The organism is Streptomyces sp. URMC 123 (assembly GCF_051386515.1).
GTDB lineage: Bacteria > Actinomycetota > Actinomycetes > Streptomycetales > Streptomycetaceae > Streptomyces.
The window spans coordinates 1-57,671 of the sequence record NZ_JBPQTV010000004.1; the positions used below are offsets into that span (position 1 = coordinate 1).

General features: G+C 74.4%; 46 protein-coding genes, 1 tRNA gene and 1 pseudogene (1 of these 48 running past the window's edge). 31 read left to right on the forward strand and 17 right to left on the reverse strand.

All coding sequences use genetic code 11. From position 1 onward, the window contains the following. Window positions 1–94 precede the first annotated feature (94 nt). The 4 genes from ACSNOD_RS01320 to ACSNOD_RS01335 all read right to left on the reverse strand — a co-directional run bounded on the left by ACSNOD_RS01320 (window position 95) and on the right by ACSNOD_RS01335 (window position 4,611). Entirely contained in the window at window positions 95–979 is an 885-nt protein-coding gene (locus ACSNOD_RS01320; RefSeq protein WP_436764807.1) for an S-methyl-5'-thioadenosine phosphorylase, read from the reverse strand. Window positions 980–1,126: 147 nt separating this feature from the next. Next, window positions 1,127–1,456, reverse strand: coding sequence for an FmdB family zinc ribbon protein (locus ACSNOD_RS01325; RefSeq protein ID WP_436764808.1), 330 nt, complete (start codon window positions 1,454–1,456; stop codon window positions 1,127–1,129). Between the two features lie 65 nt (window positions 1,457–1,521). Then, entirely contained in the window at window positions 1,522–2,787 is a 1,266-nt protein-coding gene (locus tag ACSNOD_RS01330) for an MFS transporter (protein WP_436764809.1), read from the reverse strand. A gap of 357 nt (window positions 2,788–3,144) precedes the next feature. Continuing rightward, window positions 3,145–4,611, reverse strand: a complete 1,467-nt coding sequence (locus ACSNOD_RS01335; protein WP_436764810.1) for a potassium/proton antiporter — start codon at window positions 4,609–4,611, stop codon at window positions 3,145–3,147. 226 nt (window positions 4,612–4,837) lie between these two features. Here ACSNOD_RS01335 and ACSNOD_RS01340 point away from each other — a divergent pair, with 226 nt between their 5' ends. Continuing rightward, window positions 4,838–7,699: a penicillin acylase family protein gene (locus ACSNOD_RS01340; RefSeq protein WP_436764811.1), complete on the forward strand. Its 2,862-nt coding sequence runs from the start codon at window positions 4,838–4,840 to the stop codon at window positions 7,697–7,699. Between the two features lie 70 nt (window positions 7,700–7,769). Here the strand turns inward: ACSNOD_RS01340 and ACSNOD_RS01345 are convergent, their stop codons facing one another. Then, entirely contained in the window at window positions 7,770–8,357 is a 588-nt protein-coding gene (locus ACSNOD_RS01345) for a 5-formyltetrahydrofolate cyclo-ligase (protein WP_436764812.1), read from the reverse strand. A 97-nt stretch (window positions 8,358–8,454) separates the two neighbouring features. Between ACSNOD_RS01345 and galU the strand changes: the two genes are divergently transcribed. From galU to ACSNOD_RS01380, 7 genes are all read left to right on the forward strand, one after another. Beyond that, window positions 8,455–9,378: a UTP--glucose-1-phosphate uridylyltransferase GalU gene (gene galU, locus ACSNOD_RS01350; protein WP_436764813.1), complete on the forward strand. Its 924-nt coding sequence runs from the start codon at window positions 8,455–8,457 to the stop codon at window positions 9,376–9,378. Further along, the gene (gene glp / locus ACSNOD_RS01355) at window positions 9,362–10,744 is read left to right on the forward strand and encodes a molybdotransferase-like divisome protein Glp (protein WP_436764814.1); all 1,383 of its coding nucleotides are present in this window, start codon (window positions 9,362–9,364) and stop codon (window positions 10,742–10,744) included. The genes galU and glp overlap by 17 nt, the downstream gene beginning before the upstream one ends. 129 nt (window positions 10,745–10,873) lie before the next feature. Next, window positions 10,874–11,374: a cyclic pyranopterin monophosphate synthase MoaC gene (moaC, locus tag ACSNOD_RS01360; RefSeq protein ID WP_436764815.1), complete on the forward strand. Its 501-nt coding sequence runs from the start codon at window positions 10,874–10,876 to the stop codon at window positions 11,372–11,374. After that, complete coding sequence (locus ACSNOD_RS01365; RefSeq protein ID WP_436764816.1) at window positions 11,371–11,937, forward strand: MogA/MoaB family molybdenum cofactor biosynthesis protein; 567 nt, start codon at window positions 11,371–11,373, stop codon at window positions 11,935–11,937. Before moaC ends, ACSNOD_RS01365 begins: the two co-directional genes overlap by 4 nt. Beyond that, on the forward strand, window positions 11,934–12,554 hold the full coding sequence (locus tag ACSNOD_RS01370) for a GNAT family N-acetyltransferase (protein WP_436764817.1): 621 nt from the start codon (window positions 11,934–11,936) through the stop codon (window positions 12,552–12,554). Before ACSNOD_RS01365 ends, ACSNOD_RS01370 begins: the two co-directional genes overlap by 4 nt. A gap of 151 nt (window positions 12,555–12,705) precedes the next feature. Next, entirely contained in the window at window positions 12,706–14,136 is a 1,431-nt protein-coding gene (sepX, locus tag ACSNOD_RS01375; protein ID WP_436764818.1) for a divisome protein SepX/GlpR, read from the forward strand. Between the two features lie 135 nt (window positions 14,137–14,271). Then, a tRNA-Ala gene (locus tag ACSNOD_RS01380) sits at window positions 14,272–14,345 on the forward strand. A 160-nt stretch (window positions 14,346–14,505) separates the two neighbouring features. Here ACSNOD_RS01380 and ACSNOD_RS01385 read toward each other — a convergent pair. Together ACSNOD_RS01385 and ACSNOD_RS01390 are read right to left on the reverse strand one after the other, a co-directional pair. After that, complete coding sequence (locus tag ACSNOD_RS01385; protein WP_436764819.1) at window positions 14,506–15,135, reverse strand: hypothetical protein; 630 nt, start codon at window positions 15,133–15,135, stop codon at window positions 14,506–14,508. 24 nt (window positions 15,136–15,159) lie between these two features. Beyond that, window positions 15,160–15,699 (reverse strand): MarR family winged helix-turn-helix transcriptional regulator, encoded by a 540-nt coding sequence (locus ACSNOD_RS01390; RefSeq protein WP_436764820.1) that lies wholly within the window; start codon window positions 15,697–15,699, stop codon window positions 15,160–15,162. Window positions 15,700–15,788: 89 nt separating this feature from the next. Between ACSNOD_RS01390 and ACSNOD_RS01395 the strand changes: the two genes are divergently transcribed. Then, entirely contained in the window at window positions 15,789–16,838 is a 1,050-nt protein-coding gene (locus ACSNOD_RS01395) for an EamA family transporter (RefSeq protein ID WP_436764821.1), read from the forward strand. On the opposite strand, the pseudogene ACSNOD_RS01400 reads toward ACSNOD_RS01395, so the two are convergent. After that, window positions 16,835–17,737 (reverse strand): annotated as a pseudogene (locus tag ACSNOD_RS01400) (AraC family transcriptional regulator); the annotation flags it as partial. The gene ACSNOD_RS01395 and the pseudogene ACSNOD_RS01400 sit on opposite strands and share 4 nt — an antisense overlap. Before the next feature lie 115 nt (window positions 17,738–17,852). Between ACSNOD_RS01400 and ACSNOD_RS01405 the strand changes: the two are divergent. The 4 genes from ACSNOD_RS01405 to ACSNOD_RS01420 all read left to right on the forward strand — a co-directional run bounded on the left by ACSNOD_RS01405 (window position 17,853) and on the right by ACSNOD_RS01420 (window position 22,621). Then, on the forward strand, window positions 17,853–18,776 hold the full coding sequence (locus ACSNOD_RS01405; RefSeq protein WP_436764822.1) for an MBL fold metallo-hydrolase: 924 nt from the start codon (window positions 17,853–17,855) through the stop codon (window positions 18,774–18,776). 197 nt (window positions 18,777–18,973) lie between these two features. Beyond that, on the forward strand, window positions 18,974–20,623 hold the full coding sequence (locus ACSNOD_RS01410; protein ID WP_436764823.1) for a dihydrolipoyl dehydrogenase family protein: 1,650 nt from the start codon (window positions 18,974–18,976) through the stop codon (window positions 20,621–20,623). A gap of 123 nt (window positions 20,624–20,746) precedes the next feature. After that, window positions 20,747–21,184 (forward strand): hypothetical protein, encoded by a 438-nt coding sequence (locus tag ACSNOD_RS01415; RefSeq protein WP_436764824.1) that lies wholly within the window; start codon window positions 20,747–20,749, stop codon window positions 21,182–21,184. A 27-nt stretch (window positions 21,185–21,211) separates the two neighbouring features. Next, window positions 21,212–22,621 carry a sensor histidine kinase gene (locus tag ACSNOD_RS01420; RefSeq protein ID WP_436764825.1) on the forward strand — a complete coding sequence of 470 codons (1,410 nt, stop codon included), beginning with the start codon at window positions 21,212–21,214 and terminating at the stop codon, window positions 22,619–22,621. Between the two features lie 130 nt (window positions 22,622–22,751). Here ACSNOD_RS01420 and ACSNOD_RS01425 read toward each other — a convergent pair whose 3' ends face one another. Continuing rightward, entirely contained in the window at window positions 22,752–23,258 is a 507-nt protein-coding gene (locus ACSNOD_RS01425) for a GNAT family N-acetyltransferase (RefSeq protein ID WP_436764826.1), read from the reverse strand. Window positions 23,259–23,366: 108 nt separating this feature from the next. Between ACSNOD_RS01425 and ACSNOD_RS01430 the strand changes: the two genes are divergently transcribed. Beyond that, complete coding sequence (locus tag ACSNOD_RS01430; protein WP_436764827.1) at window positions 23,367–24,173, forward strand: exodeoxyribonuclease III; 807 nt, start codon at window positions 23,367–23,369, stop codon at window positions 24,171–24,173. Window positions 24,174–24,231: 58 nt separating this feature from the next. On the opposite strand, the gene ACSNOD_RS01435 is transcribed toward ACSNOD_RS01430, so the two are convergent. The 3 genes from ACSNOD_RS01435 to ACSNOD_RS01445 all read right to left on the reverse strand — a co-directional run bounded on the left by ACSNOD_RS01435 (window position 24,232) and on the right by ACSNOD_RS01445 (window position 25,570). After that, window positions 24,232–24,411 carry a hypothetical protein gene (locus tag ACSNOD_RS01435; protein WP_436764828.1) on the reverse strand — a complete coding sequence of 60 codons (180 nt, stop codon included), beginning with the start codon at window positions 24,409–24,411 and terminating at the stop codon, window positions 24,232–24,234. A 109-nt stretch (window positions 24,412–24,520) separates the two neighbouring features. Next, entirely contained in the window at window positions 24,521–24,742 is a 222-nt protein-coding gene (locus ACSNOD_RS01440; RefSeq protein WP_436764829.1) for a DUF2277 domain-containing protein, read from the reverse strand. 99 nt (window positions 24,743–24,841) lie between these two features. Continuing rightward, window positions 24,842–25,570, reverse strand: coding sequence for a MerR family transcriptional regulator (locus ACSNOD_RS01445; protein ID WP_436764830.1), 729 nt, complete (start codon window positions 25,568–25,570; stop codon window positions 24,842–24,844). A 338-nt stretch (window positions 25,571–25,908) separates the two neighbouring features. Here ACSNOD_RS01445 and ACSNOD_RS01450 point away from each other — a divergent pair, with 338 nt between their 5' ends. From ACSNOD_RS01450 to ACSNOD_RS01470, 5 genes are all read left to right on the forward strand, one after another. Beyond that, window positions 25,909–27,567, forward strand: a complete 1,659-nt coding sequence (locus tag ACSNOD_RS01450; protein ID WP_436764831.1) for a flavin-containing monooxygenase — start codon at window positions 25,909–25,911, stop codon at window positions 27,565–27,567. Continuing rightward, window positions 27,564–28,589, forward strand: a complete 1,026-nt coding sequence (locus ACSNOD_RS01455; protein ID WP_436764832.1) for an alpha/beta fold hydrolase — start codon at window positions 27,564–27,566, stop codon at window positions 28,587–28,589. Before ACSNOD_RS01450 ends, ACSNOD_RS01455 begins: the two co-directional genes overlap by 4 nt. Beyond that, window positions 28,589–29,536: an SDR family oxidoreductase gene (locus ACSNOD_RS01460; protein ID WP_436764833.1), complete on the forward strand. Its 948-nt coding sequence runs from the start codon at window positions 28,589–28,591 to the stop codon at window positions 29,534–29,536. The genes ACSNOD_RS01455 and ACSNOD_RS01460 overlap by 1 nt, the downstream gene beginning before the upstream one ends. Before the next feature lie 119 nt (window positions 29,537–29,655). After that, entirely contained in the window at window positions 29,656–29,838 is a 183-nt protein-coding gene (locus ACSNOD_RS01465) for a hypothetical protein (protein WP_436764834.1), read from the forward strand. Window positions 29,839–30,017: 179 nt separating this feature from the next. Continuing rightward, entirely contained in the window at window positions 30,018–31,442 is a 1,425-nt protein-coding gene (locus ACSNOD_RS01470) for a hypothetical protein (protein WP_436764835.1), read from the forward strand. 76 nt (window positions 31,443–31,518) lie between these two features. On the opposite strand, the gene ACSNOD_RS01475 is transcribed toward ACSNOD_RS01470, so the two are convergent. Beyond that, window positions 31,519–35,016, reverse strand: a complete 3,498-nt coding sequence (locus ACSNOD_RS01475) for a S41 family peptidase (protein ID WP_436764836.1) — start codon at window positions 35,014–35,016, stop codon at window positions 31,519–31,521. Between the two features lie 250 nt (window positions 35,017–35,266). On the opposite strand from ACSNOD_RS01475, the gene ACSNOD_RS01480 reads away from it, so the two are divergent. After that, window positions 35,267–36,463: a serine hydrolase domain-containing protein gene (locus ACSNOD_RS01480; RefSeq protein ID WP_436764866.1), complete on the forward strand. Its 1,197-nt coding sequence runs from the start codon at window positions 35,267–35,269 to the stop codon at window positions 36,461–36,463. A gap of 308 nt (window positions 36,464–36,771) precedes the next feature. After that, window positions 36,772–37,578 (forward strand): SDR family NAD(P)-dependent oxidoreductase, encoded by an 807-nt coding sequence (locus ACSNOD_RS01485; protein ID WP_436764837.1) that lies wholly within the window; start codon window positions 36,772–36,774, stop codon window positions 37,576–37,578. A gap of 43 nt (window positions 37,579–37,621) precedes the next feature. Here the strand turns inward: ACSNOD_RS01485 and ACSNOD_RS01490 are convergent, their stop codons facing one another. The 3 genes from ACSNOD_RS01490 to ACSNOD_RS01500 form a co-directional block, all read right to left on the reverse strand. Next, window positions 37,622–38,569 (reverse strand): EamA family transporter, encoded by a 948-nt coding sequence (locus ACSNOD_RS01490; RefSeq protein WP_436764838.1) that lies wholly within the window; start codon window positions 38,567–38,569, stop codon window positions 37,622–37,624. Between the two features lie 250 nt (window positions 38,570–38,819). Continuing rightward, complete coding sequence (locus tag ACSNOD_RS01495) at window positions 38,820–40,580, reverse strand: penicillin-binding transpeptidase domain-containing protein (protein WP_436764839.1); 1,761 nt, start codon at window positions 40,578–40,580, stop codon at window positions 38,820–38,822. 68 nt (window positions 40,581–40,648) lie between these two features. Further along, entirely contained in the window at window positions 40,649–42,409 is a 1,761-nt protein-coding gene (locus ACSNOD_RS01500) for a dolichyl-phosphate-mannose--protein mannosyltransferase (protein WP_436764840.1), read from the reverse strand. 163 nt (window positions 42,410–42,572) lie between these two features. Here ACSNOD_RS01500 and rsmI point away from each other — a divergent pair, with 163 nt between their 5' ends. The 6 genes from rsmI to ACSNOD_RS01530 all read left to right on the forward strand — a co-directional run bounded on the left by rsmI (window position 42,573) and on the right by ACSNOD_RS01530 (window position 49,342). Further along, entirely contained in the window at window positions 42,573–43,460 is an 888-nt protein-coding gene (gene rsmI / locus ACSNOD_RS01505) for a 16S rRNA (cytidine(1402)-2'-O)-methyltransferase (protein ID WP_436764841.1), read from the forward strand. A 232-nt stretch (window positions 43,461–43,692) separates the two neighbouring features. After that, window positions 43,693–44,226: a hypothetical protein gene (locus ACSNOD_RS01510; RefSeq protein WP_436764842.1), complete on the forward strand. Its 534-nt coding sequence runs from the start codon at window positions 43,693–43,695 to the stop codon at window positions 44,224–44,226. A gap of 146 nt (window positions 44,227–44,372) precedes the next feature. Then, window positions 44,373–45,401 (forward strand): TatD family hydrolase, encoded by a 1,029-nt coding sequence (locus ACSNOD_RS01515; protein ID WP_436764843.1) that lies wholly within the window; start codon window positions 44,373–44,375, stop codon window positions 45,399–45,401. Window positions 45,402–46,212: 811 nt separating this feature from the next. Then, window positions 46,213–47,436 (forward strand): ubiquitin-like domain-containing protein, encoded by a 1,224-nt coding sequence (locus ACSNOD_RS01520; RefSeq protein ID WP_436764867.1) that lies wholly within the window; start codon window positions 46,213–46,215, stop codon window positions 47,434–47,436. Then, window positions 47,433–48,335: a 16S rRNA (adenine(1518)-N(6)/adenine(1519)-N(6))-dimethyltransferase RsmA gene (gene rsmA, locus ACSNOD_RS01525; protein ID WP_436764844.1), complete on the forward strand. Its 903-nt coding sequence runs from the start codon at window positions 47,433–47,435 to the stop codon at window positions 48,333–48,335. Before ACSNOD_RS01520 ends, rsmA begins: the two co-directional genes overlap by 4 nt. Further along, window positions 48,332–49,342: a 4-(cytidine 5'-diphospho)-2-C-methyl-D-erythritol kinase gene (locus ACSNOD_RS01530; protein WP_436764845.1), complete on the forward strand. Its 1,011-nt coding sequence runs from the start codon at window positions 48,332–48,334 to the stop codon at window positions 49,340–49,342. Before rsmA ends, ACSNOD_RS01530 begins: the two co-directional genes overlap by 4 nt. An 84-nt stretch (window positions 49,343–49,426) precedes the next feature. Here ACSNOD_RS01530 and ACSNOD_RS01535 read toward each other — a convergent pair whose 3' ends face one another. Beyond that, window positions 49,427–50,242, reverse strand: a complete 816-nt coding sequence (locus tag ACSNOD_RS01535) for an AfsR/SARP family transcriptional regulator (RefSeq protein WP_436764846.1) — start codon at window positions 50,240–50,242, stop codon at window positions 49,427–49,429. A 446-nt stretch (window positions 50,243–50,688) separates the two neighbouring features. On the opposite strand from ACSNOD_RS01535, the gene ACSNOD_RS01540 reads away from it, so the two are divergent. The 4 genes from ACSNOD_RS01540 to ACSNOD_RS01555 form a co-directional block, all read left to right on the forward strand. Beyond that, on the forward strand, window positions 50,689–54,753 hold the full coding sequence (locus ACSNOD_RS01540; RefSeq protein ID WP_436764847.1) for an amino acid adenylation domain-containing protein: 4,065 nt from the start codon (window positions 50,689–50,691) through the stop codon (window positions 54,751–54,753). A gap of 23 nt (window positions 54,754–54,776) precedes the next feature. Continuing rightward, the gene (locus ACSNOD_RS01545; RefSeq protein WP_436764848.1) at window positions 54,777–54,977 is read left to right on the forward strand and encodes an MbtH family protein; all 201 of its coding nucleotides are present in this window, start codon (window positions 54,777–54,779) and stop codon (window positions 54,975–54,977) included. 70 nt (window positions 54,978–55,047) lie between these two features. Further along, window positions 55,048–57,396, forward strand: a complete 2,349-nt coding sequence (locus ACSNOD_RS01550; RefSeq protein WP_436764849.1) for a glycoside hydrolase domain-containing protein — start codon at window positions 55,048–55,050, stop codon at window positions 57,394–57,396. A gap of 3 nt (window positions 57,397–57,399) precedes the next feature. Next, window positions 57,400–57,671, forward strand: partial view of a hypothetical protein gene (locus ACSNOD_RS01555; RefSeq protein ID WP_436764850.1) — the 5' portion only. Its footprint extends 205 nt past the window's final position; 272 of the gene's 477 nt are visible here — the first part of the coding sequence; it begins with the start codon at window positions 57,400–57,402; its stop codon lies beyond the right edge, outside the window.

Below are 57,671 nucleotides of genomic sequence, written 5' to 3' on the forward strand. Positions count from 1 at the left end.
CGCGGCCGGCTCCCGTCGCACGCCGATGCCCCTCCAGCAGTCGGCGCCCGTCTCCAGCGCTTCGGGCGCCTCGGGCACGCCGGGGCGCGCCGCGTCACCCCAGGCCGAGACCCGTCTCCACGCCGTCCAGCGCCCGCGCGCAGGCGCAGTCGCCCTGCGGCCCGGCCGGCAGCCCGCCGACGGTGTCGAAGATGACCTCCCGCAGCCGGCCCACGTTCTGCGCGAACACCTCCAGGACCTCCTGGTGGGAGACGCCCTCACCCGTCTCCGCGCCCGCGTCCAGGTCCGTGACCAGCGTCAGCGACGTGTAACAGAGGCCGAGCTCGCGGGCGAGCACCGCCTCCGGGTGGCCCGTCATGCCGACCACCGACCAGCCCTGGGCGGCGTACCACCGCGACTCCGCCCGGGTGGAGAAGCGCGGCCCCTCGACGACCACCAGCGTGCCGCCGTCCACCGGCTCCCACTCCCGGGCGCGAGCCGCCTGGAGCGCGGCCTTCCGCCCCTCCTGGCAGTACGGATCGGCGAACGACACGTGCACCACCGGCGGCACCCGGCCGTCGAGGAGCGCCTCGCCGTCGTAGAAGGTCTGCGCCCGGCCCGCCGTGCGGTCCACCAGCTGGTCCGGTATGAGCAGCGTCCCGGGGCCGTACTCGGGGCGCAGCCCGCCCACCGCGCAGGGCCCCAGCACGCGCCGGACCCCCACCGAGCGCAGCGCCCACAGGTTGGCGCGGTAGTTGATGCGGTGCGGCGGCAGATGGTGCCGCCGGCCGTGCCGGGGGAGGAAGGCCACGCGCCGGCCCGCGATCTCCCCGAGGAAGAGCGAGTCGCTCGGCGGACCGTAGGGCGTGTCCACCGTGACCTCCGTCACGTCGTCGAGGAAGGAGTAGAACCCCGAGCCCCCGATGACCCCGATCTCCGCCCGCGCGCCGTCCACCACGGTCCCGTCTCCCACGCCCGTCGCCTCCCCTGTCGTCGCCATGCCCGTCACCCTAGGGGAGCTCCGGCCGGGAACGGCGCCCGGCCGGAACCCCGGGAAAGGCGAAGGCCCGGGGAAAGGCGAAGGCCCCGCCGCCTCCCGGGGGAGGCGGCGGGGCCGAAGCGCAAGGGTCCGTGCCGACGGCGGCCGTCAGGCCGCGGTGCTGCTGGACGCCGAGGAGCCGGACGCCGAGGAGGACGCCGACGAAGCGGACGTCGCGGAGGACGTCGAGGACGAGCTGCCGCTGTCGCTCTTGGCCGAGGTGCTCTTCGAGCTGCTGCTCGTGCTGCTGGAGCTGGACGAGCCGCGGCTGTCGGTCCGGTAGAACCCGGAGCCCTTGAAGACCACGCCTACCGCCGAGAACACCTTGCGCAGGCGGCCGTCGCAGCTCGGGCACTCCGTGAGCGCCTCGTCGGTGAACTTCTGCACCGCCTCGAGGCCCTCGCCGCACGCGGTGCACTGGTACTGATAGGTCGGCACTTCTCCTCCTGGCACTCTCACTCAATGAGTGCTAACGACGCTTAATAGTGCAGCATTCCCCGGGATCAGTCCACCGCGACGGGCGTACGGTGACCGACTCCACGCGCGGCGACCCGGCTCACCGTGGGCGGCACGAGCCGCCGGCGCAGCAGCAGTACGGTGGCCAGCGCCAGTCCTGTGCCGATCAGCGGCACGGTGAAACCGGCGCTGGAGCCGAAGCGGTCCGCCAGCTGTCCGGCCGCGGTCGAGCCGGACGCCTGGCCCAGCGCGACCGACCCCGTCAGCCAGGTGAACGCCTCCGTACGGGCGGTGGCCGGCACCAGCGACTCCACCAGGGTGTAGCCGGTGATGAGCGCCGGGGCGATGCAGAGGCCGACGAGCAGCCCCAGGGCGCCCAGCAGCAGCGGCGAGTGCGCGGCCCACAGGGTGGCGGCGACCAGCGTCAGGGCCGCGTAGGCCGTCAGCAGCCGGCGCTGCGGGGTGATCTTCCAGGCGATGGCGCCGCAGGCGATGCCGGCCAGCATGTTGCCGGCCGCGAACGTGCCGTACAGCAGGCCGTTCATGCCCGGCTTGCCGATCTCCTCGGTGAACGCGGTCAGCGAGACCTGCATGCCGCCGAAGACCGTGCCGATGCCGAGCAGGGCCACGGCCAGCACCCGCACACCCGCGATGGACAGCGCCGAGGCGCGCTTCTCGTGGGAGCCACCGGCCGCGCGGCTCGCCGGCGGGGCGGTGCGGCGCTGGGCGGCGAAGAACAGGCCGCCGACCAGGGTCAGCACGCCCTCCGCGGCCAGGCCGGCCGCCGGGTGGACGCCGGCGCACAGGGCGGTGGCGAGCACGGGGCCGATCACGAAGGTGAACTCGTCCGTGACCGACTCGAACGCCGCCGCGGTGCTCATCAGGGGCGAGCCGTCCAGCTTCGCCGCCCAGCGGGCCCGCACCATCGGGCCGACCTGCGGCACGGAGGCACCGGCCGGCACCGCCGCCAGGAACAGTGCCCAGGTGGGCGCGGAGCCCAGGGCGAGCGCCGTCAGTACGGCGACCGCCGCCGCGTGCACCAGTACGCCGGGAACCAGTACGGCGCCCTGGCCGAACCGGTCGGCCAGCTTCCCGCTCTGCGGGGCGAACAGCGCCATGGAGACACCGGTGACGGCCGCGACGGCGCCCGCGGTGCCATAGGAGCCCGAGGTGTGTTCGACGAGCAGCACGATGCTGATCGTCAGCATCGCGAAGGGCTGCCGGGCCAGAAACCCGGGGACCAGGAAGGTCCACGCGCCGGGTGTGCGCAGTAGTTGTCCGTATCCCGGACGCTCGGAGACCGTGGACGCCACGGCCGTACCTTTCCGCCGCCTGGTAGCGCGCAACCGGGCAGGGGATCGCCTTCCGGAGCGCGCCGAGAGCTGTCCTCTCGCGCAGACCGGGGTAGATACCGCGCTCCTCCGTGTGGGAGCGACGGCCGCCGTGCGGTCGTGCCAGCTCTGCGTCAGGCAGAGTGGGTTGAATCGTTGCCCGTCGATTCTACAAGGTCGGATCGCGTCCGCACCTGTGATGTATCGGACACCGCGCCGCCCCTGCCTGGCTTTCCAGGCCGCCCGCCGCCCGCCGCCCGGGCCGGGAGGCCCCCCACGGCCCGAGCGCCCGGCGACCGTACGGCGCCCCGGCCGGACCGTACGGCGGCGCCGCGCCCCTCAGTGGTTGTTGTTGCCCCCCGTGCCGAGCCAGTCCGCCAGCTTGCCGCCCCGGGCCACCGCCCGCAGCCGCCGTTCCGCCTGGTCGCGCACCGGATCGGTGGCCACCACCAGCAGCTCGTCGCCGCGCCGCAGTACGGTCGTCGGCCCCGGCACGAAGCTGGTGCCCTCGCGCACGACCAGGGTCACCGCCGCCCCCGGGGGCAGCCGCAGCTCCGCGATCTCCACGCCGTGCATCCGGGAGTCCACCGGCACCGCGACGGACAGCAGATGGCCGCGCAGCCGCTCCAGCGGCGCGGACTCGATGCCGAGGTCGGCCGCGGGCTCGGGCGCCCCCAGCCGCAGCCGCTTGGCCAGCCAGGGCAGCGTCGGCCCCTGCACCAGGGTGTAGACGATCACCAGGCAGAAGACCATGTTGAAGATCCGGCGGCTGTCGGAGACCTGGGCGACCATCGGGATCGTCGCCAGGACGATCGGGACCGCGCCGCGCAGCCCCGCCCAGGAGAGCAGCGCCCGCTCGCCCCAGGGGGTGCGGAAGGGGGCCGTGCTCAGCAGAACGGAGACCGGGCGGGCCACCAGCGTCAGCACCAGCCCCACCACCACCGCGGGCCAGACGTCGTCGGCCAGCTCGTGCGGCGTCACCAGCAGGCCGAGCAGCACGAACATGCCGATCTGCGCGATCCAGCCGAGCCCCTCGGCGAACCCCTTGGTCGCGGGCCAGTGCGGCAGCTTGGCGTTGCCGAGCACCAGGGACGCCAGGTAGACGGCGAGGAAGCCGCTGCCGTGCGCCAGGGCGCCGCCCGCGTACGCCATCACCGCGATGGCCATGACCGCGATCGGGTAGAGGCCGGAGGCGGGCAGCGCCACGTGCCGCAGCCCGTACGCGCCGAGCGTGCCGACCGCGAGGCCGACGGCGGCGCCGATCGCCAGCTCCAGGGCGATCTTGCCCAGGAGGACGTACCAGTCCTCCACCGGTCCCGCCGTGGAGAAGGCGACGACCAGGATGACCACGGGGGCGTCGTTGAAGCCGGACTCCGCCTCCAGCGCGCCCGTCAGCCGCGGGGGCAGGGGCACCCTGCGCAGTACGGAGAAGACCGCCGCCGCGTCCGTGGAGGACACCACCGCACCGATGATCAGTGACTGTCGCCAGTCCAACCCCACCAGATAGTGGGCCCCCGCCGCCGTGATGCCCACGCTGATCGCGACGCCCGCCGTCGACAGTACTGCCGCCATGGGCAGGGCGGGTTTGATCTCCCTCCATTTCGTGCCGAGTCCGCCTTCGGCCAGGATCACCACAAGTGCGGCATAACCGATCAACTGGGTCAACCCGGCATCGTCGAAGGTGACTCCGAGCCCGTCCTGGCCGATGGCCACGCCGATCCCGAGATAGATGAGCAGGCTGGGGAGCCCGCTGCGCGAGGAGAGCCGGACCGCGGCGACCGCCACGAGCAGGACGAGGGAGCACACGAGCAGGAGTTGGTTGAGGTGGTGGACAGTCAGGGGCCGGACCCTTTCTCGCGGTTGTCGGCCGGAACGTTCCCTCAGCCGAGCAGAACTTCATTGCCTTACCTAACATTTTACGGGTTCTTGACGCATCCCGCTTCCGGCACTGACTCCGCGTAGGGGCGGCTCCGGCCCTGCGCCTATGGTTGCTAAAGCACTCCAGGACCACACTGCCCCTCTAAGGACAGCGATGCCCGCCAACAAGAACGGCCCTTCCACCAAGAAGAAGGGGCGACGTGCCCGTCTCCTCGTGATCGCAGTCGTGCTGCTGCTCGTCGCGGGCGTCGGCTACGGCACGTACTGGAGCGTCAGCACGGTGCGGGCCTCCTTCCCGGAGACCACCGGTTCCCTCAAGCTCGAGGGGCTCGCCCAGCCCGTCCAGGTCAAGCGGGACGCCTACGGCATCCCGCAGATCTACGCCCACACCGACGAGGACCTCTTCCGCGCCCAGGGCTTCGTCCAGGCGCAGGACCGCTTCTGGGAGATGGACGTCCGCCGTCACATGACCGCGGGCCGGCTCTCCGAGATGTTCGGCAAGGAGCAGGTGGAGACCGACGCCTTCCTGCGCACCATGGGCTGGCGGCAGGTGGCCGAGGAGGAGTACAAGACCAAGCTGTCGCCCCGGACCAAGAAATACCTCGAGGCGTACTCGGACGGCGTCAACGCCTACCTGAAGCAGCGCAAGGGCGACGCCCTGTCCGTGGAGTACGCGGCGCTGGACTTCGTCACCGACTACACCCCGGAGAAGTGGACCCCGGTCGACTCCGTGGCCTGGCTCAAGGCCATGGCCTGGGACCTGCGCGGCAACATGCAGGACGAGATCGACCGCGCGCTGCTCTCGGGCCGCCTCACGCCCCAGCAGATCGAGGAGCTGTACCCGGCGTACCCGTACGACCGGAACAAGCCGATCGTCGACGGCGGCGGGGTCAGCCCCTCGTCGAAGGAGTTCGACCCCAAGGCCACCGCGCCGGCGGCCGGCGGCAGCGGTGCCTCCGGCAGTACGGGTGCGGGCGCCCCGGGCAGTGGCGCCTCCGGCAGTACGGGCGCCGGCTCGAACCGTACGGGCGCGGGCCAGGGTGCGGGCCAGGGTGCGGGCGCCGGTCAGGGCGCGGGCTCCGCGGCCTCCGCGGGCGCCGGCGTCCAGACGCAGCTGTCCTCGCTCGCCAAGTCCCTGGAGAAGATCCCGGCGCTGCTCGGCCCGAACGGCAACGGCATCGGCTCGAACTCGTGGGTGGTCGCCGGCAAGTACACGACCACCGGTAAGCCGCTGCTCGCCAATGACCCGCACCTGGCGCCCCAGATGCCCTCGCTCTGGTACCAGATGGGCCTGCACTGCGTCAGCGTCGGCGACTCCTGCCGCTTCGACGTGGCCGGCTACACCTTCGCCGGCATGCCGGGCGTGGTGATAGGGCACAACAAGGACATCGCCTGGGGCTTCACCAACCTGGGCGCGGACGTCTCCGACCTGTACCTGGAGAAGGTCACCGCCGACGGCTATCTGTACGACGGCAAGCAGCAGCCCTTCACCACGCGCAAGGAGACCATCAAGGTCGCGGGTGGCGCGGACCGGGACATCACCATCCGTACCACTGCGAACGGGCCGATCATCTCCGACCGCAACGAGGAGCTCGGCAAGGTCGGCGAGAAGGCGCCCGTGGGCAACGCGGCGCCCGACCGGGGCACCGGTTACGCCGTCTCCCTGCGCTGGACCGCGCTGGACCCCGGCAAGACCATGGACGGCCTCTTCGCGCTGAACGTCGCGAAGAACTTCAACGACTTCCGCAAGGCGGCGCGCGACTTCGAGGTCCCGTCGCAGAACATGATCTACGCCGACACCCAGGGCCACATCGGCTACCAGGCTCCCGGCAAGATCCCCGAGCGCAAGAAGGGCGACGGCCGCTACCCCGCGCCCGGCTGGGACTCCTCCTTCGGCTGGAAGGACTACATCCCGCAGTCCGCGATGCCGTGGGAGTACGACCCGCAGCGCGGCTACATCGTCACCGCCAACCAGGCCGTGGTCGACAAGGCCAAGTACCCGTACCTGCTCACCGCCGACTGGGGCTACGGCGCGCGGAGCCAGCGGATCAACGACCTCATCCAGTCGAAGATCAAGGACGGCGGCAAGGTCTCCACGGACGACATGCGCACCATGCAGATGGACAGCAGCAGCGAGATCGCCGAGGTGCTGACGCCCTATCTGCTCAAGATCGACATCAAGGACCCGTACGTCCGCGAGGCACAGAAACTGCTCGAGGGCTGGGACTACACCCAGGACGCCGACTCGGCCGCCGCCGCGTACTTCAACGCGGTCTGGCGCAACACCCTCAAGCTCGCCTTCGGCAACAAGCTGCCCAAGGAACTGCGCGTCCAGGGCCAGTGCCTGCGGGTGCCCCCGGCCGAGGACGCCGGCCCGGTGGAGGACCTGGAGGGCAACACCCGGCTCGTCCGCGAGTGCGGGGAGCGCTCGGCGGACACCGCCCAGCCCGACGGCGGCGACCGCTGGTACGAGGTCGTCCGCAAGGCGCTGGAGAACCCGCAGAGCCAGTGGTGGACCGACTGGCGCACCTTCGGCAGCAGCGACCAGCAGAAGGAGGGCAACCGCGACAAGATCCTGGCCGAGGCGATGAAGGACGCCCGCTGGGAGCTGACCTCCAAGCTGGGCAAGAACATCGACACCTGGAGCTGGGGCAGGCTCCACCAGCTGACGCTGAAGAACCAGACCCTCGGCACCAAGGGCCCCGGCGTCGTGCGGTGGATGCTCAACCGCGGCCCGTGGAACCTCGGCGGCGGCGAGGCGGCCGTCAACGCCACCGGCTGGAACGCGGCGGGCGGCTACGACGTCATCTGGGTGCCGTCGATGCGGATGGTGGTCAACCTCGCGGACCTCGACAAGTCCCGCTGGATCAACCTCACCGGCGCCTCGGGGCACGCGTACAGCGCGCACTACGACGACCAGACGGAGAAGTGGTCCAAGGGCGAGCTGCTGCCGTGGTCCTTCAGCGAGAAGGCCGTGGAGGAGTCGACGGAGGACACGCTCGCGCTGACTCCGTAGCCGCCCGCCGCGCCCGACAGGAGCGCGGCGGATCAGCGGCCGATCGGAGTGGTCGGAGCGATCGGAGCGATCAGAAGCGCAGCACCCCGTCCGGGGTGACCACCGCGTCCACGGGGTGGTCGTGCGGTTCCTCAGGGACCCGCGCGACCACCTCGTGCGCGTAGAGGAGCACCACCCGCGCCGGGCTCGCTCCGTACTGTTCGAGGCGGTGCAGCACACGGTCGTAACTCCCGCCGCCGCGGCCGAGCCGCATGCCGCGCGCGTCCACCGCGAGCCCGGGCAGCAACAGCGCGTCGGCCTCCAGCACGGCGCCCGGCCCCAGCCGCGCGCCGTCCGGCTCCAGCAGCCCGCGCCGGGCGCGCACCAGATGGCGCGAGCCGCCGTACACCGCCCAGTCCAGATCGTTGTCCGGCAGCAGTACGGGCAGCAGCACCCGTACGCCCCGCTCCCGCAGGGCGTCGAGCAGCTCCCGCGTCCCCGGCTCCGCGCCGATCGACACATAGGCGCCCACCGTGCCGGCCCCGGACAGCTCCGGCAGCTCCAGCGCCCGGCGCGCCAGCGCGTCGGCCGCCGCCCGGATCTCCCCGGCCGCCAGGGTGGCGCGCCTGGCCAGCAGGTCCCGCCGCAGCGCCGTCTTCTCGGCCCCTTCGCTGATCAACCGTGTCCCCGCTCTCCCGGTGGCGCCCCGTCGGGCCGCCCGTCCGTCTTGGTCCAAGCACCGTCTTCCGGCCAGGGGCAGCCGATAAAGTCGGAACATGACTGAATCGCGCTCCCGGATCTCCAAGGCTGTCATCCCCGCGGCGGGCTTGGGGACCCGGTTCCTGCCGGCCACCAAGGCCACTCCCAAGGAGATGCTCCCGGTCGTCGACAAACCCGCGATTCAGTACGTCGTCGAGGAAGCGGTCACCGCGGGCCTCTCCGACGTCCTGATGATCACCGGTCGCAACAAGCGACCTCTCGAGGACCACTTCGACCGCAACTACGAGCTCGAAGAGCTGCTCAGCCGCAAGGGCGACGCCACCCGCCTGGCGAAGGTCCAGGAGTCCAGCGACCTGGCGACCATGCACTACGTCCGCCAGGGCGACCCGAGGGGCCTGGGGCACGCCGTTCTGTGCGCCGCGCCGCACGTCGGGAACGAGCCCTTCGCCGTACTGCTGGGCGACGACCTGATCGACCCGCGCGACCCGCTGCTCTCCCGCATGGTCGAGATCCAGGAGCAGCACGGCGGCAGCGTCGTCGCCCTGATGGAGGTCGACCCGTCCCAGGTCCACCTCTACGGCTGCGCGGCCGTCAAGCCCACCGAGACGGACGGCGTGGTGCAGGTGACCGGCCTCGTGGAGAAGCCGGACCCCGCGGACGCCCCCAGCAACTACGCCGTCATCGGCCGCTACGTCCTCGACCCGGCCGTCTTCGGCGTGCTGCGCGCCACCGAGCCGGGCCGCGGCGGCGAGATCCAGCTCACCGACGCCCTCCAGGCGCTGGCCAGCGACCCGGACATCGGCGGCCCGGTGCACGGCGTGGTCTTCACCGGTCGCCGGTACGACACCGGCGACCGCGGCGACTATCTGCGGGCCATTGTCAGACTCGCGTGCGAACGTGAGGACCTGGGACCGGACTTCCGGGACTGGCTTCGCCGTTATGTCACCGAGGAGATGGAGCACTGTGAGCAGCACCGCTGAACAGGCCGCCGCATCCGGTCCGCCCGGCGAGCCGGGCGCCGGACCGGAGGCCTCGGCGTCCGCGGACCGGCTCTGGTCCGTCGCCGAGCACCTCGCCGACATCGTCCGCCAGGTCACCCCGCTCGACCCCATCGAGCTCCAACTCCTCGACGCGCAGGGCTGCGTCCTCCTCGAGGACATCACCGTGCCCACCGCCCTGCCGCCGTTCGACAACAGCTCCATGGACGGCTACGCCGTGCGCATCGCGGACGTGGCCGGGGCCGGGGAGCGCTTCCCCGCCGTGCTCACGGTGATCGGTGACGTCGCCGCGGGCAGCGGCGAGCCGCCCACCGTCGGCCCCGGCGAGGCGGCCCGGGTCATGACCGGCGCGCCCCTGCCGCCCGGCGCCGAGGCCGTCGTCCCGGTGGAGTGGACCGACGGCGGCGGTGGCGGCGGCCCCGCCTCCGCCATGGCCGCGCACAGCGCCGCTCCCGAGGGCGCCGGCGGCGAGGTCCGGGTCCACCGCCCGGTCGTCGCCGGGCAGTACGTCCGCCGGCGCGGCAGCGATGTCGCGGCCGGGGAGTCCGCCCTGGCCGCGGGCACGGTGCTGGGCCCGCCGCAGATCGGGCTGCTCGCCGCGATCGGCCGGGGCACGGTCACGGTGCGGCCCCGGCCCCGGGTCGTGGTGATCTCCACGGGCAGCGAACTCGTCCAGCCCGGCGAGCCGTTGCCGCCGGGCCGGATCTACGACTCCAACAGCTTCGCCCTCACCGCCGCCGCGCGCGACGCGGGGGCCATCGCCTATCGGGTGGGCGCCGTCGCCGACGACGCCGGAACGTTCCGCTCCGCCATCGAGGACCAGCTCGTACGCGCCGATCTGATCGTCACCAGCGGCGGGGTCAGCGTGGGGGCGTACGACGTGGTCAAGGAGGCGCTCGCGGAGAAGGACGAGTACGGCGGGAGCGTCGAGTTCCGCGCGCTGGCCATGCAGCCGGGCAAGCCGCAGGGGTTCGGGCGCATCGGCCCCGACCGCACGCCCCTCCTCGCGCTCCCGGGCAACCCCGTCAGCTCCTATGTCTCCTTCGAGATGTTCGTACGGCCCGTGATCCGGGCGCTCATGGGCCTGCACCCGCTGGAGCGCGAGACCGTGCGCGCCCGGCTGACCGGGGAGCGGCCGCTGACCTCGCCGGAGGGCCGACGGCAGTTTCTGCGCGGCAGCTACACCCCGCCGGGGCCCGGCGCGGAGGTCGGCAGCGTCAGTCCTGTCGGCGGCGCCGGTTCCCATCTGGTCGCGGCGCTGGCGCGCGCCGACGCGCTGATCGTCGTACCGGAGGCCACGACGGAGGTCGCGCCGGGGGACGAGGTGGAGGTCGTCGCCCTCGGCTGAGGGGGCGGGGATGTAGCGCGGTGTGGTGCGGGGCCGACCCGGCCCGGGCTGCGCCGCGGGCCTGCGCTGCGTAGCGCGTGGTGCGGCCGGTACCGTGGCTGCCCACGCAGACACCGGGAGCACGGACCGATGAGCACGCAGCCCCATCTCACGCATCTCGACGCCGCCGGCGCGGCCCGCATGGTCGACGTCTCCGGCAAGGAGATCACCGCGCGCACCGCTCGCGCCGTCGGCCGGGTGCTCGTCTCGCCGCGCGTGGTCGAACTGCTGCGCGGCGAGGGAGTGCCCAAGGGAGACGCCCTGGCGACGGCCAGGATCGCGGGCATCATGGGGGCCAAGCGCACCCCCGAGCTGATCCCGCTCTGTCACCCGCTGGCCCTGTCCGGGGTGACCGTGGACCTCACCGTCGCGGACGACGCCGTCGAGATCGTCGCGACGGTCAGGACCACCGACCGCACGGGCGTCGAGATGGAGGCCCTGACCGCCGTGACCGTAGCCGCACTGACGCTGGTCGACATGGTGAAGGCCGTCGACAAGGGCGCCGTCATCTCGGACGTACGGGTCGAGGAGAAGACGGGCGGCGCGTCCGGCGACTGGTCCCGGGGCGGCCGGGAAGGGGCGGGCGCGTGACGGCGGGCGGCTCGGCGGCCCCGGCGTACCGCGCGCTGGCCGTGACCGTCTCCAACCGGGCCTCCGCCGGTGTCTACGCCGACAAGGGCGGCCCGCTGCTCGTCGAGGGGCTCGCGGCCCTCGGCTTCGCGGTCGACGGCCCGCGCGTGGTGCCCGACGGCGAGCCGGTGGAGGCGGTGCTGCGGGAGGCGGTGGCGGCGGCGTACGACGTCGTGCTGACCACCGGCGGCACCGGTATCTCGCCGACGGACCGCACCCCGGAGATGACGCGCCGCGTCCTGGACCGCGAGGTGCCCGGCATCCCCGAGGCGATCCGGGCCGAGGGGCTCGCGAAGGTGCCCACGGCCGCGCTCTCGCGGGGCGTCGCCGGCGTCGCGGGCACGACCCTGATCGTCAATCTGCCCGGCTCCACCGGCGGGGTCCGCGACGGGCTCGCGGTGTTGGCGCGGTTGCTCACCCATGCGGTGGACCAGATCCGCGGCGGCGACCACCCCCGGCCGGTGGGCAGCGCAGGCGCCGTGGGCGACGCCCGTCCGGGGGGCGGCCCCCGGGTCGCCGAATGAACCCCTGGCCCGTCCAACTGGCGGACGGCGACACCGTCCTCCGCCCCATCCGCATGCGCGACCAGCGCGCCTGGCGCGAGGTCAACCGCCGCAACCGGGACTGGCTGCGCCCCTGGGAGGCGACCGTCCCGCCGCCCGTGCCCGGCGGCCCGGTCGCCCACCGGCCCACGTACCGGCAGATGGTGCGCCATCTGCGGGCGGAGGCACACGCCGGGCGGATGCTGCCCTTCGTGATCCAGTACCGGGGGGAACTCGCCGGACAGCTCACCGTCGCGGGCATCACCTGGGGGTCGATGTGCTCGGGGCACGTCGGCTACTGGGTGGACCAGGCGGTGGCCGGCCGCGGGGTGATGCCGACGGCCGTGGCGCTCGTGGTCGACCACTGCTTCGGCGCGGTCGGACTGCACCGGGTGGAGGTCTGCATCCGGCCGGAGAACGGGCCGAGCCGCCGGGTCGTGGAGAAACTGGGATTCCGCGAGGAGGGGCTCCGGCCCCGCTATCTCCACATCGACGGTGCGTGGCGGGACCATCTGGTCTTCGCGTTGACGGCCGAGGAGGTTCCCGAGGGGCTGCTCAACCGCTGGCACCGGGTCCGACCTGGGACTCCGCAGAAATAAAATAAATGTTCGAATTTCGGCGTCAATTCGGCGGCTCCGCGGCCGGCCCATCCGAACAATCACAAAAAAAGTTCGAGATATCAGCCAGATCGTGCGACACACCGAGCCAATTGGCGGATGGGCTCACGCGGACCCCTCTACCGTGTGAGTCGTGAGCAGCAGCGGCCTCATCTACGCAGTCATCGTCGGGGCCTGGGCCGCCTATCTGGTGCCGATGTGGCTCCGTAGGCAGGACGAGCTCAATGAGGCCCGTCCGACGGAACGCTTCAGCACCGCCATCCGGCTGCTGTCCGGACGGGCGGGCATGGAACGCCGTTATGCCAAGGACCGGAAGGGCCTGGAAGGGCGGCCCTTCGACGATGTGGACGACTTCGCCCTCTCCGCGGAGCGGGAGGCGGGGCCGGTCGTCGACCCGGACGCCGTGACCGATCTGGTCGACGTCCGGGCCTTCACCGTGCCCGCGGCCGGACGGCACGGGGGGCGGTCCTCGTCCGCCGGGGGGCCGGGGCCGGTCGAGCAGCCCGAGTACTTCGACGAGCAGCGCTTCGAGGATCAGCGCTTCGAAGGGCAGCGCTTCGAGGAGCAGCGTTTCGGCGAGCGGCCGGAGCTCCTGGAGCGCGGTGACCCGTCCGGCCCGGGCGACCGTCACGGGCGCTTCGAGCCCGCCGGCGCCGGTGCCGTCGACTCCGCCGACCCGTTCGACCCCGGCGCCCCGGCCGAGCCGCTCGACCGGGAGGGCCGTCAGGAGCCCGGCCAGGAGCCGGGCGGGGCGCCCGCCCGCCGGGCCGCCCGCCGCAAGGCGGCGCTCGGCCCCAGCGCCGCCGAGCGGGCCCGCCGCTCCAAGGTGCTCGCCCGCCGCCGGCGCACCACCATGGTGCTCTTCCTCGCCTTCACCCTCGGCGCGATCGTCGCGGCCGTGGGCGGTCTGGCGTTCCTGTGGGCGCCCGGCATTCCGGCAGTACTGCTGAGCGCGTACATCGTCTATCTGCGCGCGCAGGAACGCCGCCGCTTCGCGTTCACCATGGACCAGCGCCAGGCCCAGGCCGCCGCCGCGCGCCTGCGGGAGCGGCAGCCGCGCGGGGCCCGCCCGCAGGAGCCGGCCGAGGACGACGACCGTACGGACGCCCGCGTCGCCCGTACGGCGCAGGGCGCGCCCCCTGTCGACGCCGCGCCGCCGGTGGAGGCGCCGCCCGCCTCCCCGCACACGGCGGGCCGCCGCGCCCTCGTGGAGCAGACGGACCACGCCGAGTGGGTCGACCAGCAGCGCGAGCGCGAGCACGGCCGGCCGGCGGGCGAGGGCTGGGAGCCGGTGCCGGTGCCGCTGCCGACGTATGTCACGGCGCCGGTGGCGCCCCGGGCGACGGGCAGCGTCGACCTGGACGCCCCGGACACCTGGAGCTCGGCCCGCTCCAGCACGGCGGAGCTGCCGGACGACGCCGCGGCGGGCCAGCAGGCGCCCGCGGCCGGGCCCACCACGCGCTCGGGCCGCGCCCAGCCCGGCCGCCGGGCCCGCGAGCGGGGCCGCACGCCGCTCTTCGACCAGTACGCCGAGGGCGACCGCCCCCGCGCGGCCAACGAGTGACCCGCGCCCCCGCCCCGCGACCGCGGCGACTGCTGCGACCGCGCGTCGCACCCGCGTTCGGGGGCCTTCGCTGACCAGCGGGGGAACGGATTTCCAAGCACCCGTGCCGGGGTGCTAAGGTTTCACTCGTTGCAAGGGCCTGTGGCGCAGTCCGGTAGCGCACCTCGTTCGCATCGAGGGGGTCAGGGGTTCAAATCCCCTCAGGTCCACAACAACACCAACGGTTCTCGGCTTCGAGAGCGGTTGACGCGATCCCGTCCGATCTGCTTGATCGGGCGGGATTTTCGCGTTCCGGCTTCTGCCGGCGAGCGGCTCGGCGCGAGCCGGCGGCGGTCGGCCGAACGCCGGTGATCGGCCGAGCGTCGGCGGTCAGTCGAAGTAGACGACCAGGCGGACGCCGTCGGGGCCGAAGCGCGGGGCGAGAGCGCGCATGACGGCGAAGACGTGGTCCCAGCCCGTTCCCGGGCCGATGGCGTCCCGGCGGGTGAAGCGCCGGTAGGTCACCTGGGTGGTGCCCACCGTCCAGGTGCCGTACGGGGTGTCGGCCGGGCGCCCGTCCGCGAGCGACGGGCCCAGCCGGTTCACGACGGCCGGGGGCCAGGCGTCGGCGATCCAGTAGCGGTCCTCGCGGGCCGGGGAGCGGGTGTCCCGCAGGACGAGGGCGCCGCGCGTTCCCCTCGGGGTGGCGTCCATGTCGACCTCGGACAGTTCTGCCCACGTCACCCACGTCGGGCTGTGCACGGCCGGGTCGAGGGCCCGGGTCCGCTCGAACTCCTCCTCGAACGCGGGCGATACGTCCGGCGGCAGCCCCCGGCCGGCGGCGATCGGGTCCCAGCCGGCCGCGTTGCGCACGCCGAAGAGGCAGCCGAGCGACGCGTAGTCCTGCTGCTCGTACAGCGGATACAGGTCCATGGCCCGCACCCAGGGCGGCCACTCGTACCAGTCCTCGTCGGCGCTCGGGTTCCTGACCTCGACGCAGCCGTACACGTCCGTGCCCATGGCGGCAGCGTAGGCGCGACTCGATCAGCTCTCCGGCCGCTTGGCGCGCGGGCGCTCGGCCGGCGTGGGCGGCGGCGCGTCGCCCAGGGACTCCAGGAGGGTGCGCAGGGTCTCCGCCAGGGCTGTGCGGTCGGGCTCGCCGAGGGCCGCCAGGAGGCGGTGCTCCGTGGCGACGTGGTCCGGCAGGGCGCTGTCGACGAGGGCGCGGCCCTCGGGGGTGAGGGTGACCAGGACGCCGCGGCCGTCCGCCGCGTTGGGCGCCCGGGTCACCAGCCCCCGCGATTCGAGCCGGTCCAGGCGCTGGGTGACCGCCCCGGACGTGACCATCGCCGTGCGCGTCAGCTCTGCGGGCGTCAGCCGGTGGGGCGGGCCGCTGCGGCGCAGCGTGGCGAGGACGTCGAACGACGCCCTGTCCAGGCCGTGCGCGGCGAAGGTGCGACCCAGCTCGGCCTCGATCAGCCGGGTGAGCCGGGTGAGGCGGCCGATCACCGCCATCGGTGAGACGTCCAGGTCCGGGCGCTCGGCGGCCCACTGTTCGAGGATGCGGTCGACATGGTCTGGCACCGTCGGAGCGTACCAACTCTCTTAGCGGTGAGGTATCTCACGCCGCCGACCCCTGTTGAGATTGCTTAGCGCTGAGCTACTTTTGCTTAGTGCTAAGCAAACGAATCGGAATCCTCCTGGTGACCGCGCTGGCCCCCGCCGTCTGGGGGACCACCTATCTCGTCACGACCGAGTTACTGCCGCCCGGCCGGCCCCTGCTGGCGGCGGTCGTGCGGGCGCTCCCCGCCGGCGTCCTGCTCGTACTGATCACCCGCCGCCTGCCGCACGGCATCTGGTGGTGGCGGTCGCTCGTGCTCGGCGCCCTCAACATCGGGGCGTTCCTGGCCCTGTTGTTCGTCGCCGCCTACCGGCTGCCCGGCGGCGTCGCCGCCACCATCGGCGCCGTCCAGCCCCTGCTGGTCGCCGCGCTCTCCGCAGGACTGCTCGGCCAGCGCCTCTCCGCGCGCACCGCGCTCGCCGGCCTGGCGGGGGTGGCCGGCGTGGGGCTGCTCGTGCTGCGCGCCGACGCGCGGCTCGACGGTCTCGGTGTCGCCGCCGCGGCCGGCAGCGCCGTCGTCATGGCCACCGGCGTCGTGCTCAGCAAGCGCTGGCAGTCGCCCGCGCCCCTGCTCGCCACCACCGGCTGGCAGCTCGTCGCCGGCGGGCTGCTGCTGCTCCCGGTCGCCCTCCTGGTCGAGGGGCCGCCGCCGGCCGTCCTCACCGCGGCCAACCTCGCCGGCTACGGCTATCTCACGCTCATCGGCGCCGCCCTCACCTACGCCCTGTGGTTCCGGGGGATACGGGCCCTGCCGCCCACCGATGTCACCTTCCTCGGGCTGCTGAGCCCGGTGGTCGCCACGGCGCTGGGTGCGATCGTCCTCGGCCAGGGGCTGACCCCGGCACAGGCCGCGGGCGGGCTCCTCGTCCTCGCCGCGCTCGTCGTCGCCCAGACCGGTGGGCCTCGGACCGGTGGCGCTCGGGCCGGTCAGCAGGGCGCGCCGGCCGCCGCGTCGGCTCCGGTCGAGCAGACGGCCCCGGTCGACCACGCGGCCTCAGTCGAACAGGCGGCCCCGGCCGCGGCCGGAGCCGTGGCCTCCGGCACCGGGCCCCTCGTGACGTCCCAGACCGTGGGCGACCGGTCGGCCTCGCGCCGCAGCTGACGGTAGCGCCCCGCCGAGACGCCGTACTCCCGCTTGAAGGCGTTGGCGAAGGCGAACGGCGAGCCGTAGCCGACCCGCTGGGCCACCGCCGCCAGGGGCGCATCGGAGTCGCGTAGCAGTGAGGCCGCCGTGGTCAGCCGCCACCACGTCAGATACGCCAGCGGCGGCCGGCGCACCAGCGCGGTGAAGCGGCGGGCGAACGCGGCCCGGGACAGCCCGGCCCGCGCGGCGAGCCCCGCCACCGTCCACGGCTTCGACGGGTCGTCGTGGATGGCCCGGAGCGCCGGCCCGATGGCGGGATCGGTGAGCGCCACGCACCAGCCCGTCGCCGTACGGGCCGAGCGCCGCTCCTCGAACCAGGCGCGCAGCAGATGGACGAAGAGCAGGTCCACGAGCGCGGGCAGGGCCGTGTCCTGCCCGGGGCGCGGGTCCTCCAACTCCCCTCCCAGCAGCGCGATGGTGGACCGCAGCGCCGGGTGCCGGCCGGTGTCGGCGGGCAGGTGGACGACCTCGGGGAAGTCCGCGAGCAGCGGGTGCGCCCGGGACTGCTCCAGCCGGTAGGCCCCGCAGAGCAGCAGGAGGGGGCCGTCGTCCCCGGTGCCGGTCAGCGTGTGGCCGGCGCCGTGCGGCAGGAACACCACGTCGCCCGCCGCCAGCGTCAAGGAAGCGACCCCGGGCCCGGATTCCGGCCCGGCCCCCGACTCCAGACCGGCCGCCGGCCCCGATCCCGGCCCCGTCCCCGACGCCGGCAGCATGCGGCAACTGCCGCGCAGCACCACATGGAAGCCCGCCCCGGCGAACGGGTGGAAGTCCGAGCGCCACGGCCCCCGGTGCTCGGCCAGCGCGGAGTACGGGCGCCCGGTGCGCAACGCGGCCATGGTGCCGCTGAGTACGTCCATGGGCGAAGTATCGCCTCCTGACCCCCGAACAACCCGCCCCGGGCGAGACGATCGCGTATGGAGAGGGCGCTTTCGATTATTGGCCGTCTCTCCCCACCCGCCTACCGTCGAAGACATGCAGACGATCACCTTGGGCGCGGTGGACATCACCCGCGTCGTGGAATGGCATGCTCCGGTCGCTCCCACCTCCGCCGTCTTCCCGGGCGCCACCGCGGAGATGTGGCGCGCCAACGAGTCCTGGCTGGCACCCGACTTCTGGCGGCCGGACACCGACGACCTCGTCGCCGTCGCACAGACCTGGGTGCTGCGCAGCGAGGGCCGCACGATCCTCGTGGACACGGGCATCGGCAACGACAAGACGCTGTCCGACATGCCCGCCTGGTCCGGGCTGCGCACCGACTTCCTCGGCCGGCTGGAGGCCGTCGGCGTACGCCCCGAGGACGTGGACGTCGTGGTGAACACCCATGTGCACGCCGACCACGTCGGCTGGAACACCCGGCTGCGCGACGGCGCATGGGTGCCGACGTTCCCCAACGCCACCTATCTCATCGCCAAGGCCGACTACGACTACTGGCACCCGTCGAACACGCGGCCGAAGGTCGGCTCCCTGGGCGGTGTGCCGCTCGAAGGGGACCGCGCCACCATGTTCCGGGAGAGCGTGGAGCCCGTGCACCTGGCCGGCCAGGCGGTGCTCTGGGAGGGCGGGCACACCATCGACGGCAACCTCTCCCTGGAGCCGGCGCCGGGGCACACCCCCGGATCGGCCGTGCTCCGCCTGGCCTCGGGCAGTGACCGCGCGCTGTTCATCGGCGATCTGGTGCACAGCCCCCTGCAGTTCGTGGAGCCGGACTGCGACACCTGCCTGAGCGAGGACCAGGCGGCCGCGACCCGCTCGCGCCGCCGCGTGCTGGAGTGGGCCGCGGACACGCGCTCCCTGGTCTTCCCCGCGCATCTGCCCGGCCACGGCGGGGCGGAGGTGCGGCGGGACGGCAGCCGCTTCGCGATCGAGCGGTGGGCGGCGTTCGACCGGGTGGCCTGACCGGGAACCGCGCACAGATACTGCGCCCGTGCCGCCGCCGGTTCGCCGGAGCGCGCCGTGGTGGCCGATGTCCGTGGCCGGATCGCGTCCTGTGGCCGGATCGGCGGCCCGGCGGAAGGATGGGCACCGCGGCACCGCCGGCACGCCCGCCGGCCCCAGGACACTCGCCGGCACCCCGAGAGAGGCGGTCAGCGACCATGAGCCGGACCCCGGAGACGGTGGTGGAGGACGCGTACGACGTCGTGGTGCTCGGCGCCGGGCCGACGGGCGAGAACCTCGCCGACCGGGTTCGCGCCGCCGGGCTCACCGTCGCGGTCGTCGAGAGCGAACTGGTCGGCGGCGAGTGCTCGTACTGGGCGTGCATGCCCAGCAAGGCGCTGCTGCGCCCGATGGCGGCGCGCGCGGCGGCCGGCGCGGTGGCGGGCGCCCGGGAGGCCGTCTCGGGCCCGCTCGACGCCGACGCCGTGCTCGCCCGCCGCGACTCCTTCGCGGCGCACTGGAAGGACGACGGGCAGGTCTCCTGGCTGGACTCGGTCGGCGCGGAGCTCATCCGCGGCCGGGGCCGGCTCGACGGCCCGCGGCGGGTCGCGGTCGAGGGCCCGGACGGGGGACGGCGGCTGCTGACCGCCCGGCGCGCGGTGGCGGTGTGCACCGGCAGCCGGGCGCTGCTCCCCGAACTGCCGGGGCTGGCGGAGGCCCGGCCCTGGACCAGCCGCGAGGCCACCTCGGCCAAGGAGGTCCCGGGCCGGCTGGCGGTCGTCGGCGGGGGAGTGGTCGGGGTGGAGATGGCCGCCGCCTGGCGCGCCCTGGGCTCCGAGGTGACGCTGCTGGTCCGCGGCGACCGGCTGCTGCCGAGGATGGAGCCCTTCGTGGGCGAGTACGTGGCCGAGGGACTGTCCCGGGCGGGGGTGGAGATCCGTACGGGCACCTCGGTGACGGCCGTGCGCCGCCGCCCGGAGGACGGCATGGTCTCCGTGACGGTGACGCTGACGGCGGACAACGGCCGTACGGAGGCACCGGCCGCCCGGGGCGGTACGGGTCGAGGCGCGAGCAGTGCGGGCGGAGGCTCGGACAGTACGAACGCCGGCCCCGGCAGTACGGGCGCCGGCGAGCGCGCCGCGGACGGTGCCGAGCGCCGTACGGATGGCCCGGCCAACCGTACGGACCGCACCGGCCGCCGTACGGACGTCGTCGTGGACGAGGTCCTGTTCGCCACCGGCCGCGCCCCCCGAACGGACGACCTCGGCCTGGAGACCGTCGGCCTCGAACCCGGCTCATGGCTGGAGGTCGACGACACCTGCCTGGTCAAGGGCGTCCCGGGCGAGTGGCTGTACGCGGTCGGCGACGCCAACCACCGGTCGCTCCTGACCCATCAGGGCAAGTACCAGGCGCGGATCGCGGGCGCGGCGATCGGCGCCCGCGCGCGGGGCGGGCCGGCGCTGGAGACCGGCCCCTGGGGCGCCCACGCCGCGACGGCCGACGCGGCGGGCGCGCCCCAGGTCGTGTTCACCGAGCCCGAGGTGGCGGCCGTCGGCCTGACGGCCGAGCAGGCGCGCCGCCGCGGACTGCGGGTGCGGGTGGTCGACTACGACCTCGGGCGGGTCGCCGGCGCCGCGCTGTACGCCGACGACTACCGGGGCCGGGCCCGCATGGTGGTCGACCTGGACCGCGAGGTGCCGGTCGGCGTCGCGTTCGTGGGGCCGGGCGTGGGCGAGCTGCTGCACGCCGCGACCGTCGCCGTGGTCGGCGAGGTCCCCCTCGACCGCCTCTGGCACGCCGTCCCGGCCTATCCGACGGTCAGTGAGGTGTGGCTGCGGCTGCTGGAGACGTACCGGGACGAACCGTGAGCTCACCGCCCCCGCCGGGGACCGCCCCCGGATCGAATTCGTGAGCGAACGCGCGTGGCACTATGTGGCGCGTACGAAGCTTTCACCCGCCCCTATGAGGACAGTGTGCGCCCCCTATCCGCCGTGATCCGCGCCCTCGCGCTCGGTGTGGTCCTCGGCTGCGCCTGTGCCTGCGCGGAGCCCGGCGGGCTGCGGGTCGAGGGCCCGGCCGTCTCGCCCTCCCCGCGCACCCGCCCGGTCTTCGTGGCGGACATGAGCGGGCACCCGGCGCAGCGCCCGGCCGTTCTGCGGCTCACCGAGCGGGTCACCCTGTCGCAGCTGCGCTGGAGGTCGTGGGGCGGGGACTCGGCGGAGGCGGTCGGCAGCGCCGGCGGCGACTGGTGCCTGCCCGACTGCCGGGAGCGGCCGCAGCCGGTCAAGCTGCGGCTGAGCGGCATGGTGCGGCAGGAGCGGCTGGGGTACTACACCCGCGCCGGGGTGGTGTCGGACGCGGTCGCCGGCCTGCCCCCGGAACTCGCCGGCGAGCTGCGGGATGTGCGGCTGCGCATCCCGCGGCTCTGACAGTACGGCGCGGGGCGCGGATCGCGCATGGGCATACGGTCCCGGATAGGTCTCGCCATCGCCTGCACCGCCGCCCTGGTCGCGGTCCTGGTGGGGCTGCTGGTCCACCACCGCGCGGGCAGGGCCCAACTGGACTCCGCGCGCGAGGTGCTGGACACCCGCTTGCAGGACGCCGTCCAGGACCACGCGGCGGGCGTGGACCACTACCGCACGCTGGTGAACCCGCCGGACCTGCCGCCGCGGCTCTGGGCGGCCGTCCAGACGGGCCGCCGGGCCACCTATCTGGACAACGGGCGGGACGGCCGGGACGGCCGGAGCGGACAGGACGCGTGGCCGGAGGGCTACGGCGGCCATGGAGCCGGCCCCGCTGGCCATGGAGCCGGCCAGGGTGGCCACGCGGCGGGTTCGGGCGGTGAGAGCCCGCCCGGCCGGGGCGCCGACGGCAGGCCCGCCGGCCCCCCGGGCAAGGCGGCGCAGACGGGCCCCACCCTGTGGGCGGCGACCAAGCTCGGCGACGACGTCATCGCCGTGCGCCGCGACTACGGACGCGAGGCCCGGGCCCTGCGCGACCTGGACCGGGTGCTGTGGCTCGCCGGCGGCCTGGGCACGGGCGTGGCCAGCGTGGTCGGCCTGCTGGTCGCCGCCGGGCTGGGGCGCCGGCTGACCGTTTCGGCGGACACCGCGCAGCGGATCGCCGAGGGCGATCTCACGGCCCGGCTGCCCACCCGGGGCAAGGACGAGATCGACCGGCTGACGGCGGCCGTCAACACCATGGCCGACGCGCTGGCCGCCCGGCTCCAGGCGGAGCGCGAGGTCACCGCGAACATCGCGCACGAGCTCCGTACGCCGGTGGCCGGACTGGTCGCGGCGGCGGAGCTGCTGCCGCCGAGCCGCCCCTCGGAGCTGGTGCGGGACCGGGCCCAGCGGGTCAGGGCCCTGGTGGAGGACGTGCTGGAGGTGGCCCGGCTCGACAGCCGGGCCGAGTGGCCCGAGACCGAGCCGGTGCTGCTGAGCGCGCTCGCCCGGCGGGCGGTGGGCGCGGCCGGCGCGGGCGACGACCCGGGGGTGCGCGTACGGGTGACGGCGGACGCGCTGGCCGAGACGGACGCCCGCCGGGTGGAACGGGTGCTCGCCAACCTGGTCAGCAACGCGCTGCGGCACGGCGCGGCGCCGGTGACGGTGGAGGTGGCGGCGCCGGTGATCAGGGTGCGCGACGCGGGGCCCGGCTTCCCGGAGGACCTGCTGGCGCACGGCCCGCAGCGGTTCCGGTCGGGCGCCCGGGACCGGCAGGGGCTGGGCCTGGGGCTGACCATCGCCATGGGCCAGGCGCGGGTGCTGGGCGCGCGGCTGACCTTCGCCAACCCGGAGGGCGGGGGCGCGGAGGCGGTGCTGGACCTGGGCAACGCGGTGGAGATCGACGACACGCCCGCGCCCTGACGCCGCCCGCGACCCGTACGGACGGAAGCCGTGACGCGTACGGATCGAAGCCGCGACGCGTACGGAGCGAGCCCGCGACCCGTACGGAGCGAGGGCCGAGCCCGTGACCCGTACGGGGTCAGGACGGGTGTCAGGGCCGCACGGAGTCCCGCGCGGGCGCGGGGACCAGCGGCTTGGTGAAGCAGTGGCAGCCGCACTTGTCCCGGTACGGCCCGAACTTCGTCTCGGCGGGCACGTACCCGCTGGAGAGGTAGAGGGCTATGGCCTCCGGCTGCTGGTCACCGGTCGACAGCACCATCCGCAGCCGCCCCGCCGCGCGGGCGTCCTTCTCCAGCTCGGCGAGGATGCGCCGGGCCATGCCCCGCCCGCGCGCCTCGGGCACCACGTACATGCGCTTCACCTCGGCGTCGCCGTCGGCGAACCCCTCGGGGGAGGCGTCCATCGTGCGCCAGCCGCCGCTGGCCACCGGGTGCTCGCCGTCGTAGGCGAGCAGATACAGGCCGTGCGGCGGGGCGAACTCCGCCGGGTCCGGCAGGGACACGTCCCCGTCGCCGTAGCGCTCGACGTATTCGAGCTGAACCTGATCGTCGAGCTTCACTGCGTCGGGGTGGTCGTAGCGCACACGGCGGATCAGCATGCGCTCCATCGTACGGGTGAGCGATCGGGCGGCGGGCGGGATTTCCGACCGGGGCCGGCACGTCACGTAGGCTGCCGGGGTTGTCCTCCGCCCCTTGGGGAGCCTGTCTTGCTGACCGTGACCACCGTCAATGTGAACGGACTCCGTGCCGCCGCGAAGAAGGGCTTCGTCGAGTGGCTGGCCCGCACCGAGGCCGATGTGGTGCTCCTCCAGGAGGTGCGCGCCGAGCCCGGGCAGCTCCCCGCCGAGGTCCGCGACCCGGCCGGCTGGCATGCCGTGTACGCGCCGGCCGCCGCCAAGGGCCGGGCCGGGGTCGCGGTCTACACCCGGCGCGAGCCGGAGCGGGTGCGCGTGGGCTTCGGCTCGTCGGAGTTCGACGCCAGCGGCCGGTACGTGGAGGTGGACCTGCCGGGGCTGACCGTGGCGAGCCTCTATCTGCCCTCGGGCGAGGTGGGCACGGAGCGGCAGGACGAGAAGGAGCGCTTCATGGCCGCGTTCCTGCCGTACCTGGCGGAGCTGCGGGAGCGGGCCGCCGCCGACGGCCGGGAGGTGCTGGTGTGCGGTGACTGGAACATCGCGCACCAGGAGGCGGACCTGAAGAACTGGAAGGCGAACACCAAGAAGGCGGGCTTCCTGCCGGAGGAGCGCGCCTGGCTGACCCGCGTGTTCGAGGAGGAGCGGTACGTCGACGTCGTACGGCGGCTGCACCCGGGGGTGGCCGGGCCGTACTCGTGGTGGTCCTACCGGGGCAAGGCGTTCGACAACGACAGCGGCTGGCGGATCGACTACATCGTCGCGACCGCCGGTCTGGCGGAGCGCTGTGTGAAGGCCCATGTGGAGCGGGCGGCCAGCTACGACCTGCGGTGGAGCGACCACGCGCCGGTGACGGCGGTCTTCGAGCGGCGCGCGGGGTAGCGGGCCCCACGGGCGTGCGCCCCGCGCCCCGGTCCCCAAGCGTCAGGGGCTCACGGGCTCACAGCGGGCCGCCGCCCGCCGGTGCCTCCTCCGCGTCGTCCGACTGCCAGCCCTCGGGAGGCTCCATATAGGGCGAGCAGTAACCGCACGCCGTGCACGCGTAGCGTCCGTACGTCCCGAACGCCTCAGCGCCGCACTGCTTGCAGTGGTGCTTGGTGATCTCAGGCAGTACTGACACCCGACGACCCTCTCTCTCCGTGCTGTCGAGCGTACCCAGCGCATCGGCGAGCACAAGGGTCCGGGACCGCGCGGACCACCATGGGTCGGGCGGGGACGGGAACGGGCTGCTACGCCCCGCGGTGGGCGCCGCGGATCTCCAGACCGTCGAGGAGGCGCCGGGTGGCCTCGGCCACCGCGTCCACCGCCTCGTCGAAGACCTCGCGATTGTGGGCGGCGGGCGCCCGGAAGCCGGAGATCTTGCGGACGTACTGGAGGGCTGCGGCCCGGATGTCGTCCTCGCCGACCTCGGGCGTGGCCGGCGGACGGAGGGTCTTGATGCTGCGGCACATGTCACCAGTGTGCGCCGCCCGCCACGCCTCCGGGCCGCGAACGGCTCGCAGTACTGCGGCCCGGAGGCGGTTCTCAGTACTGGGAGCCGCGAACGGTGCTCAGGACCGCGGGTCGCCGCCGGACTCCCGTTCGGCCCGCATCCGGCGGTCCATGGCCATCGAGAGCTCCGCCTCGACGACGCTCTTGGCCAGCGGGCGCAGCCGGTCCAGGGCGGCCGTGACGGGCTCCGCCGAGGGGGCCCGGCCGGCGTCCGCGCCCACCACGTGGTGGCGCACGAGGGTGGTGAAGAGCTCGGCGAGCGCGTCGGTGTGCGCCCGTACCTCCTTGGCCGCCGCGAGGACGGCGGCGAGCGGCACGCCCTCCCGTACGAGTGCGGCCGAGACATCCAGCAGCCGCCGGCTGACGTGCACGATCGCGTCCCCGTCGACGGCGAGATAGCCGAGGTCGAGGGAGGCGGCCAGGTTGTCCGCGGTGACATCGGCGGCGAAGTAGTCGGCGAGCTCCTCCGGGGTGAGCCGGACCGGGGTCTCCTCGGTGAAGGTCTGGTGGAAGTCGCCGGAGAAACCGAGCAGTTCGGCGACGTCCCGGCCGCTCTCGAAGGCGGTGATGAGCTCCGCGATGCCGCCCAGCGTGTGACCGCGTTCGAGCAGCGCGGCGATCGTCCGCAGCCGGGCCAGATGGTGGTCGTTGTACCAGGCGATCCGGCCCTCCCGGCGCGGCGGCGGGAGCAGCTTGCGCTCGCGGTAGAAGCGCAGGGTACGCACGGAGATGCCGGCTCGTTCCGCCAGCTCCGCGGTCCGGTACTCGGAGGGATCGTCGGTCGCCACGCCCCGCACCCTAGCCGCCCGGCGGCCCGCGGACCGCTGCCCGGCGGTTGCCCGGCGGTTGTCCGGCGGCTGTCCGGCCGGCCGGTGGGCGTCCCCGGCCGCCGCCCGCGCCGCGCGGGGTTCGTGCGACGGATGTGCGCGGCCCCCTACCGCGCCGTAGCGCTCTGGCCTACTCTCCCATCATGCCAGTGATTGCTGGCACAGTCGTTCAGGAGTCGTTCCCGGCAGTGGGAGGCAGCGGCATGACAGAGTGCCAGAACGGTCGGACACCACCCGAGCATCAGCCGCAGCCGCCAGCGCGGTCCCGGACGCGCGCCCACCCCCGGGAGCTCTCCCACGTGCGCGTCGCCGTGATCGGCTCCGGCTTCAGCGGGCTGGGCGCCGCCGTGCGGCTGCGCCGCGCCGGCATCACGGACTTCGTCGTCCTGGAGCGCGCGAGCGCCGTCGGCGGCACCTGGCGGGACAACACCTATCCGGGCTGCGCCTGCGACGTGCCCTCCCACCTGTACTCCTTCTCGTTCGCGCCCAACCCCCGCTGGCCGCGCAACTTCTCGGGCCAGCCGCACATCCGGGCGTATCTGGAGGACGTCGCCGACACCTTCGGGCTGCGCCCGCACATCCGCCTCGACTCCGAGGTGCGCGGCCTGCGCTGGAACTCCCGGGAGCTGCACTGGGAGATCGACACGGCCACGGGCCCGCTCACCGCCGATGTGGTCGTCTCCGGCACCGGCCCGCTCTCCGACCCCAAGATCCCCGACATCCCGGGTCTCGACGGCTTCCCCGGGCAGGTCTTCCACTCCGCGCGCTGGGACCACGACGTCGAGCTGCGCGGCAAGCGCGTGGCCGTGGTCGGCACGGGCGCGTCCGCGATCCAGATCGTGCCCGCCGTCCAGCCGGAGGTGGGCCGGCTGACGCTCTTCCAGCGCACCCCCGCCTGGATTCTGCCGCGCCTCGACCGGCGGATCACCGCGGCCGAGCAGTGGCTGCACAGCGTCGCGCCGGTCACCCGCGCGGTGCGCCGCGGAGTGCTGTGGGGCGTACGGGAGTTGCAGGTCGACTCGTTCGCCCGGCGGACCGGCGGCATGCGGGCGGCGCAGCGGATCGCCCTCGCCCATCTGCACCGGGCGGTGAAGGACCCGGCGCTGCGGGCCGCGCTCACCCCGGACTACACCATCGGCTGCAAGCGCATCCTGCTGTCCAACGACTTCTATCCGGCGCTCACCCGCCCCAATGTCGACCTCGTGGCGTCGGGCCTGGCCGAGGTGCGCGGCTCCACGCTGATCGCCGCCGACGGCAGCCGGGCGGAGGCGGACGTCCTGATCTTCGGAACCGGCTTCCGGGTCACCGACATGCCGATCACCGAGCGGGTCACCGGCGCGGACGGCACCACCCTGGCCGAGTCCTGGCGGGGCGGCATGGCGGCCCTGCGTGGCACCAGCGCGGCGGGGTTCCCCAACTTCCTCACGATCATCGGCCCCAACACCGGCCTGGGCAACAGCTCGATGATTCTGATGATCGAGTCCCAGCTCACGTATCTGATCGACTTCCTGCGGCAGTTGGACGACCTGGAGCGCGCCGGCGGCAAGGCCGCGCTCGACGCCCGCCCCTCGGCCGTGGGCGCGTGGAACCGGCGGCTCCAGGACCGGATGCGGCACACGGTGTGGAACACCGGCGGCTGCGAGAGCTGGTATCTGGACGCGCACGGGCGCAACACCACTGTCTGGCCGGGCACGACGAGCGAGTTCCGGAAGGCCACCCGGGAGGTGCGGCTCTCGGAGTACGCGGTGCTCCGGGCGCCGAGGGCCCCGCGCGCCGCCGCGGGGGCGGCGGGACCCGTCCTCGCGGGCGAGCCCGCCCGGGCCGGCGCGGACCCGGTGCCGCCGGCCACGGCCGGGGCGGGAACACCGGATGCGTCCGGGGCCGGGGTGCCTGCCACGTCCGGGGCCGGGGCGCCGGCCACGGACACCGCCCGGGCCGGCGCGGCGGTGACCCGATGAGCCGCGAACCGCGCGCCGTGGCGCGCCGCCGGCCCCTGGCGCGCCGCCGCACCGTCGATCCGATCCCGGGCGGCTACGGGCCGCCCGAGCCCCTGCACGAGCCGACCGTGACCTCCGCCGACGGCTCCCGGTTGCACGCCCAGGTCCACGGCCCGGAGGGGGCGCCCGCCGTGGTGCTGGTCCACGGCTGGACCTGCTCCACCGCCTTCTGGGGGCCGGTCGTGCGGGAGCTGGCCGCCGACCACCGGGTGGTCGTCTACGACCAGCGGGGCCACGGCCGCAGCCCGGCCGCCGGCCCCGGGGGCTACAGCACCGACGCCCTCGCCGACGACCTGGAGGCCGTGCTGGGCGCGACGCTCGCCCCGGGGGAGCGCGCGGTGCTCGCCGGGCACTCGATGGGCGGCATGACCATCATGGCGGCGGCCGACCGGGCCGCGGTGCGGGAGCGGGCGGCCGGGATACTGCTGTGCAGCACCGGCAGTTCCCAACTGCTGGCGGAGGCGCTGGTCATACCGCTGCGCGCCGGGAAGCTGCGCACCTTCGCGCACCGGGTGGCCCTCCAGGCGCGCACGCCCCTGGGGCCGGTCACCCCGCTGGCCATGCGGGTGCTCAAGTACGCGACCATGGGCGCCGCCTCGGCCCCCGAGGCGGTGGCGGCCTGCACCCGTATCGTGCACGCCTGCCCGCCGCCCGTACGGTCCCGGTGGGGCCGGGTGCTGTGCGAGCTCGACCTCGACCGGGGCCTGGGGTCCCTGACCGCCCCCACCACGGTCCTCGTCGGCACCGCCGACCGGCTCACGCCCCCGCCCCACGCCCGCCGGCTGGCCGAGGCGCTGCCCAACTGCACGGGGCTGATCGAGCTGCCGGGGGTGGGCCATATGACGCCGATGGAGGACCCGGAGACGACCGCGGCGGCCATACGGGGGCTGGTGCGCACAACGCTCGCCGGGCCGGCCGGGGGAGGCGCGACGGTGCCCGCGCAGAAGGCCCGTTCCACGGGGAAGGAGGCGACGGCGTCGTGATGGCTCACCGGGTCCTGCGGGGCCGGACCGTCGTCGTCACGGGCGCCGCCCGCGGCGTCGGCGAGCTGCTGGCCAGGAAGCTCGCCGCCCGCGGCGCCAGGCTGGCGCTGGTCGGCCTCGAACCGGAGCGCCTGGGCGCCCTCTCCGAGCAGTTGCCCACCGACTCCGCCCACTGGTACGCGGACGTGACGGACGCCGAGGCGATGGCGGCCGTGGCGGAGGCGGTGGCCGGGCACTTCGGGCGGGTGGACGCGGTGGTGGCCAACGCCGGGGTGGCCACCGGCGGCCCGTTCACCGACTCCGACGCCGCGTCCTGGAACCGGGTCGTCGAGGTCAATCTGCTGGGCAGCGTCACGACCGCCCGGTCCTTCCTGCCCGCCCTGCTGGCCTCGCGCGGCTATCTGCTGCAGATCGCCTCGCTGGCGGCGATCGCCCCCAGCCCCCTGATGACGGCGTACTGCGCCTCCAAGGCCGGGGTGGAGGCGTTCGCGCACAGCCTGCGCACGGAGGTGGGGCACCGGGGCGTACGCGTCGGGGTCGGCTATCTCAGCTGGACCGACACGGACATGGTGCGCGGCGCGGACGAGCACGACGTCATGCGGGAGTTGCGCGGCCGGCTGCCGTGGCCGGCCAACCGCACGTATCCGCTGGGCCCGGCCGTCGACCGGCTGGCCGACGGCATCGAGCGCCGGGCCGCGCACGTCTACGGGCAGTGGTGGCTGCGCGGGATGCAGCCGCTGCGGGGGGCGCTGCCCTCGCTCATCGCGCTGGGCTCCGGCCGGGAACTGCGCCGGGTCGAGCCGCTGCTGGCGGCCGGGCCCCGGACGTGGGGCGGCCTGGTGGGCGCGGGCGGCGCGGCGGACGAACGGGCGCGGCGTGGCGCGGCGGACGAGCGGGTGCCGGGCGGTGCCGCGGGCGAACGGGCGCGGGAGGGAACACCCTCGTAGCGCATGTGAAATGCGAAGAATGTCCGACCGTGTCACGCTGGTCGGGGCCCGCTCCGGCAAGCCCGGCGCGGGTCCTCACCCACCCGGTTCACCCGACGAGGAGTGACACATTCATGGGCATGCAGGACAAGATGAAGAGCAAGGCCGAGCAGGCCAGGCGGAAGATGCAGGAGCAGAAGGACGACGCGCAGCAGCGGGGCCAGCAGGCCCAGGACAAGCTGCGCGAGCGCTCGCAGAAGGGCCGCGAGGGCGAGCGTCAGCAGTCGTTCGACGACATCCGCGACGAGCTCGACGACCGGTGAGCCGGGCGGGTCCCGCGTCCCCGCACGCGTGACCCATGGTGAGCTGTGGTGAGGGGCGCGCCGGACACCCGGCGCGCCCCTCCCGCGCGCCCGGCCCTCGGCGCTCACCGGAGCACCGGCCCCCGCGACCACGGGATACCCTTCCGATCGCAAAAACGATCACAGGGGGGACCTTCCACGTGGCACGCAGAGCCCGTATCACCGCTCCGGCCGCCGCCGTCACCATCGCCGTCGCGGCCGCCGTACTGACCGGCTGCGGCGGACAGGACAAGGGGGCCGACAAGCCCCCGTCCTCGCCGTCGGCGAGCACCGGCGCTCGGCCCGCGTACAGCGGCAAGAAGCTCCCCGGGCTCGCCGCCACCGCCGCCTGGAGCCTGCCGAAGCCGAGCGGCGGCGCCTCCGTCATCGCGGTGGGCGACGCCTTCGCCGTCGTCTCCGGAGGCCCGGGGGCGGCGAAGCCCTCCGAGGGCGGCCCGAACGGCGACCGGGACCCGGCACGGCGCGAGGGCCCGAAGACGGTGGAGTTCCGGGACGCCGGCAGCGGGTCCGTCCGCGCGACGGTGACCGTGGAGAAGGGCCGGGTGTACGCGGCCACCTGGCACGGCGCGCCCGCGCTCCGCGTCGACGTGGAGAAGGACACCCCCTCCGACGGGCTGACCGCGGCCAAGCGCGCCACGGTCTCCGAGATCTACGACGCCCGGGGCAAGAAGCTCGGGCAGGCCGACACCTCGGCAGGCTCGCGCCGGATCGACGACGCCTGGGTGTTCGACTCCGGCCGGAAGGTCACCCCCGTCGAGGGCGGCCAGGAGCACACGCTGCCGGGCAACAAGGAGATCTGGCGCACCCAGGGCCCCGCCGAGACGGACCGGGGGCGGACGGGCGAGCCCGGCCGACTGGCCATCGGCGACCACGTCTTCACCTCCGAGGAGGCCCCGGGCGCCTCCCCCTTCGTCCACCCCAAGCGGCTGATCGTCAGCGAGGCGGCCACCGGCCGGAAGGTGTGGACCGCCGCCGAGGCGGAGAAGCCCGCGCGGGCGGTGGGCGAGGGACCGGCCGACGGCCCGTACGCGCGCCCGGTCACCGTCGTGGGCGACAAGGCCGTGCTGGCCTGGCGGACCACGGCGGAGGGGAAGGTCACGGAGCCCTGGCAGCTGGCCGTGCACGACATCAGGACCGGGCGGCTCGTGGCCACCGGCCCGACCGTGCAGGCCAGGTCGTGGTCCATCGACCAGGAGCGCGTCGGCGAGGACCAGTTCCTGTACGTGACGTACGACCCGTCGACAGGACTGCTGGCCACCACGGGCCGCACCGACTCCGCACGGGAGCTCACCACCGTCTGGGAGCTCGCCACCGGCAAGCAGGTGTGGACGCAGGAGCAGGACGAGACGAGCCTCGCTCCGCTGTCCGCCGGCAACGGGGTGCTGTACGGCGCGACCAGCCAGTACGCGGGCACGTGGAGCCAGCTCGTCGCCGTCGACCTCAGGACCAAGCAGGTGCTCGCCAAGCCGGGTGAGGTGGAGACCGACGAGATTCCGGCCTTCAGCAGTACGGGTCACGGGGCGGTCGTCCTGGACGAGGGCGTCTTCGTCTTCCCGAAGCAGTAGTTCTGTCCGAAGCGGTAGCTGTTGCGAAGGAGTAGCTGCTCCCGAAGCGGTGGGTCTTCTCGGGGAGAGGCCGTGATCAGCCCGCCCTCGGCGGGAGCTTGGGCCGGCGCAGGTCCGGGACGTCGGAGTAGTCCGGCGGCCCGGCCGCCGGCTCCCGCTCCAGCAGCTCCAGCGCCACCTCGACTGCGTCGGAGAGCTGTCGGTGGCGGCCCTCCGCCCAGTCCAGCGGCGTCCGTTCGGCCTCGATGTCGGGTTCGACGCCGTGGTTCTCGACGCCCCAGCCGTACCGCGTGAACCACGCGGCGTTCATCGGCACCGTGATGACCGTGCCGTCGCCCAGCCGGTGGCGGCCGGTCATGCCGACGACCCCGCCCCAGGTGCGCAGCCCCACCACGGGCCCGAGCCCCAGCAGCTTGAACGCCGCGGTGATCATGTCGCCGTCGGAGGAGGTCATCTCGTCGGCGAGGGCGACGACCGGCCCCCGGGGCGCGTTCGAGGCGTACGAGACGGGCTGCGCGTCCCGGGTCAGGTCCCAGCCGACGATCCTGCGGGTGAGCTTCTCGACGACGAGTTCGCTGATGTTGCCGCCGGCGTTGCCCCGCACGTCCACGATGAGGGAGGGGCGCGAGAGCTCCATCCGCAGATCGCGGTTGAACTGGGCCCACCCGGAGCCGCCCATGTCGGGGATGTGCAGATAGCCGCACTTGCCGCCGCTCAGCTCCCGGACGACCGCGCGCCGCTTGGCCACCCAGTCCTGGTAGCGCAGCGGCCGTTCGTCGATCAGCGGCACGATCGCGACCCGGCGCGGCGGACCCTGAGCGCTGCCCGCGCCGCTCGCGCCGCCCTCCGCCGCGGGCGGGACGAAGGTCAGCTCGACCGTGGTGCCGCCGGCCGCCGCCAGCAGCGGGTAGGGCCCGGCGACCGGGTCGACCGCCCGGCCGTCCACATGGGTGAGCAGCCAGCCCTCGCGGATGCCGCTGCCGGCCAGCGGCGAGCGCGCCCGGGAGTCGGACGACTCGCCGGCCAGCACGCGCCGCACCGCCCAGCCGCCGTCCTTGGTGGGGGCGAAGTTGGCGCCCAGCAGCCCGATGGGGCGCTGGTAGTGCGGCGGCCCCTCGTTGCGGCGGGCGGGGGTGACATACGCGTGCGAGGTGCCCAGCTCGCCGAGCACCTCCCGCAGCAGATCGGCGAACTCGTCCGGGGATGCGACGCGTTCGACCAGCGGGCGGTACTGGTCCAGCACCCCGTCCCAGTCCACCCCGCACATGCCCGGCTCCCAGAAGTAGGCGCGGACGATCCGCCCGGCCTCGTCGTACGCCTGCCGCCACTCCGCCGCCGGGTCCACGTCGTGCAGGATGCGCCGTGGATCGAGCACGACCGTCGAGTCGGAGTCGCCCGGCTCGGTCGCGGGCACGGCCCGCAGATCGTCATCGTCGTCGTACACCAGCCGGGTGCCGTCGCCGCTGACGGCGAACCAGTCCAGGTGCGTGACCAGTTCTGTGCGCTTGGCCTTCACCAGGTCGAAGTGTTCGAGCGTGGGGCGGCCGGTGGTGTCGGCCGGGTTGGCGAAGGTCTCGCCCAGCGCGCCGGAGATCGGCCAGCGCAGCCAGACCAGGCCGCCGCCGGCGACCGGGCGCAGCGAGGAGTACTTGGAGGCGGCCACCGGGAACTGCACGACCCGGCTCTCCAGCCCCTCCACCTCCACCAGTACTGAGCCGTCGCCGATCGGGCCGGAGTCCTGCGGGTCCAGGCCGCCCGCCGCCGGCCGGCCCTCCGCCGAGAGCGCGAACGGCGACGGCGTGGCGGACGACAGCGGCACGAGATACGGCCGGCAGCCGAGCGGGAAGGAGAGGTCGCCGGTGTGCACGTCGTAGACCGGGTCGAAGCCGCGCCAGGACAGGAACGCCAGATAGCGGCCGTCGCGGGTGAACACGGGCTGCTCGTCCTCGAACCGGCCGTTGGTGACGTCGACGATGGTCCGGTCCGCGAGCCGGGCCAGCTTGATCAGCCGCAGCGAGCGGCCGATGCCGGGGTGGGACCAGGTCAGCCAGCCGGAGTCGGGGGAGAACGCGAGGTCGCGCACGGGGCCGTTGATGGACCGGATGAGCTCCACGACGCCGTCCTCGGCTTCCGCGCCGCCCCCGCCGTCGCCCTCGGCAGCACCCCCGCCGCCCGAAACCTCGCCTTCCGAAGCTTCGCCACCCGGAGCCTCGCCGCCCCGAACCGGACCCTCCCCGTCCGGCACCGGCACGATCAGCAGCCGCCCGTCGTGCGAGGCCACCGCCAGCAGACTGCCGTCCGGCGACGAGATCAGCTCGTGCACCCGGCCGAGCCGCCCCGACGCCAGCCGCAGCGGCTCCCGGCCGCCGCTCGCCCGCGGCAGATACGCCACCTCGATGGCGTCCTCGCCCTCCGCGTCCGTGACGTACGCGACGCGGCCGGTGGCGCCCAGCATCTCCGGCAGCCGCACCCGTACGCCCGGGGTGTCGCAGATGGTCCGGGCGGGGCCGTCGCGATGGGTCAGCCAGTAGAGGCTGCCGCGCACGCACACCGCGCTGGCCCGGCCGGTGGTGTCCACGGACAGCGCGTTCACATGCGGGGCGGCGGGCGCCTGATACGTGCGCCGTCCGGCCCGCGGCCCGCCCAGCCGGACCACCAGCTTCCGCGGGCCGGCCCCCGGACCCAGGTCGTCCACCAGATAGAGATCGCCCGCGCACTGGTAGACGACCCGGGAGCCGTCGGTCGAGGCGTGCCGGGCGTAGAACGCGTCGTGATCGGTGTGGCGGCGCAGGTCGGTGCCGTCGTGCCGGCAGGAGTAGAGGTTGCCGACGCCCTCGTGGTCGGAGAGGAACGCGATCCGCTCGCCCACGAACATCGGACAGTCGAGGTGCCCGTACAGCTCCGGCAGCAGCCGCTCGCCCCGCAGCCACAGCCGGCCCATGGCGCCCCCGCGGTAGCGCTTCCAGGAGGCGGGCTCGTGCGGCGGCTTGCCGGTGAGCAGGAGCGTGAGGTGCTCGCCGCGGACGTCGGCGACGGCGATGTCGGACACCGGACCCCACGGCAGCCGGCTGCCGGGGCCGCCGTCGGTCGGCACCTTGTAGCTCCAGGAGAAGTACGAGAACGGCTGGCCGTGCGAGGCCACGGCCAGGATGTGGGCGGAGCCGTCCGCCTCCGGCGGGGTCCAGCCGCAGACGCGGGTGTCGGTGCTGCCCCAGTAGGTGAGCCGGCGGGCCGGGCCGCCGGCCACGGGCACGAGGTGGATCTCGGGGTCCAGGCTGCGCCAGGTGGTGAACGCGATCTGCCGGCCGTCGGGGGAGAACCGGGGGTGCGAGACCCGGGTGCGGTCGACGGTCAGCCGCCAGGCGCGGGTGGGGGCGGCACCCGGGCCGGTGGCCAGGGGTGCCAGCCACAGGTCGTCCTCGGCGGCGAAGCAGACGAGGCCGCCGTGGAGGTGGGGGAAGCGGAGGTAGGCGCCGGCGGTGGCGCCCGCGCCGTCGGGGCTCGTGACGGCCGCGCCGGCGGCCTCCGTGGGCGCCGCGGCGAGGGGCGGGGTGAGGCGCGGTTCTTCGCTCACCCCACCCATGGTTCGGCGGGGCGTTCCCCGCGGCAACTCGGGGGACCGGCGGTACGGGGGCGGGCCGGCGCCGCCCTGTGCCACCCCACGGGCCGCGCCGTCCGTACGGGATCGGGCCGCGCCGGCCGTACGCGCCCGGGGTGTGACGGACTCGGGCCCCCGCCCGCCGCCCCCCACCGGGAGACAGGCACTATGGGAGGTCGACGGTTGACGGGTCAACGGAGTACGGCAGGAGCGCGAACCAGTGGTGGTGGACGTCCAGGGCACGGTGGCGGACGGCTTCGAGCCGGTCCGGGACGCCTTTGTGAAGAACTTCGCGCACGGCGGCGAGCGCGGCGCGGCGGTCACCGTCCACCGGCACGGCCGCAAGGTCGTGGACCTGTGGGGCGGCGTGGCCGACGCGGACGGCGAAAGCCGCGACGGCGCCCGCCCGTGGGCCGAGGACACCGCGCAGATCGTCCGCTCCGCCACCAAGGGCGTCGCCGCCGCCGTACCGCTCCTGCTGCACCAGCGCGGACAGCTCGACCTCGACGCCCCGGTCGGCACGTACTGGCCCGAGTTCAAGGCCCACGGCAAGGAGCGCGTCCTCGTACGCCATCTGCTCTCCCACCGGGCCGGCGTGCCCGCGCTCGACCGCTCCCTCACCCCCGCCGAGGCCGCCGACGGCGAGAGCGGGCCCGCGGCCGTCGCCGCCCAGGCCCCCGCCTGGGAGCCCGGCTCGGCCCACGGCTACCACGCGCAGACCTACAGCTGGCTCCTCGGCGAGCTCGTCCGCCGCGTCACCGGGCGCACCATGGGCCGCTGGGTCGCCGAGGAGGTGGCCCGGCCGCTGGGCCTCGCCGACTCCCTGTGGATCGGGCTGCCCGAGGACGTCGCCGCGCGCGGCCGGGTCGGGCGCATAGCCGACGTGACCGCCCCCGAGGCCCCCGCCGGCCCCGGGCTCAAGCTGCGGCCCAAGCGCAGCGTCACCGACGCCTGGAGCGACCCCGGCTCGCTCACCCGGCGCGCCTTCGCCGCCATCGACCCCCTCCCGGACGAGAACGACCCCGGCTACCGCGCCGCCGAACTCCCCGCGTCCAACGGCATCGCCACCGCCCGGGCGCTGTCCCGCTGCTACGCGTCCCTCATCGGCGAGGTGGAGGACGGCGTCCGGCTCTTCGCGCCCGCGACGCTGACGCTGGCGCGCACGGAGGAGTCCGCGGGCCCGGACCGGGTGCTGGTCGTCGGCACGCGCTTCGGCCTCGGCTACATGCTGCACGGGCCGGCGTGCCCGCTGCTCTCGCCCGGCTCGTTCGGGCACCCCGGGCGGGGCGGGTCGCTCGCCTTCGCCGACCCGGAGTCGGGGATCGCGTTCGGCTACGTCACCAACGGCATGCAGCGCAACGTCACCGCGGACCCCCGCGCGCAGGGCCTGATCCGCGCCCTCCGCACGGCCCTCGCCGCGTAGAGCGCGTCTGCCGGGGCCCCGCCCGGCCACCGCCGGAAGGTGCCCCGGCGCACGTGCCCGCCTCGGGCCGGACACGCCCGCGTCCTGGCCGGCCTCCGGCAGGGCCGGCCCCGGTACGGGGAGATCCTTCGTCCCGCGCCCCCTCCGGCCGACGCCGAGCCGCGCCCCGACACCGTGCGCCGCGCCACGTACGAGACGCCGCGCGCCCCGGCACCGCATCGGCGCGCGCCTCCACCACCCCCGTACGCCCCGGGAAAAACACCCGCACCGGGCGACGTAAACACACCCCGCGCGGGAAGAACCGCCGCATGCGGCGATTCGAGGGGTACAGCGTTCTGGTCACCGGTGCCGGGCGGGGCATCGGGGAGGCCATCGCCCGCCGGCTGGCCGCCGAGGGCGCCGCCGTGCTCGTCACGGACGTCGACGGCGAGCGCGCCGACCGCGCCGCCGCCGCGCTCCGCGCGGAGCTCGACGGCGGCGGCGCCGGTGGCGGCACCGCCGAGGCCCTGGCCTGCGACGTCGCCGACCGGGCGGCCGTGGAGCGCGCCGTCGCCACCGCCGTGGAGCGGTTCGGCGCCCTGGACGTGCTCGTCAACAACGCCCTGTCCTGCCACCCGGACGCGGCCCGCTTCGAGGACGAGTCGGACGAGACCTGGCACCGCGATCTGGACATCACCCTGACCGGCGCGTTCCGCTGCGCCCGTGCCGCGCTGCCGCATCTGGCGGCGGCGCCCGGGGGCCGGGGCGCGATCGTCAACATCGGCTCGGTCAACGGCGAGCGGGACTTCGGCAATCACGCCTACAGCGCGGCCAAGGCCGGGCTGGCGAGCCTGACCCGCACCCTCGCCGGGCGCGCGGCCGAGCGCGGCGTACGGGTCAATCTGGTGGCCCCCGGCACCGTGCACACGCCCAACTGGGACGGCCGCGAGGCGGGTTTGGCGCGGGCCGCCGCGCACTATCCGCTGGGCCGGGTCGGCCGCCCCGAGGACATCGCGGCGGCGGTCGCGTTCCTCGCCTCCCGCGACGCCTCCTGGATCACCGGGGTGACCCTGCCCGTGGACGGCGGCCTGCTGGCCGTCGACACGGCCCTGCGCCACGCCCTGACCGGCGGCTGAGAACCGGAGTCCGAGCCCCGGTCGGCGCCGCGGGCAGGCGCGCTCAACCCGCCCGCAGCATCAGGGCGATGCCCGCCACCATCAGCCCCGCCGCCACCATCCGCGGCGCCCCGAACCGCTCCTTGAAGAACAGCGCGCCGATGGCCGCCCCCACGATGATGGAGGACTCCCGCAGGGCCGCGATCGGGGCGAGCGCGGCCCGCGTCTGCGCCCAGAGGACCAGCCCGTACGCGAGGACCGACAGGCCCGCGCCCACCAGTCCGCGCACCGCCACCGGCCGCAGCTGCGCCGCGAGGGCCCCGCGCCGGCTCGCCAGCGCGTAGAGGGGGATGGCCAGCCCCTCCAGGATCATCAGCCAGCCGATGTAGCCGAGGGGCGTGCCGGAGGCGCGCACGCCGAGGCCGTCGACCACGGTGTAGCCGGCGATGGCCAGGCCGGTGCCCAGGGCGGCGAGCACCGCCGGCCACTGCGCGCCCCCGCCGGCCACCGCACCCGCGCTCGTACGTGCCGCGCCCGTACGCGCAACGCCGTCACGGACAACGCCGGTACGCACCGCGCCCGTACGCGCCGCGCGGCCCGGCCCCCGTATGCCCCACAGCGCCAGCCCGAGCAGGCCGGCCGAGGCGACGAGGATGCCGGCCGCGCCCCACGCGTTCGGGGTCTCGTGCGCGAACACGGCGGCGAGCACGGCCACGACCAGCGGCGCGGTGCCCCGGGCGATCGGATACATCTGGCCGAAGTCGCCGAGCCGGAACGACCGCATCAGCAGCGTCATGTAGCCGACGTGGAGCACGGCGGAGAGCAGGAGGTAGGGCCAGGCGCCCGCGGCCGGCAGCGGCGCGCAGCAGACCAGTACGGCGCCGATCGCCGCGCCGCCGCCGCTCACCAGCGTGAAGGCCAGTACCTGGTCCTTGATGCCGTGGGCGATGGCGTTCCAGGTGGCGTGGGTGACGGCCGCGGCGATCACGGCCGCGGCGACGAGCGGGGTCATACGGCGGCGCCGCGAACGCCGTACGACCCGCCCGGCCTGTGAAGATCGCTCCTCGTCATGGCCCCGACGCTAGTCAGGGGACCGGTGTAGGGGCCACGCGATGGCCCTGTGAGCCGCGCCTCACCGGCCCGTCACCCCGCCGGGCCGGGCCGCCGCCGACCTCGTACCGCATGCGAACCGGCCCCCGTGCCGCACGCGAACCGGCCCCGTACAGCCGCGAACGGCCCCGTACCGCACGCGTACCGCCCGGTCAGCCCGCCCGCAGCACCGCCGCGACGACCGGCCCCGCCGAGGAGCCGCCGTGCCCGCCGGCCGGCACCACCGCCGCCGCGGCCAGGTCCCCGCGGTAGGCCGCGAACCACCCGTTGGGCTTCTCCTGGCCGTCGACCTCCGCCGAGCCCGTCTTCGCCCCCACGTCCCCGCTGATCCCGCGCATCGCCTCCGCCGCCGTGCCCGACGCGGCCGTCAGCCGCATCAGGGCCTTCAACTGCCGGGCCACCTCGGGCGACATCGCCCGGCTCGCCCTGGCCAGCGGGCGGTTGTCCAGCGAGGGGGAGACGACGACGGGCTGGCGGAAGACGCCGGTGCGCGCCGTGGCCGCGATGGACGCCATGGTCAGCGGGTTCATCCGCACCCCGCCCTGGCCGATCAGCGACGCGGCCTTGCTGGCCGCGCTCTGCACCGGCACCGTGCCGTCGAACGTCGGCACCCCGGTCTGCCAGTCCAGCCCGATGCCGTAGACGTCCCGCGCCTCCTGGGTCAGGGCGTCGTCGGGCAGCTTCTCGGCCTGGCTGATGAAGGCCGTGTTGCAGGAGCGGGCGAAGCTCTGCGCGAAGGTGCCGCCCGCGATCTCGAACTGGTCGAGGTTCTGGAACCGCCAGCCCCCGTACGCCGAGAACTTGGGGCAGGGGTGCGGCTTGTCGTTCACCGCCAGGCCCTTCTCCAGCAGCATCGACGCCGACACGATCTTCATCGTGGAGCCGGGGGCCAGCGAGCCCTGGAGCGCGGTGTTGAACCCCTCCGCCGGGGAGTTGGCCACCGCCAGGATCTCCCCGGTGCTGGGCTTGAGCGCGACCACGGACGCCTTGCCGTGCCGGGCCACCGCCTGCTCGGCGGCGCTCTGCAGCCGCGCGTCGAGCGTGGTGCGCAGCGTGCCGGGGGTGCCGGTGGAGAGCACCTTGAGGGTCTCGTCGGCCTGCTTCTCGCTCTTGGTGCCGTCGGCGTTCACGCTGCCGGGCCGGTCGATCCGCAGCTCCACGCCGGGCGCTCCGCCGGCCCGGGTGCCGTAGCGCTCGCGCAGGCTCGCCAGGACGCCCGCGAGCGCGGGGTGCGACTCCTTCGTCAGCTCCTTGCCGTTGCGGTCCACCGCCTTGATCGGCGGGGCCTCGCCCGGACCGGTCCGCAGGGTCTCGCCGCGCCGGAGGCCGGGGTGGAGCACGGACGGCTGCCAGTCGACCAGCGCCCGGCCGGTCGCCCTGCCGCGCACCACGGTCAGCGCGGACCGGTAGCTCCACCGCTCCCGCAGCGTCTTCCCGGGGCCGCCCGGGGCCCCCGACGGCCGGGCCTCCCCTTGGGCCGGTGTCGGGGCCCCCGAGGCGTCCGGGGCCTTCGCGGCCTCCGCGGCCGGGTCGTACACGATCTCCGCCGCCACGGAGAAGGGCACCTTCGCCCCCTCCGGCGCCCCCGGCGTCAACGTCACCCCGGTGACATGTGCCTCGTCCCGGTAACCGGTCAACGCGGTTTTCGCCGCGTCACGGTTGTCGGTGAAGGAGGCCGCCCTGTCCACGTCGCCCGCCGCCCAGGCGTCGAGGAACTCGCGGGCGGTGCTCTCGATCTCGGCGGCCGTGGGCGGTCCGGTTCGCACCGGTTCCGGGCCCTTGCCGTCGCTCGCCGCCGTGCCGAACGTGCCGTCCGTACCGTCGCCCAGCAGGGTGTACGCGCCTAATCCGGCGGCTCCCAGTACTGCGGTGAACACCCCACCCACGACGGCGACTTTCGCGCCTGTGCGCATTCGCGGACCCCCAAGTCCCCAGCCCTCCATCACCTGATCAAGGGCGTGCCGCGGCGCACTTTACGGCATTAGATCCACGTGTCGAGCCACATCCGCTGACGCCAGGAGTCCACCGGAATCGGTTGTCCGGTGTAGAGCGGGAAGAAGTAGACGAAGTTCCAGGCGATCAACAGAACGAGCACTCCGGCGCCGATCGCGCCCAGCACCCGGCGGCGCTCCGACGACCCCGGCGGCCCCAGGATCGCCCCGATCATCATCGCCACCGCGAGACAGAGGAACGGCACGAACACGACCGCGTAGAAGAGGAAGATGGTGCGCTCCTGGTAGAGGAACCAGGGCAGCCAGCCGGCCGCCACCGCGCACAGGATCGCGCCCGCGCGCCAGTCGCGGCGCAGCGCCCAGCGGTAGAGCAGGTACAGCAGCGCGAAGCAGGCGGCCCACCACAGCAGCGGGGTGCCGATCGCCAGGACCTCGCGGGCGCACTTGTCGACGGTGTCCCGCGCGCAGCCCTCCTTGCCGGGCTCCGGCGAGCGGTAGAAGTACGAGACGGGCCGGCCGAGGACGATCCAGCTCCAGGGGTTCGACTGGTACGTGTGGTCCGTCGTGAGGTTGGTGTGGAACTGGTAGACCTCCGCCTGGTAGTGCCACAGGCTCCGCAGCGGCGCGGGCACCCAGCTCCAGTCGCTGTTCTCGCGGCCGCCCGTGGTGGCCCAGTCCCGGAAGTAGCCGCCCTTGCTGGCGAACCAGCCGGTCCAGGAGGCGAGGTAGACGGCCAGGGCGACCGGCACGAGCGAGGCGAAGGCGGGGGCGGCGTCCCGGCGGAGCACCGCAGCCCGCGGCCGCCGGGCGCCGGCCACGCGCCGGGCGCCGACGTCCCACAGAACGGTCAGCAGGCCGAACGCGGCCAGCAGATAGAGGCCGTTCCACTTGGTTCCGCAGGCGAGTCCCAGACAGAGGCCGGCCGCGATCCGCCAGGGGCGCGCGCCCAGGCGCAGCCGCCCGGCGATGTCCGGGTCGGGCCGCACGTCGCCCGCGCCGTCGGGCGGCAGCGCGGCCGCCAGCCGGGCGCGGGCCCGGTCCCGGTCGATCAGGAGACACCCGAAGGCCGCCAGCACCCAGAACATCAGCACCAGGTCCAGGAGCGCGGTGCGGCTCATGACGAAGTGCAGCCCGTCGAGCGCGAGCAGTGCCCCGGCCAGACAGCCCAGGGCGGTGGAGCGGAACAGCCGGCGGCCGATGCGGCACAGCATCAGAACGGAGAGCGTGCCGAGCACCGCCACCATGAAGCGCCAGCCGTACGGATTCATCCCGAACAACTGTTCGCCGATCGCGATCGTCCACTTGCCGACGGGCGGATGGACGATGTACGACGCCTCCGTGCCCAGCGGGGTCTGCGGCGGCGTGCCGACGAGCAGTTCGTTGGCGTCCTTGGGCCAGGTCGCCTCGTAGCCGTGCTGGAGCAGCGACCAGGCGTCCTTGGCGTAGTACGTCTCGTCGAATATCACGTCGTGCGGGCTCTCCAGCCGCCAGAAGCGGAGGAGGCCCGCGCCGAGCGCCACCAGCAGCGGCCCGCCCCAGGCCGACCACCGGGCCAGCCGCAGCGCGGCGTCGTGGCCGAGCCCCAGCATGGTCCACAGCCGGGTGGCGGGGGCGGGGTACGGCGGCACGAGCCGGTCGCGGACGGGTGTCCGCGGCCGGGGGGCGTGCCCGAAGCGGCGCAGCCGGCGCTCCCATGCGGACGGGGCCGCGTGGGGGCCCGCCGCGGGGGTGGCCTGCTCGCCGAGCGCCTGGGGGGCTCCTGTCGCGGTGTCACTCGTCACGTGCGCCATCGTAAGGAACGCGGCGCCGTCACCGGCCCTCCCCCCGCGACGCCGCCGGGCCCGCGGCCCCGGGGGTCACCGGCCCGCCGCCCCGGGTGCCGCCCGTCCCTCCCCGCGACGCCGCCGGGCCCGCGGCAGGCGCCCCCGGCGGCGCCTCTGGGACCATGGGGGCGTGACTGGAACCCTCGTACTCGCCGGCACCCCCATCGGTGACATCTCCGACGCCCCGCCCCGCCTCGCGGCCGAGCTCGCCGCCGCGGACGTCGTGGCCGCGGAGGACACCCGGCGGCTGCGCCGGCTGACCCAGGCGCTGGGCGTGCAGACCACCGGCCGGGTCGTGTCGTACTTCGAGGGCAACGAGGCGGCCCGCACCCCGGAGCTCGCCGACGCCCTGGTGGAGGGCGCCCGGGTGCTCCTGGTGACGGACGCCGGCATGCCCTCGGTGTCCGACCCGGGCTACCGCCTGGTCGCCGCGGCCGTGGAGCGCGGCATCAAGGTCACCGCGGTGCCGGGCCCGTCGGCCGTACTGACCGCGCTCGCCCTGTCCGGGCTGCCCGTCGACCGTTTCTGCTTCGAGGGCTTCCTGCCGCGCAAGGCCGGCGAGCGGCTGTCGCGGCTGCGGGAGGTGGCGGACGAGCGCCGCACGCTCGTCTACTTCGAGGCCCCGCACCGCCTCGACGACACCCTCGCGGCGATGGCGGAGGTGCTGGGCGCGGAGCGCAGGGCGGCCGTGTGCCGGGAACTGACCAAGACGTACGAGGAGGTCAAGCGCGGCCCGCTGAAGGAACTGGCGGCGTGGGCGGCCGAGGGCGTGCGCGGCGAGATCACGATCGTGGTGGAGGGCGCCCCGGCGCCGGTCCCGGGCGACCTGGACCCGGCGGAGCTGGCCCGCCGGGTGGCGGTCCGCGAGTCGGCGGGGGAGCGGCGCAAGGAGGCGATCGCGGCGGTCGCGGCCGAGGCGGGGCTGCCCAAGCGGGAGGTGTTCGACGCGGTGGTGGCGGCCAAAACGGCCAAGTCGGCGAAGCCGGCCGAGCCGGCGGAGGGCGCGCCGGGGGCCTAGCGCCGTCCCTTTTCCCCGGCCGCGCCGCGAGGACGCCCGGGGCGAAGTAAAGGATTATCGTAAAAAGCAAAGCTTGGGTCGCGTGCACGGCCGGCTACGACAACCGCCTGCCAAATCTCCGCCAACAGGTGGTTGGAGGGGCGGCGTTTCGGCCAGGAGAGGCGTTCATTGGACGTGGGACGCCCCGTCCCGAAGAGCGCGCGAACTTGTCCGCAGGACAAGAGGAGCTGGCATGAGTGAGTTCGCAGGAACCTCGCACGGTGTCCCCCCGATGACCCACGGCGGCCCGGCCGCCGCCCCGCCCCCCGCGCACGAGGCGTACGCCTTCGCCTGCATGCGCTGCGGCTACGGGTGGGAGCAGGACTACGAGATAGAGCACCACGTGGACGCCACGGGGCGGGCCTTCGTCACGTATCTGGCGGACGGCCGGCGCGTGCCCTCGCCGCTCACCCGGCCCACGTGCCAGAACTGCGGTGGACACCTCGTGCGGATCATGCGCTCGGGCCAGGTCTCCTCCGTGCGGACCCGCCGGCCCCACACGCTGGGGACCGTGCCGCCCGCCGGGCCGGTCGAGGCCCCCGTACTGCTGTCGGCTCCGCCGGCGCCGTCCGCGGCCGAGCGCCGGGCGGCCCGGCAGGCGGAGAAGGCGGCGCGCAGGGCGGCCGGCTCCGGCGCCGCCGAGGGCGGCAAGGGCGCCGAGGGCGCCAAGGACCACCACTGGCACCTCTCCGATCTGCTCCACCCCTTCCAGCGCCGACAGAACTGACGACAGCCGACGACAGCCGACGCCGGTCGACACCGGCCGACGAGCGCACAGGGCCGAGGCGGGCGGCTCGCGGGGGGAGCGCGCCTCGAACGGACGTACGGGGCCGGCCCGGCCGGCTTCGTACGTCCCCGCCTAGACTCGGGCGCATGGCGGCAGCAGCACATGGCACGGGTTCGAACCCCTCGGCGACCACCCCTTCGACCGGCGGCGCGGCCCGCGCGGGCTCGGGCGGCAAGGGCAGCACGGCCGAGAAGGCCGGCAAGGCCGACAGGACGGCCGCGCCGCCGCTGCCGGAGCCGCTGCGGGTGCCCGTCGCCGACTCCCACACCCACCTCGACATGCAGTCCGGCACGGTCGAGGAGGCGCTCGCCAAGGCCGCCGCGGTCGGCGTGACCACCGTCGTCCAGGTCGGCTGCGACCTGCCCGGCTCGCGCTGGGCCGCCGAGACCGCCGCCGCCCACGACGCCGTCTGGGCCACCGTCGCCCTGCACCCCAACGAGGCCCCGCGCATCGTGCACGGCGTCGACGGCGCGTCCGGCCCCTCCGGCGGGGCGGCCCCGCAGGCCCCGCGGCTGGGGCGGACGCCCCTCGACCCGCTGCCGCCCGGCGGTGACGCCGCCCTGGAGGAGGCCCTCGCCGAGATCGACCGGCTGGCCGCCCTGCCGCAGGTGCGCGGCGTCGGGGAGACCGGCCTGGACTTCTTCCGTACGGGCCCCGAGGGCATCGCCGCGCAGGAGTACTCCTTCCGCCGCCACATCGACATCGCCAAGCGGCACGGCAAGGCCCTCGTCATCCACGACCGCGACGCCCACGACGACGTGCTGCGCGTGCTCGACGAGGAGGGCGCCCCGGACACCGTCGTCTTCCACTGCTTCTCCGGCGACGCCGACATGGCGAAGACCTGCGCCGACAAGGGCTATCTGATGTCCTTCGCCGGCAACGTCACCTTCAAGAGCGCGCAGCCCCTGCGCGACGCGCTGGCGGTCGCCCCCCGCGAGCTGCTGCTCGTGGAGACCGACGCGCCGTTCCTGACCCCGGCGCCCTACCGCGGACGGCCCAACGCGCCGTATCTCATTCCGGTCACGCTGCGGGCCATGGCGGCGGTCAAGGGCGTCGACGAGGATGCGCTGGCCGCGGCGATCTCGGCGAACACGGCGCGCGCGTTCGGTTACTGATCGATAACTTTCGGCCCCGAACGATCTTCGCTCGTACGGCGGAGCACAGGGTAGCGCGACAACGGACCGTGACGGTCCCGCTTTGGTGAGTGACCGGCCCGCCCGCTACAGTCCGGTTCCCGCCGCCCAGAAGCGTGACCGTGACCACGGGAGAGTCGTGAGCAGAGAGTCGTGCCGACCGCCGTCGTACGGGGCGTACGAGGAGGAGTACGTCTCGCCGTGGGCACCCGAGCCGGTGCCGGTGCCCGCGCCGTCGTCCTACGGCCAGGACGGGCGGGACGGACAGAACGGGCGCGGCGGTCCGGGCGGGCACGGCGGGCGCGGAGGTCAGGCGTACGAGCCGGTGCCGTCCGGCGCGATGCCGTGGCCCCGCAGCGGCGAGTCGGCCGCCTGGGCGCCCTGGAGCGAGCCCGAGCCGCCGCACGCCGGGGCCGGCCCCGCGGGGGCGTACGACGCGGGGCACGGCCCGGGACAGGTCTCCGCCGGCGACGGGTACGGCGGCGGGCGCGAAGGCTACGGCGACGGGCACGGCGGCAGGCGCGACGCGTACGGCGGTGGGCGCGCCGGATACGGCGGATACGACGAGCCGGGCGGGCCGGGTGAGCACGACGCGTACGCGGCCTGGGCCACGGCCTTCGCCGAGCCGCCCCTCGCGTCGCTCGCCGAGCCGCCGGCCGAGCCCTACGAGCCGTACTCCGCGCCGTACGAGCGGCCGGCGGGCGCGGGCGGTCGCCACGCGGGCCGCCCGGCGGGGCCCGACACGGACCACCCGGCCCGGGACGAGCACCCCGACGAGCACGCGGACGAGGCCCTGGACGGAAGCGCGGACGCGGATGCGCACGAGCCCGGGAACGGCGCGCCGCCGGACGGCGCCCCGGCCGACGCCGCCCCCGGCGGGCGCGCCGCCGCCCGCCGCGCCGCCCGCGCCCGCCGCCGCACCCGCCCCGAGTCCCTGCGCCGCCTCGTCCCCCAGGCGCTGGTCGTCGCCTTCCTCGCCGGCGGCACCTCCGCCTTCATCGCCGACGACAAGGCCGTCAAGCTCAGCGTCGACGGCGTCCCGCGCACCCTGCACACCTTCGCCGACGACGTCGACGAGCTCCTGGAGGACGAGGGCGTGCCCGTCGGCCGGCACGACCTCGTGGCCCCCGGCCTCGACCACGAGCTCTCCAGCGGCGACGAGATCGCCGTCCGCTACGGCCGGCCCGTCATGCTCACCCTGGACGGGCAGCGCCGCCAGGTGTGGACCACCGCCCGCACGGTCGACGACGCGCTGCGCCAGCTCGGCGTGCGGGCCGAGGGCGCCTATCTGTCCGCCTCCCGCCACTCGGCCATCTCCCGGGGCGGCCTGGACCTCGACGTCCGTACGGAGCGCACCGTCACCTTCATGGCCGACGGCCGCGAGCGCACCATCCGGACGAACGCCGCCACGGTCCGCGAGGCCGTTGCCGAGGCCGGCCTGGTGCTGCGCGGCCAGGACACCACCTCCGTGCCGCTGGACAGCTTTCCGCGCGACGGCCAGACGATCTCCGTCCTGCGGATCACCGGCAGCAAGGAGGTGCGGGAGGAGGCCATCCCCTTCCGCACGGTCCGCCGCGCCGACCCCACCCGCTTCAAGGGCACCGAGGTCGTGGAGCAGCAGGGCCGCCAGGGTGTGCAGCGCGTCACCTACGCCCTGCGCACCGTCAACGGCGTCAAGCAGCGGCCGCGCCGGCTGAAGACGGAGATCGTCAAGCGGCCGGTGCAGCAGGTGGTGCGGGTGGGGACGAAGCCGATGCCGACCTCCGTCGCCGGCGCCGACCAGTTGAACTGGGCCGCGATGGCGCGCTGCGAGTCCGGCGGCCGGCCGAACGCGGTGGACGCCTCCGGCACGTACGGCGGGCTCTACCAGTTCGACACCGCCACCTGGCGGGGCCTCGGCGGCCAGGGTCGGCCGCAGGACGCGTCCGCCGCGGAGCAGACGTACCGGGCCAAGAAGCTCTACATGCAGCGGGGGGCGAGCCCCTGGCCGGTGTGCGGCCGTAAACTTCACCAGTGAGCACCAGCCCCACCACCGACGCCGCTGGCGAGCCCGGCCCCCTGCTGGGCCCCGCCGACATCCGCGAACTGGCCGCAGCGCTGGGCGTACGCCCGACCAAGCAGCGCGGCCAGAACTTCGTCATCGACGCGAACACCGTCCGCCGCATCGTCCGGACCGCCGGTGTGCGGCCCGACGACGTGGTGGTCGAGATCGGGCCGGGGCTCGGGTCGCTGACCCTGGCGCTGCTCGAGGTCGCGGACCGGGTGATCGCGGTCGAGATCGACGACGTGCTGGCGGGCGCCCTGCCGGCGACCGTCGGCGCGCGGCTGCCCGAGCGCGCCGACCGCTTCGCCCTGGTCCACTCCGACGCCCTGCGCGTCACCGAGCTGCCCGGGCCCGCGCCGACCGCGCTGGTCGCCAACCTCCCCTACAACGTCGCCGTGCCCGTGCTGCTGCACATGCTGGCGACGTTCCCGACCATCGAGCGGACGCTGGTGATGGTCCAGGCGGAGGTCGCGGACCGGCTCGCCGCGCCCCCCGGGTCGAAGGTCTACGGGGTGCCGTCGGTCAAGGCGGCCTGGTACGCGGAGGTGAAGCGCGCCGGGTCGATCGGCCGCAATGTCTTCTGGCCCGCGCCCAACGTCGACTCCGGGCTGGTGTCGCTGGTGCGGCGGGCCGAGCCGCTGGCGACCGGGGCCTCCCGGGAGGAGGTCTTCGCGGTCGTGGACGCGGCCTTCGCGCAGCGGCGCAAGACCCTGCGGGCCGCGCTGGCCGGCTGGGCGGGGTCCGCGGCGGCGGCCGAGGCGGCGCTCGTGGCGGCGGGCGTCTCACCGCAGGCGCGTGGCGAGTCCCTGACGGTGGAGGAGTTCGCGCGCATCGCCGAAGCGAAGTCGACGATTCAAGGAGGGGGACTGTGACGGACACCTCGCCGGAGGCGCCTGAGACGCCGAACGCGCCGGGAACGCCGCGGTCCGCTGACGCGCCGCGCGCCGCCGTCACCGTCCGCGTGCCGGCGAAGGTCAACGCCCAGCTCGCGGTCGGCGGCCTGCGCGCCGACCGCTTCCACGACCTCGCCAATGTCTTCCTCGCCGTCACCCTCTACGACACCGTCACCGCCACCCCCGCCGACGCCCTCACGGTGACCGTCGCCGGCCACGACGCCGACCAGGTGCCCACGGACCGGACCAATCTGGCCGCCCGCGCCGCCGAGGCGCTCGCCGCCCGGCACGGCCTGGAGCCGAACGTCCACCTCCACATCGAGAAGGACATCCCCGTCGCCGGCGGCATGGCCGGCGGCAGCGCGGACGGCGCCGCCGCGCTGGTGGCGTGCGACGCCCTCTGGGGCACCCGGGCCTCCCGGGAGGAACTCCTGGAGATCTGCGCGGAGCTGGGCAGCGACGTGCCGTTCAGCCTCGTCGGCGGGGCCGCGCTGGGGCGGGGCCGGGGAGAGCTGCTGACGCCCGTCGAGGTCGGCGGCACCTTCCACTGGGTGTTCGCCGTCGCGGACGGCGGGCTGTCCACGCCCGCGGTGTACGGGGAGTGCGACCGGCTGCGCGAGGCGTCGGGGCGCGGCGCGACGGAGGCCGACGTACCGGCGCCGGACGCCGACCCGGCCCTGCTGGCCGCCCTCGCCTCCGGTGACCCGGCGGCCCTCGCGGCGGCCCTGACCGCCGGCCCGGACGGCTCCAGCAACGACCTCCAGGCGGCGGCCGTCTCCCTGCGCCCCTCGCTCGCCGACACCCTGGCGGCCGGTACGGACGCGGGCGCGCTGGCCGCGCTCGTCTCCGGGTCCGGCCCGACGTGCGCGTTCCTGGCGAAGGACGGCGAGGCGGCGGGCCGGATCGCCGACGCGCTGCTCGCCTCGGGCACCTGCCGGGCGACCCGGGTGGCCGCGTCCCCGGCCCCCGGCGCGACGCTGCTGTAGACACCCGTAAACCCGTGAACCCGTGAACCCACGGCCCGGGCGCCCCCGAAGGGGCACCCGGGCCGTGGGCCTGCCGGGAACGATTCAGAGCGCCAGCGGCATGCGGTACGGCTCGGCCGGCGACGGCCCCAGCACCGCGAAATCGTGCCGCAGGATGGCCTGTTCGAGCGCGAGCAGCCGCGGCCCGGGGGCGATGCCCAGCTCCTGGGCGAGGACGGCCCGCGCGTTGCGGTAGACGGCCAGCGCCTCCGACTGCCGCCCCGCGTGGTAGAGCGCGAGCATCAGATCGGCGTGGAACCCCTCCCGGAAGGGGTGCTCCGTGACCAGCTCCAGCAGCTCCCCGATCGCCTGGAGGTGCCCGCCCAGCTCGATGTCCAGGGAGATCCGCAGTTCGAGCGCGGCGAGCCGCTCCTCCTCCAGCCGGGTGGCCACCGCCTGCAGCGCGGGGCTGCCGGCGTCCGCGAGCGCGGGCCCGCGCCGCAGGTCGAGCGCGTCGTTGAGGCGTCGCACGGCCGCCTCGGGGATGTCGCGGCGGCGCAGCTCCTCCGCCTCCCGGACCAGCGCCCGGAACCGGTCGACGTCCACCTCCGCGCCCGTACGGCTCAGTTCGTAGCCGGAGGCGTAGGAGCGCACCGCGTCCGCGGGCGCGCCGGCGGCCCCCAGGGCGCGGCGCAGCATCCAGATGCTGGTCTGGAGCTGGGCGGCCGCCGTGCGGGGCGGCTGTTCGCCCCAGGTGTCGTGGATGAGCCGGTTGATGGGCACGACCTGGCCGTGCGCGAGCGCGAGCGAGGACAGCACGCGGCGCTGTCTCTCCCCGCCCAGCGCGACGGTCCGGCGCGCGGCGGCGGTCACGGGTCCCATCAGGGCGATACGGATGCGGTCGGTCTCGTGCGGACGCACGGGTTCACCAGTACTGATGTCGAACTCCTCCCCCGTTGGCCGGTTCCGCTCACCGCGTGACCGGCCCTGACGGAGCCCGTACGGGACGGACTCGGGTGAGTGGCGCGGCGCTTGTGGCGCCTGATGTCACTCCGTCATGAACCTTACTTTATTCGGTACTTATCGGTAAAGATCCCGGAAATTAGCAACAAACCTGCGAAATGACTGCTGTGTCAGGTGCGCTCACAAAACCACTGTGATCCGCCGCCGGCACCGGCCCCCCGCCGGGCTCTCTCGATGCTCTCTCCACCCGCTCTTCACGTTCTCTCCCCGCGCTCTCCCCCTGAGCTCCTTCCAGTCTCCACCCGCTCTCCCCGCGCTCTCCGCCGGGTGCCCGGCCGACGCCGAGGGGCGGACGAGAGACCGCCGAGAGTCGGTGAAGAGAGGGGCGGCGCACAGTTCCGACCATGGGCACAGGTACGACTCCGGACACCGCTTTTCCGTTGACCGCCGCGCAGGCGGGGATTTGGTACTCACAGCAATTCGACCCGGGCAACCCCGTCTTCGCCGTCGCGGACTGCCTGGAGATCGCGGGCTCCGTCGATGTCGCCCTGCTCCAGGAGGCCGTGCGCCGCGCCGTGGCCGAGGCCGAGGCGCTGCACGTCCGCTGTGCCGACGGCGGTGACGGCACCGACACCGGTGACGGCGCCGACGGTGGCCACGAGGGCCCCGTACAGAGGACAGCCCCCGTCGACCCCGCCGGCATTCCCGTCCCGCTCGTCGACCTGAGCGCCGAGGCCGACCCGCGCGCCGCCGCCGACCGCTGGGCGCGCGCCGAGCTGGAGCGCCCGCTCGACCCCCGTACCGGCCCCCTGTTCACCCAGGCCGTGCTCAAGCTCGACGAGCGCACCCACCGCTGGTTCCAGCGCTGGCACCACGTCGCCTTCGACGGCCTCAGCAGCTCCCTGGTCGCCCAGCGTGCCGCGGCCGTCTACACCGCGCTCGCCGCCGGCGCCCCCGTGCCGCCGAGCCCGTACGGGCGGCTGGCCGACCTCGTCGAGGAGGACCGGGCCTACCGCGCCTCCGCCGACCGCGAGGCCGACCGCGCCTACTGGCTGGAGCGGATGGCCGACCTGACCGACGTCGTCGGCCTCACCGAGCGCTCCGCGCCGCTGGCCCACGCCCTCACCCGGGTCACCGGCCACGTCCCCGCCGCCGAGCGCGACCTGCTGAACGAGGTCGCCGCCGCGGCCGGCACCGACTGGCCGCGGGTCCTCATCGCCGCCGTCGCCGCCTACGTCCACCGCACGACCGGCACCGACGACGTGGTGCTCGGCCTGCCCGTGCCCAGCCGCCGGGACGCCACCGTGCGCGCCACGCCCGGCATGGCCTCCAACATCATTCCGCTGCGGCTGACGGTCCGCGCCCACACCACCTTCGCCGACCTGGTCCGCCAGGTGGCCGAGGAGGCCGGCCGCGCCCTGCGCCACCAGCGCTACCGGTACGAGGACCTGCGCCGCGACCTGGGCCGGCTGGAGGACGGCGGCCGGCTGTTCGGCCCCCAGGTCAACATCCTGCGCTTCGACTACGACCTGGCGTTCGGCGACTGCGCCGCCACCCCGCGCAACCTCGCCCTCGGCCCCGTCGACGACCTGATGTTCGCCGTCTACGACCGGCCCGACGGCCTGCGCCTGCACGTCGACGCCAACCCCGACGTGTACACCCCCGAGCAGGTCGCCCGCCACGACCGGCACCTGCGGCTCTTCCTCGCCCGCGCGCTCGCCGCCCCCGAGCGGCCCATCGGCGCCGTCGACCTGCTGGAGGAGGACGAGCGCCACCGGCTGCTGGAGGAGTGGAGCCGCGGCGGCCACGCGCCCCGCGAGACCCCCGTGCCGCAGGGCCACGCCGCCGAGAGCCTCGCGCCCCGGCCCGAGCTCTCCCTCGCCGAACTCTTCGAGGCCCGCGCCCGCCTCGTCCCCGACGCCCCCGCCGTGACCGCCGAGGGCGAGCCCACCCTCACCTACGGCGAGCTGAACGAGCGGGCCAACCGGCTGGCCCGGCTGCTGGTCGAGCGCGGCGCGGGACCCGAGCGGTTCGTCGCCGTGGCGCTGCCCCGCTCCGCCGACCTGATCGTCGCGCTGCTCGCCGTCGTGAAGTCCGGCGCGGCCTACGTCCCCATCGACCCGGACTACCCGGCCGACCGCATCGCCTACATCCTCGGCGACGCCGCCCCCGAACTGCTCGTCACCACCGGCGCGGCCGCCGCCTCGCTGCCCGCCTCCGAGCTGCCCACCGTGCTCCTCGACGACGCGGAGTCGGCCGCCGCCCTGGCCCGGCGCTCCGGCGCGGACCTGACCCAGGACGAGCGCACCCGGCCCCTGTCGCCGCACCACCCCGCGTACGTCATTTACACCTCCGGCTCCACCGGCCGCCCCAAGGGCGTCGTGGTCCCGCACCGCAACGTGGCCGCGCTGTTCGCCGCCTCCGAGGGGCTCTTCTCCTTCCGCGCCGACGACGTGTGGACGATGTTCCACAGCTACGCCTTCGACTTCTCCGTCTGGGAGCTGTGGGGCCCGCTGCTGCACGGCGGCCGGCTGGTGGTCGTCAGCTACGCGGCCAGCCGCTCCCCGGAGGACTTCCTCGCCCTGCTGGTGAGCGAGGGCGTCACCGTGCTCAACCAGACCCCCTCCGCCTTCTACCAGCTGGCCCAGGCCGACCAGGACGACCCGGAGCTCGGCTCCCGACTCGCCCTGCGGTACGTGGTGTTCGGCGGCGAGGCGTTGGACCTGGGCCGGCTCGCGGACTGGTACGCCCGCCACGCCGACGACGCGCCGGTGCTGGTGAACATGTACGGCATCACCGAGACCACCGTCCACGTCAGCCATGTCGCCCTGGACGCGCCGCTGGCGGCCACCGCCCCCGGCAGCCTCATCGGCACCGGACTGCCGGGCCTGCGGGTGTACGTCCTCGACAGCGGCCTCCAGCCGGTGCCGCCCGGCGTCACGGGCGAGATGTACATCGCCGGCGATCAGGTGGCCCGCGGCTACCTCAACCGGCCCGGCCTCTCCGCCGAGCGCTTCGTGGCCGACCCCTTCGGCCCCGCCGGCTCCCGGCTCTACCGCTCCGGCGACCTGGCCCGCTGGACCGCCGACGGACAGCTCGAATACCTCGGCCGCGCCGACGAACAGGTCAAGATCCGCGGCTTCCGCATCGAACTCGGCGAGATCGAGGCCCAGCTGCGGGCCTGCCCCGGGGTCCGCGACGGCCGGGTCGTGGTCCGCACCGACGCCGTCGGCGACGGCGTCCTCACCGGCTACGCCGTGCCCGAGGCCGGCGCCGAGCTGGAGCCGGCGGCCCTGCGCGCGGAGCTCGCCGAGCGGCTGCCCTCCCACATGGTGCCCTCCGCCGTCGTCGTCCTCGACGACCTCCCGCTGACCGCCAACGGCAAGCTGGACCGCAGGGCGCTGCCCGAGCCCACCCTCACCGGCTCGCGCGCCGCCGTACCGCCCCGCGACGAGCTGGAGCGCGGCGTCGTGGAGGCCTTCACCGAGCTGCTGGGCGTGACCGGCATCGGCATCGACGACAGCTTCTTCGACCTCGGCGGCGACTCGTTCAAGGCCGTGCGGATCGCCCGGCGGCTGGGCGGCGGGCTGTCGGTGGTCCAGGTCTTCCAGAACCCCACGCCCCGCCGGCTCGCCGAGCACCTGCGCGCCGCCGCGGACGCCGGCGGCGAGCGCCGCGTGCTGCACCGCCTCACCCCCGCGCGGGCGAGCGCGCCCGAGATCACCCTGGTCTGCGTCCCGTACGGCGGCGGCGCCGCGACGGCCTACCAGCCGCTCGCCGAACGCCTCTCCCCGCGCATGGAGCTGTGGGCCGTGGGGCTGCCGGGCCATGACCCGACGGACGCCGACAGCACCCTGCTGACCTGGGACGAGGCCGCCGAGCGGATCGTCGCGGAGATCGGCGAGTCGGTCACCGGGCCGTTCGCCCTCTACGGCCACTGCGCCGGCTCCACGCTCACCACGCTGGTCGCCGACAAGCTGGAGCGCCTCGGCCGCGCGCCGGTGGCGGTCTACGCGGGCGCGGCCCTGCCCGCCCCCGACCCGGCCGCGCTGCTGGACTTCGCCGGCGGCCGCGGCGACGACGAGCCGTACGACTACGACGGGCTGTACGACTACCTCAGCTCCCTCGGCGGCTTCGAGGGCGCCCTCGACGACGAGGACCTGCGCCGGGTGCTGTCCGTGGTGCGCCACGACATGATCCAGGGCGCCACCTTCCAGGTGGCCGCGCGCGCCGGCTGGGACCGCCAGCTGAACGCCCCCTTCCACGTGGTGATCGGGGACGCGGACGAGGCCACCGAGGGCTTCGCGGACGGCCACCTCGACTGGAAGCACTTCGCCTCCGACGTACGGCTCACCGTGATCCCCGGCGCGGGCCACTACTTCGTCAAGCACCAGGCGAAGGAGCTCGCGCAGATCCTGGCCGGCCACCTTCTGGGGACGGCCGAGCCCGCCGGTCCCGCGACCGCGTGACGACGAAAGGCACCGATTCCGCCATGGCGCGCATCAATCCCTTCGAGGACCCCACCGGCAGCTACCTCGTCCTCGTCAACGACGAGGGGCAGCACTCGCTCTGGCCGGCGTTCGTCGGCGTACCCGACGGCTGGAGCGTCACGCACGGCCCCGACGACCGCGAGACGTGCCTGGAGCGCATCAGCGAGCGCTGGGGCGACCTGCGCCCGACGAGCCTCGCCTGACGGCCCTCCTTCTCCTCCAGGGCCAGGGGGGGGACCGCCCCCCTGGCCTGTCACCATCAGAAAGAATCACGTGGACGAGCGAGTACTCCAGGCCCAGAAGTGGGTCAACTCCACCTACAAGGACGTGTCCGGCTTCGTGGCCGCGCCGGAGAACGGCAAAACCGGTTGGCCCACGATGTACGCCTTCACCCGGGCCCTCCAGCACGAGCTGGGCATCACCTCGCTGTCCAACAGCTTCGGCCCCACCACCATGGCCAAGCTGGAGTCCTACGGTGACATCGGCCCCGACGAGCCGAAGAGGAACATCGTCAAGATCATCCAGGCCGCGTTCTGGTGCAAGGGGTACAACCCGGGCGGCATCTCGGGCGAGTTCACCATGTACACCCAGGGCGCCGTCGAGGCGATGATGAAGGACCTGGGCATCGGTGGGCAGTTCAACTACAAGATGAAGCCCAAGGTGTTCAAGGCGCTCCTGACGATGGACGCCTATGTGCTCACCCCGGGCGGCCGGGAGTCGATCCGGTCCGTCCAGCAGTGGCTCAACAGCCGCTACTACGACCGCTCGACCTTCTTCCTCATCCCCACCGACGGCCACTTCTCGCGCGATGTGCAGCGCTCCCTCTATCTCGCGATCCAGTACGAGATGGGGATGAACGACTCCCAGGCCAACGGCATCTTCGGGCCCGGCACCCAGGCCGGCCTGAAGAGCCGCACCCTCCAGGTCGGCTCCAGCGGTGTCTTCGTGCGGCTCTTCCGCGCCGCGATGATCTTCAACAACCGCGAGGTGGCGTTCAACGACACCTTCGACGGCGCGCTCTCCGGGGACGTCTCCTCCTTCCAGGCGTTCTCGATGCTGGCGCGCACCGGCGCCGCGGACTTCCAGACGTGGTGCCAGCTGCTGGTCTCCACCGGGGACCCCTCGCGGCCGGGCAACGCGGCCGACTGCATCCAGACGGTGACCGACGCGCGCGCCAAGGCGCTGAAGGCCGCCGGGTACGACATCGTCGGCCGGTACCTCGACGAGCGGGCCTCCAACAACCCGCTCAACAAGAAGCTCCAGCCGGGTGAGCTGGAGACCATCTTCCGCAACAAGCTGCGGGTCTTCCCCATATCCCAGTACTACGGCGGCGAGGCGAAGTACTTCAACTACCCCCAGGGGTTCCAGGACGCCCTCGGCGCGCACGCGGCCGCCGTCAAGCACGGCTTCAACCGCGGCACCGTCATCTACTTCGCCGTCGACTACGACGCCACCGACGAAGAGATCGCGCAGTACGTCATCCCCTACTTCAACGGGATCAGCGCCGGCCTGAACTCCAAGGGCAAGCGCTATCTGCACGGCGTGTACGGCTCGCGCAACGTCTGCGCGAAGGTCAGCAAGGAGACCACCGCCCGCTGGTCCTTCGTCTCCGGCATGTCCACCGGCTTCTCCGGCAACATGGGCTTCCCGCTCCCGGAGAACTGGTCGTTCAACCAGATCGCCACGGTCTCCGTCGGCTCCGGTGACGGCAGGATCGAAATCGACAAGGACATCGCGCGGGCCAACGCCGACCCGGGCGTCGGCTCGGTCAACAGCGGCAGCTACTCGACGGTCGACGAGTTCGTCGCCGGCGTCGAGCGCCTCTACGAGCTGTCGGTGAAGTACAACCGGTCCGGCTACGGCCACAGCCGCCACGTCCTGGAGTACCTGCGCCACCCCCGCTACACCGACACCAAGTGGATGATGCTCGTCGGCGAGCCGGACGGCGACTGGATCGACTACGTCAACGGCACCGGCTTCGAGATGCTGAAGGAGTTCAAGGACCCCAACAGCGGCTACATGCTCTCGATCGACCACCTGGCCGCCGCGGCCAACGGCATCGACCTGCACGGCCAGGCCTCCGGCCGGGACGTGAACCCCGGGGACTTCGCCGGCTGGGGCGGTGACCTGATCACCTTCTACGTCGACTGGCGCCGGAACGTCGAGCGGTGGTCCTCCGGCTACCAGTACTGCATGGACAACCTCGCCAAGCCGGACGTCGAGACCTCCTTCGGCTTCAACGACATGATCGAGGACATCGACGGCTACAACCTCGGCATGGCGGTCCGCAAGGGCGCCAACATCGTCGAGGAGATCAAGAACCTCTACCAGAAGAACGGCCACCTCTCCCGCTACCGGCGGTTCTACGACGGTCGCTTCGGCGGCAGCGCCGCCAAGGCCGCGGACTTCGCGGACTGCATGCTCACCGACGGCGGCGCGCTCATCGGCACCGCCCGCACCACCCTCATCGAGCTGGAGAGCGGAGGGAAGGTGCTGCTGCCCGAGCTGATCCCCGGCGACAAGCTGGCCGGCTTCTGCAAGGGCTTCGGGGACACCCTGCAGACCCGCGTCGGCCAGGAGAACGCCCGGACCTTCGCGCTCAGGTCGCAGGGCAAGCTGTAACCCATGTTCTACCTGTTCATCGCCGTCATCCTGGCCTTTCCGCTGCTCTTCGCCGTGCGCCTGGTGAAGACCGCCCACGTCTGGGTCACCCGGCGGGAGCTGCGGAAACCCTGGGCACGGATCTGGGGCGATGCCGTCGGGCTGCTGGCGTGCCTCGGCTGCCTGACCTTCCTCGTGGGCTTCGGCTCGACCTTCGCCCTGGACGTGGCCGAGGCGTGCGTGCGGGCGGAGAACGGCGGCACGTCCGAGGGGGCGCCGCACACGAAGGACGACTT

Coding starts and splice junctions, on each gene's coding strand:
- galU (WP_436764813.1), top strand. CDS start 8,455: ATGACTGAATCGCGCTCCCGGATCTCCAAGGCTGTCATCCCCGCGGCG.
- ACSNOD_RS01490 (WP_436764838.1), bottom strand. CDS start 38,569: ATGACCCCGCTCGTCGCCGCGGCCGTGATCGCCGCGGCCGTCACCCAC.
- ACSNOD_RS01485 (WP_436764837.1), top strand. CDS start 36,772: ATGCGGCGATTCGAGGGGTACAGCGTTCTGGTCACCGGTGCCGGGCGG.
- ACSNOD_RS01540 (WP_436764847.1), top strand. CDS start 50,689: ATGGGCACAGGTACGACTCCGGACACCGCTTTTCCGTTGACCGCCGCG.
- ACSNOD_RS01370 (WP_436764817.1), top strand. CDS start 11,934: ATGAACCCCTGGCCCGTCCAACTGGCGGACGGCGACACCGTCCTCCGC.
- ACSNOD_RS01420 (WP_436764825.1), top strand. CDS start 21,212: ATGGGCATACGGTCCCGGATAGGTCTCGCCATCGCCTGCACCGCCGCC.
- ACSNOD_RS01425 (WP_436764826.1), bottom strand. CDS start 23,258: ATGCTGATCCGCCGTGTGCGCTACGACCACCCCGACGCAGTGAAGCTC.
- ACSNOD_RS01510 (WP_436764842.1), top strand. CDS start 43,693: ATGAGTGAGTTCGCAGGAACCTCGCACGGTGTCCCCCCGATGACCCAC.
- moaC (WP_436764815.1), top strand. CDS start 10,874: ATGAGCACGCAGCCCCATCTCACGCATCTCGACGCCGCCGGCGCGGCC.
- ACSNOD_RS01500 (WP_436764840.1), bottom strand. CDS start 42,409: ATGGCGCACGTGACGAGTGACACCGCGACAGGAGCCCCCCAGGCGCTC.
- ACSNOD_RS01465 (WP_436764834.1), top strand. CDS start 29,656: ATGCAGGACAAGATGAAGAGCAAGGCCGAGCAGGCCAGGCGGAAGATG.
- ACSNOD_RS01460 (WP_436764833.1), top strand. CDS start 28,589: ATGGCTCACCGGGTCCTGCGGGGCCGGACCGTCGTCGTCACGGGCGCC.
- ACSNOD_RS01405 (WP_436764822.1), top strand. CDS start 17,853: ATGCAGACGATCACCTTGGGCGCGGTGGACATCACCCGCGTCGTGGAA.
- ACSNOD_RS01320 (WP_436764807.1), bottom strand. CDS start 979: ATGGCGACGACAGGGGAGGCGACGGGCGTGGGAGACGGGACCGTGGTG.
- ACSNOD_RS01495 (WP_436764839.1), bottom strand. CDS start 40,580: ATGCGCACAGGCGCGAAAGTCGCCGTCGTGGGTGGGGTGTTCACCGCA.
- ACSNOD_RS01340 (WP_436764811.1), top strand. CDS start 4,838: ATGCCCGCCAACAAGAACGGCCCTTCCACCAAGAAGAAGGGGCGACGT.
- ACSNOD_RS01515 (WP_436764843.1), top strand. CDS start 44,373: ATGGCGGCAGCAGCACATGGCACGGGTTCGAACCCCTCGGCGACCACC.
- ACSNOD_RS01455 (WP_436764832.1), top strand. CDS start 27,564: ATGAGCCGCGAACCGCGCGCCGTGGCGCGCCGCCGGCCCCTGGCGCGC.
- ACSNOD_RS01545 (WP_436764848.1), top strand. CDS start 54,777: ATGGCGCGCATCAATCCCTTCGAGGACCCCACCGGCAGCTACCTCGTC.
- ACSNOD_RS01385 (WP_436764819.1), bottom strand. CDS start 15,135: ATGGGCACGGACGTGTACGGCTGCGTCGAGGTCAGGAACCCGAGCGCC.
- ACSNOD_RS01440 (WP_436764829.1), bottom strand. CDS start 24,742: ATGTGCCGCAGCATCAAGACCCTCCGTCCGCCGGCCACGCCCGAGGTC.
- ACSNOD_RS01410 (WP_436764823.1), top strand. CDS start 18,974: ATGAGCCGGACCCCGGAGACGGTGGTGGAGGACGCGTACGACGTCGTG.